This window comes from Streptomyces sp. NPDC059668, from assembly GCF_042734135.1.
GTDB lineage: Bacteria > Actinomycetota > Actinomycetes > Streptomycetales > Streptomycetaceae > Streptomyces.
On sequence record NZ_JBHWEL010000026.1, the window covers coordinates 1 to 56864 of the forward strand.

Sequence of the window (56864 nt, forward strand, 5' to 3'; positions counted from 1 at the left end):
ACGGGCTGAACACCCCGGTGCCGTGCCAGGTCGGCGCGGTGCGTGGACGGCCGCGGGGGGGGGGGGCGCCCCCCCCGCGCCACCCCCCCGGCGCGCCCGCCCCCGCCACCGCCCGCCCCCCCCCCCCCAACGCTGCTACGAACTTCGCGTTTCGGACACTATCCGGTTGATATGCAGCTTCCGGGTTCAGAAACAGGTAGCCAGCTTGTCGTTTAACCACAGGTGTTCGGCGGGGTCGCGGCAACGGTGACCTGGGCGGTCCAGGACCCGGGTTCCCGGGGCGGATCCCAGGTTACGTCGACGCGTTCTTCGTGGAAGTCGTGTGCGAGTCCTACCACCATGGCCGCCGCGGCGGCCTGTGCCTCGGCTGGACCGGCGTTGACCGGAACGTCGGCGAGGCACCCGCAGAGCATCCCGCCTTCCATGGTGAGGACACTGTGGCGCCAGCCTTCCGGCGTCGCGAGCAGGACGATGCCCTTCGGCATGCCGAAGGGAGGTCGCCTCTTCTTCCCTCGCTTTCGTCTCACCATGAAGCCATCCAACCTCGTCGGCTTCCTGACGGTTCAGGCGGGCGGAGCTTCAGGCGCCGCGGCGGGGCTTGGTGCCGACTTTGTGGTGGGCGGGACGGCTGAACGCCTCGCCGGTGGCGAGGACCCGCCCGACATCGTGACGGGTGGCCGGTAGCCGGTTCTTCGAGCCTGGCGGCCTGCCTGGGCCGGGGCGGGACGGTTTCGGTGCGCCGGCTGGGGAACCGGTCTTCGCGTGCAGGTTCCTGAACCCTCTGCGGACGCGGGCCGGCGTGAGCCTGTTCGAGGACGCGGTGGCCACTCCGGTCGGCGCGGACGGCGGCATCGACGTGACCAGCTCGCGCGCCGTGGCACAGGTCAAGATGGAGGCCAAGCCCACGGGCGGGCCCGTCGTGCAACAGCTTCACGGCGTCTGTGTCCACGAGGGCAAGGCCGGTAACTTCTCCCTCGCCGGCTACACCCCGCAGGCCCTCACCTGGGCGGAGACCAGCGGGACGGTGCTGTTCCGCTTCGACTACCAGGGCTCCCCCGAGCCGGTCAACGCGACCGCCCACGAGTTGCTGGCCGCCGCCGACACCCGCACCCGGCGGTGACGCCAGCTGATCGAACACGATTGCTCCGAGTGTGAGTTGCTACTCCACGGTGCGCCCACTTTCCACGCGGGCCATGGCGGAACGATGTCACGCTGCCCCGTCACTACCTTGATTGTGTCTTCTTGCCCGGGTCTCGTCCTCCACGAGACGGTGGAACGCACACCACTCCTTGTCCACCGAGTCCGGCGTGCCGGGTTCTGTCCTTTCGCAGTCCGACCGCCGCGTGCGTGTCGCGACGGCCCGCGAAGGTCGCGAGCGCTGTCGGAAGGAGAGGGCCCATGCGCATCGTTCGGTGGCGGGATCGCGGGGAGGACGAGGCCGGGGCGGACAGCCCGGACTCGGCTCCGGCCTCGTTATCGCGGAAGTGGTGGCTGGTAGGTGCTTCACGGCTTGAGTGGTGGAAGGGGTTGCGTACCGTGCTCTGCGTGGTGGAGACGGTGGCATTCCTGACCGACGCGCAGGTCCTCGCTGTCACAGCGAGGACGCTCATCGTTGTGGGTGACACGATCGCCGACGCCGGCAAGCCCGAGCGATCGTGACACCTGGGTCCGGTCGCCGTTCGGCGGCCGGGCCCTCCCGCCATGCTGGAACTTGCTCTTCCATGTAAGCAGGATCGGGCTGCGAGGGCCAAGCGTCTTCTGCCGACCGTTTCGGACCAGACGCACGAAATATGTTTCGTGCTCGCAAAATTGAAGGATCCGTTCTTGTCCACGCAAGGACCTGTGTGCACCGCATGTGGCCGTCCGCTGCCCCGGGCACAGAAAGCGGGACGGCCGCGTCGGTACTGCTCGAGCACGTGCCGTTCGGCAGGGCGGCGAGCCCGGGGACGCGAGGCCGCCCTCCATGCCCGACGCGGTGGTCCCTGCACGGCTGAGCTCGCCGGCCGGCGCTGCCCTCGGCCGGCCGAGCATACGTTGCTCGTGGGCGGGAAGCCGTTTCGGTTCTGCTCCGTCTGCTACACCATGGCCTCCAGATACTTGATGGACCAGCAGGTACGCGCCACGGAGATTCCGGCACCCCGTCCGCCGGGCCCCACCCCGTCCGGGACTGCACCGCCGGCCCGGCTGCTGGTGGTCGAGGACGACGACGTGATCCGCGAAGCGCTGCGCACCATGCTCATCCGCTGCGGCTACGAAGTCCTCACGAAAGGCACGGGGCGCGACGGTCTGCGCAGCTCCTGTCTCCAGCGCGCTGACCTCGTCCTGCTCGACGTGATGCTGCCCGACTTCGACGGTATGCAACTGCTGCGACGGCTACGGACGGTCAGCGACGTCCCGGTCATCTTCCTGACGGCGCGCAGCGATCCCCTCGACGTGGTCGTCGGTCTGGAGAGCGGGCCGACGACTACATCACCAAGCCGTGCGACAGCAGGGAGATCGACGCCCGTATCAGACGCGTCCTGTCCAGGTACCAGGCGGCGGAAGGCCGGCATCGCGGGATGTTCGACGACGGGCTGCTGCGGCTGGACTCCGAGCAGTGTCGGGCGTGGGCCGCGGGCTCCCCATTGTCCCTTTCCGTGACCGAGTTCCGGGTGCTCGACCGTCTCGTACGCCGGGCCGGAACCGTCCAGCACTTCGCAACGCTCCTCGAGGCAGGCTGGAACGTCTCGGATCCGGGCGCGCGGGGCCGGGTCAAGTTCACGGTCTCCCGGCTGCGCGGCAAGCTCGACGCCACCCCTGTGGGCGGCGGTTCCATCGTCTCCGTCCGCGGCATCGGCTACCTCTACCGCTCCCCCACCGCGCCTCCGCTGCCTGCCGCCAGGCCGCCTTCCACATCAGGGGGATACGGTCACGCCCACGCCCTGCGGAATCTGTGACGCCGCGATGGCGTCCAACAGACAAGGAAGACCTGCTGCCATCGCGGTGCTCGGTGCGGGGGCTGGTCGCCCAGAAGTGGCCCCCGGCGGGCCTGATCGCGGTGCACGATCGCCCCCGGTCTCCTTCCGAGGCACGGGTGCCATGTGCGACGACTGGGTCACCGCTCTTCGCAGGTACGCGAAGGCTTTACGGGGAGAGCCGGTCGCGCAGCGTCGTCGCCGCCTGCCGCACCTCGGGCGGCAGTCCCTCGTCGCAGAGCCGGTCGAGCTGGGCGAAGAAGGCGTCCGTCTCGTCGGGAGACGCGGAAGGTGGATTTTCGCGCGTGAAACCCGGCCGTACGCCGCCTGTCGGGGAGGGGCGGTCTGTTTCACGGGGCCAAGCGGGTGGGGCGGCCTGTTCACCGCCTTTTGCCGGCCGGCCGTAGACGAGCTCGCGGACGGCGGCTTCGACGCTCTCGTCGACCGCACCGCCGCCCTCGGCGCCACGTTCCGCACAGCCCAGGAGCAGGGCCAAGGCCGCCGTGCCGAAAATGCAGCGCTGTTTTTCAGTGTCGATGCCGACCGATCCGGAATGGGCGATCCGGCGCAGCGCGTACCCCGATGCCAACGCTGCGAGCATTCCGGCGAAGTCGTCCAAGCTCACATCGGGGCGTAACCGTAGGCCGCGGGCGAGGAACATCTCCTGGTACACCTGCTTCCAGGGTTCGATGGCACCGTGGTGGTTTGCCGCCAGGGCTTCCCGGATCACCTCGTCTCCCTCGGCGGCGGCTGTGGCGATGAGCTCCAGACGGAAGGTCGGGTTGTCCACGAGGGTGGTCAGATCGTAGTAGCACAGCCGATGTGCTGCCTCGACGAACTCCGACCCCTCGATGAGCCGTTCACAGTCCGGGGCGATCCGTGAGTCGTACGACGCGGGCTCGTGCAGTGACCACAGTCCGAAGCCGAGCAGGTCGGCGATGTAGTCCGAGTGGGACCTCCAGCTGCACCGAAGAGTGGCAGTGGTGCCCGCACGGGCGAACGGCGCCGGGTTGTCAGCCAGTTGGGCGACGATGGCCCGCTGGGACAGAAAGCTCAGGAGGGGGCGCCCGACGGAGTTCTCGTCCTCCGGGTCGTTGAGCACTCGTTGTGCGCCCGGGCCCAGGTGGCGGCGGACCAACTGCATGCCGGCCAGCACGTAGGCGGCCGTCACAGGATCGTTGGCCAGCCTCTTCCGGCTGAACGGGGTGCGCCGGTTCATTCGGCGCAGCACACCGGAGAGGTCCTGGTTGTACGGGTACGGCAGGTGGTCCTTAGCGGTTGGCTCCTGGTCCATTCCGCCATCGTCCCGGTAAGCGGGGCTGCGCCACTACCGCGCAGCTGCGCGGTAGTCGGCGCGTCTCTGCACCCGCGACTGCTCAGCGGCGTCGATGTTCCGAGCGGCATTACGGCCTACAAAGGGTGCGACCGGTACGACACCAGGCAGACAGCCCAGGGGGCGAGCGATGCTTGATCCGACCTCGTCAGACTCTCCGCCTCCAGGTCGCAGGGACATCCTCGCCTGGGCGGCGTTCATCACCGCGCTGTCGAACCTGATCGACACACTTCACGGATGGTGGACTTGAGCAGGGGCGCACCAGTGCGGTCCGCTCGAACGTCCCACCGAACGGCGTCTATCCAGTCGCGACTTCACCAGCGTCGCATTCCCCGGCTCCGCCAACCTGCCGAGGATGATGAACTTCGCGAACCTCACACGAGCGCGGCCCCGGCCCGTACCCTGAAGGTGTCGAGCGGTTCAGAGGGAGGCAAGACCGTGTCGTCTGAAAATACCAGCCCGAACCCGTACGCCGAATCGATGGTGTTCGGCCCGTGCCTGCAAATCCTGCGTACCCGCCAGGGCATGACCTGTGACCAACTCGGCAAGTTGCGCGCGGCGCTGGCTGGCGATCTGGTCAAGAGGGCTTGCCAACCAGCACTGAACATGTGAACCGCACTACAGAGCCACAGACGTCTTGGCTGCGAATGGGGGGCTGGTCACCTGTTCTCCGTTCCATCGTGCTGGCTGGCTGGGAGTCAGTGCTGGACGCACTGTACCCGTGCCCTCGGGTCGGTTCACACCATTGTGTGGCTGACCGCCACGGAGCCACTCATGACCACCACGACGCTGGTCGCAGAGGGACTTGTGTTCGGAGACGCCGCGCACCGACCGGCCACGGCTGCCGTCCGACTGGCGGCGGCAGACTCTGGCGGCGTCAAAGGGCTACGCGATGGTCCTGCACCGCCTTGTTGCCCTTCCCGGCCGCTTGGACGGCCGATGAGGTCGCTGTCATGAAGGTGGTGAGTAACTCCAGGCCTCCGACTGGCCTCACCGGCAACGCTGATCCGTTTGCCTCAGGATCGCGCCGCGTTGGGAACCCGAACCGATGAGCCCTCCCACTTTATGCATCGGGGCGCGGAATACTGGGGAATCCACTCGAAAGCACTACGCCCTGCACAGGCCGCCCGACGTGATTCATAGACACCCACTCGCGGAGACAGATCGCTATTGGCTATCAACCCGACACCGCCTTGGTCGCATTGCTCGTACGGCGCGGACCCCGCCATCGATCCTGTCGGCTGCCGTGGCATCCACGTTCCTGGCCACACCGCATGCCTCGCCCATCTAAACGACGCTGACCGAGCCGCCTACCTGTCCGGTCTGACTCCCGGCGCCCACGTCGACCACCGCGGCACCCCTTTCACCCCACAGCTTGTCAATCAGCTTCTTGGGACTCTCCGAGACCCTGCCACGGGCAATCCGCACCTCGGCCACGCCGCCTTCGACGAAGCGTGGTTCTCGGGCGAGGCCTCGTTCTGCGAGGTGAAGTTCTCAGGTATAGCCAGATTCAATCGGGCACGGTTCGCTGCCGATGCCTACTTCAACGATGCCAAGTTCGACCAACCTGCCTGGTTCACAGAAGCACATTTCTCCAGCAACGCTTCATTCGACACGGTGCAGTTCTCCGACCGTGCCTGGTTCAACGACGTGAAGTTCAGAGGAGATACTCTGTTCCGTGCCACGCATTTTTCGTGCGACGCTGCGTTCGATAACGCACGATTCTCAGGTGACGCGGGATTTGACGGCGCACAGTTCTCAGATGGCGCACTGTTCCCCTCGGCCCATTTCTACGCATCGGCCAAATTCAACCGGTCGCAGTTCGTCGGCAACGGCATATTTATTGAGGCACGGTTCTTTGGGGAAGCCTCTTTCCTGACTGTCAAGTTCTCCCGCAACGCCTTCTTCCATCAGGCTATTTTTGGTGCGGATGCATCGTTCCGAATGGTGCAGTTCTGCGGCAATGTAAATTTTACCGGGGTACGGTTCTCTGGCGACGCCAGGTTCAATAAGGCGCGGCTCGACGGTGTGACATCCTTCGGGCCGATACTGTGTGCGGAACGCGTAGTACTGGCCGGCGCGGTGTTCGGATTGCCAGTGACGTTGGCAATAGCTTCGCGGGAGGTGGATTGCGGGCGGACTCGATGGGATTCGACAGCGACGATCCGTGTGCGGTATGCGGCCGTGAATCTCCGGGAGGCTGTTCTGTCCGCTCCTGTAGCAGTCACCGCACACCCTGCCCCCTTCACGTCCAACTCGCCGATGGATGAGAGCCCGCTGACTGGCTCCGCGAAGGTGCGAGTGATCTCCCTGCAGGGCGTGGATGCCGCGCACCTGGTCCTGACCGACACTGACCTGAGCTACTGCCTGTTCTCTGGAGCCTTCCACCTCGACCAACTGCGTCTCGAAGGAAACACCACGCTCGCCCCCACCCCTGCCGGCTGGCACCAGCGTGGGCTATGGCCAGCCCATTGGACCCGCCGACGCACTCTCGCCGAAGAACACCACTGGCGCGCCCAGGCCTCCAACCAGACCGCCCTCCCGGCCGGCGCTGATCCGCAACCTCACCATTGGCGTCCCGGCCCGCACCACCCCGATCCTGCGTTCACTACCGACCCTGACGACGTCGCCGCCCTTTACCGGCAGCTCCGCAAAGCCTTCGGGGACGGCAAGAACGAACCCGGGGCCGCCGATTTCTACTATGGCGAGTGCGAGATGCGCCGACACGCCCCCGGCACCCCGACGGGCGAACGCCAACTGCTGTGGGCCTACTGGCTGCTCTCCGGATACGGCTTGCGCGCCTCGCGGGCCCTGGTTTGGCTCGCTGCAGCGATGCTCATCACAGTCATGCTAATGATGGGTTTCGGACTCCCGGAGGGTTCTCTTGAGCAGCGGGCGACCGGAACTGTGCCATCCGGCGGCGGCAGGGTCACCTTTGAGATCGAAAAGGACGACCCGCAGGACCCGACCGGGAAAAGAATCACCGTCGAGCGATTCGAGAAATCTCTGAATATCACCCTCAACTCGGTCGTATTCCGATCGAGTGGACAGGAGCTGACTACGGCCGGTTCCTACATCGAGATGACCTCTCGTTTCTTCGAGCCCGCTCTCCTAGCCTTGGCTGTGCTTGCTGTTCGTGGACGTGTCAAGCGCTGAAGCCAGAACGCAGAATCCGCAATCAGTCGGCGCCAGGGTCGAACCTGGCCTGTTCGGCGCGTTTACACATAGCGCCGGAGGCCGGAGTCGCCTCAAGCCGATAGGCTGCCGAAGCCAGGTCTCCAGTGAGCCCATTAAAACCTCAGGCGACAGCCGACCAGCGCTGTTTCACGGACCCTGTACGTGTGCGCGATGCCTCCTGCAAAAATCGCTGGTGCAGAGGTGTATCCCACGCGGGCGATCCTCGAACTGCCCCATGAGGCCCACGACTCCAGATACAACACCTTGCGACGAAGCCACTACGGTCCGTCCGTCACGGAAGTCTGCCTGGCGTACGAACACCGCATATGACCTCCCGTCACTCACGCTATAAGCGCCACCTTTCGCCACCCCTACTTAGTGAGCATTTCAGAATGAGTTGGTGGGGGACTTGGTGGTCGCGTGGGCTGGGGGCAGACTTCTGCAATGGCGAATGATCTTGTGTCCGATGACCTTTGGGACCGCGTAGCGCCGTTGCTTCCTCCTCGCCCGCCGCGTCGTCGTCGGTATCCGGGGCGGTTGCCAGTTGAGGACCGGGCTGCCCTACTACGGCAGTTGTAGATCGTGATCTTGTCTGTGCCCGGGGTGTGCTCGCCGTTGCGATGCCGAGATCTGCTCGACGGGCTCCTATCCGGCCGATCCACCTGCCGGGTCCTCTGCGTCGGCGACGACCGAACGCACGCACCTCATCCAGTCCTCCCAGGCGGCGGGGTCCGTCGTCTGCCCGTCTGCCTCGATGCCGATGTCCCCCAGGAGCGTGAGCAGGTCGTCCCCGGCGCGGTTCGCGAACTGCCACAGGAACCGCGACATGGCCAGGAAGGCTTCGCGTTCGTTCAGCTCATAGCGGCTCATGAGGGCTCTCCATCCTCGCTCGGGGGCAGGCGATCAAGGACCGGGAGTCCTGATCTGCTCGCCTGGGCACAGATGCGGCCACCGAAGATCATCGTGGTTTGTGAAGACAACGAAGGATCAAGCGGCGGCCGCAGGTCACAGCGTAGACGTCGGACGCTGGCAGGCGACGTTCGAAGGCCTGATGGGCCGTGTCGCGGGGCGGTTTGCTCGGGTGGAACCTCGCCGTCGGGCCCGCGCGCTGGTACTGGGTCTGCTGTCGGACTTGCCGCGCAAGAACTGCTGGACCATCGCTGAGCACGCCGGGGACGCGACCCCGCACGGGATGCAGCACCTGCTGGGCCGTGCCAAGTGGGACGCCGACGCGCTTCGCGATGACATCCGCGCCTTCGTGGCGGACCATCTGAGCGACGAGGAGGCGGTCTTCGTCGTGGACGAGACCGGAGATTTGAAGAAGGGCACCGCAAGGGTCGGGGTGCAGCGCCAGTACACCGGCACTGCGGGCAGGATCGAGAACGCCCAGGTCGCGGTCTACTTGGTCTACTCCGCGCAGGCCGGACACGCCGCCATCGACCGGGAGTTGTACGTCCCACGCGCTTGGACCGAGGACCGGCGGAGGTGCGCGGCGGCAGGCATCCCCGATCATGTCGGCTTCGCCACCAAGCCCGCTCTGGCGGCTCGGATGATCATCCGAGCCCTGGACTCCGGCGTCCCGGCGCGATGGGTGGCCGGCGACGAGGTCTACGGCGGGAACCCGACTCTTCGGACCGTGCTGGAACAGCGCGAGTTCGGCTACGTACTCGCGGTCGCCTGCGACCATCAGATCGCCACGAAGGCGGGGAAGATGCGGGCGGATGTCCTGGTCGAGAAGATGCCCAAGCGGGCCTGGCAGACATTGTCGGCCGGAGACGGTACGAAGGGTCACCGCTTCTATGACTGGGCAGTGGTCCATATCGCCGACGATCGCCCCGGACACCATCAGCTCCTGATCCGCCGCAACCGGCGCACAGGCGAACTCACCTTCTACCGCTGCTATTCACCCACGGCCGTGCCGCTGTCCACACTCGTGCGGGTGGCCGGGCGCAGGTGGACGGTCGAGGAGACCTTCCAGTCCGGGAAGGGACTGACCGGACTGGACCAGCACCAGGTTCGCCGATGGACGTCCTGGCACCGCTGGATCACCCTCGCGATGCTCGCGCACGCTTTCCTCGCCGTCGCCACTGCAGACGAACGCACTCACAGGCCCGCCTCGGACGGACTGATCCCGTTGACCAGTAACGAGATCGCGCACCTGTTCAACTCTGTGGACGCACAGCCTGCCCACACTGCAGTACACCGTCTCCGCTGGTCCCGCTGGCGCCGACGCCTCCAGGCCCGAGCCCGTGACAGCCACTACCTGCGGCAAGCAGCAGCTCAACCGTGATCACGATCTACAACTGCCGTACTACGCGGGATCGTCTACATGCTGCGCAGTGAGCTGGGCCGACGTGCCAGCTAAGCGGATCGGCTGTAGCGGTGTGACGGCCTGGCGGCGGCTTCGGGACTGGACCGAGACAGGATTCTGACCGCGCCTGCACGAGGTCCTCTTGGCGGACCTGCGCAAGGCCGGACTGCTGGACATGGACGATGCGGCGGTCGACGGCTCTCACGTCCGGGCTCTCAAAGGGGGGCTCACACCGGGCCTTCGCCGGTCGACCGCGCCCGTCCGGGCAGCAAACACCATCTGATCACCGACCGGCACGGAACACCTTTGGCCGTGTCCCTGACCGGCGGACCAGCACGCGCGGAGCGAGGACCCAGGCACTCAACCCGGCTGGCTGGCCGGAGGAACTCCTCACCGCTCTCCACCGTCAGGTCTTCCTGATGGCGTCGATGGGCTGCATCGTGGACCTGGTCACCGGCCGCGCGGACGCCGTAGTCATCGCCGGCCCGCCAATGGGCTACGAGGACGTGGCCCCCATGCCCGTCATTGTGTCCGAGGCCGGCGGCCGGGTGACGGACCTAGGCGGCAGGCCCGTGCTGGAGGGTGACATGACGGTGCTCGCCACCAACGGTCTGCTCCACGAAGCGATTTTGGACCTGGTTGACGGCTTGCCGCGCAGCCGCGACCTGCACGCCATCGACGACGGCGTGTAACTCGACAGAATGCCGACGCTGAAGTTCACATTCTGAAATCATCAGTTAAGAGCGCATGCAGTGCATATCGGAGCAGTGAACAGCAAAAGGAGTGTCGTCATCCGGATGCATTTGCCTCCAGTCGCGCCATCACCCCCGCCGCAACAGGCAGCGTTTCCGCTCCTGGTCAATGTCATCCAGCCGCGGTGCTGACCCTCAAAGCTTGACGACCGGATCGCGTCAAGGGCGGGGTGCTCGGGGGCCCTTATGTCTTTGGTCAAGGTGGATGGTTGCCGGTTTGGGCGTCTGGAACGATGTGCCTGTGCATGCTGATGATCAGGTTGGCGAGGGTGTCTCTGCGGATCTCGCGGTGTTTCTCCGGAACGCTGCCGACGGCCGTCCGGTGAAGATCGTCCCTTCCGTCTGCGGCGGGTGTGGCGGGGGCGCGTTCGTCGTGCTCGTCGACAATGTCGAGGGCGGAGCCGAGCGGGTGTGCGTTGGTTGCGGAGGCCGTGCGTTCATCGCGGATAGCGAGGAGTTCTGGGAGGACACGGACCCGGGCGAGGCATGCTGCCCGTGCGGGAGCGAAGAGTTCGAGACCGCGGTCGCATTCTGCCTGGCTGACAACGGACCGGTCCGCTGGGTAACCGTTGGGCTGCGGTGCCGGAAGGACGGCGCCGTTGGGGTCTATGCCGACTGGAAGATCGACTACGGCCCCACGGATCACCTCCTGACCATGGTGTAGGTCTGCGGAGCGACCGCCCGGACAGGCTGTGGTTCGTAGAAGGTTCCGTCGCGGAGCATGGAGAAACCGGTCTGTTGCGATGACGTCCTGTGCGACTACGTCCGGCTGTTCCTCGCCCCTTGGACGCCGTTTTGCCGGAGCGGCAACAGGAGTGGCGTGACCGGGCCGCGATGGGTGACGTTGGGCCCGTGACCGACAACATCACGGCGGGATCGCCCGCGTCTGACACTTCTTTGCCTGGCGACGGATACGTCGGAGACCCCGCGGTGCGGGCGGAGTGGGATAACCGATATGCCGACCGACACCAGTTGTGGAGCGGCCAGCCCAACGGTGCGCTCGTGGCCGAGGTCGCCGGGCTCACGCCTGGGCGGGTGCTCGACGTCGGCTGCGGCGAGGGCGCGGACGCCGTCTGGCTCGCGCGCGGCGGCTGGGACGTGACCGCGCTCGAGGTCTCGGGCGTGGCGTTGGAGCGGGCGGCCGGGCACGCGCGGGACGCAGGCGTCGCCGTCCGCTGGGTGCATGCCGCGCTGACGGAAGCGGCGCTCCCGCCGGCCTCCTTCGACCTGGTCTCCGCGCAGTATCCAGCCCTGCTGCGCACCCCCGACGCCGCGGCCGAGCGAGCGCTGCTCGCCGCCGTCGCGCCCGGCGGCGTGCTGCTGCTCGTACACCACGCGGGGATGGACACCCAGCAGGCGCACGACAGCGGCTTCGACCCGGCTGACTACGTCTGGCCCTCGATGGTCGCCGCCCAGCTCACCGAGGACTGGAAGGTGGAGGTGAACGAGCAGCGACCACGCGTGGCACCCGACGGCGGCGCCGGCGCGCACCATGCCGACGACCTGGTGCTGCATGCGCGACGGCTGCGCTGAGCCCCTCCGCTGAGGAGCCCCGTCGGCGACGCCTGGCGCGTAGCCGGGTCCCGGACGCCTTGCGTGGAAGCGCACCCCCTTGTAGTCGGCGTCGGCTATACCGGCAGATCACTGGGGCGTCCGACCAGTAGTCCCGCGCCCTCGCAGCATGCCGCTGTGGAGGATGCTCACCATGCGCTCCTCGGCGCTCCCGCAGGCGAAGTCCGGGGGCTCATCGTTGTGCCCTCTGGGCCGACCCGTGAAGTGGACCAAGGTGTCGGGCAAATCGGGATGCGTGCTCACAGGTAGTCCCCCTCATGGGTCCGACGTCGGGCCGGCAGGTCGTTATTCCACCTTTCAGACGACGTCAGTCCCAAGGTCTGCACGCATGGCATCCCGAGTCTGTAGGCGCAGGTCCAGGTACTGGCGTGTCAGTTCCGAGAACTGATCGCTCTCGAGGAGCAGCCCGGAACTGACGGCGTCACGCATCCCACGAACCGCCCCGCTGCATTTCTCCGCTGGGCCCACGACGGCCTGCGGAGCAAGGAGTTCCAGCTCGTGGCGCGATGCGTAGCAGTGGGTGTAGGCCGCGCGTGCCTGCCGGTATCTTTCGTCCGCGTCGAGAGTGGGAGTGGCGGCAAGGTTGCGCAGGTCGCTGCCTGCTTGAGCGTGAGCGGCGAGAAATCTCGTGTAGAGCTCCCGCCGTGTTCTGTGCCACTCGGCTGTCGTTTCCCGCTGCGTCTTCCGACGCTCTACCAGCAGTGCCGATCCCATAGCGATCACCGCGCCGACAAGAGTGGCAAGTAGCGATATCCAGGTCACCTGTGCACCATAGAGGCCCTCTTGGCCTGATGTGCCGAGTGGTCGCAGGCATCAGATGCGCAGCGCCCGGTGCGGCCCCCTCAGCGGACCGGCCCCCGGACGTTTCCCATTCGGATCAGCGCCCTGACTTCCGTGCCCGCGCGTGTGTGAAAGGTCGCCAGCGTGGCCGTGAGCTGCGGAAACAGCATCGCCGCAAAATAAGTCTCGCCATTCACGTGGGATGAATCGCTGAATCCTCCATAGAGCGTGATCATCGAGAGCTGCGCCCCGTACAGCGCTGCTCGGCAGACACGACAACCAGCAACTCCTGCAGCACATCGGGCGCACCACCACTCGCCCGGGCCGCCGACGCCGCAGTGGCCCGGGCCCTTCACCGAGGCGCAAGCCGGGCGCCCTTGATCACGATGGCAGTTCCCCACGGGGTGGGGCAGTCCGGACAGCCTGGACGTCACCCTGGTCGAACCCGAACTGGTGGTTGAGATCGACGCCAACATCGCCTGCAACGGGGCCAGCCGGTGGCGGTATCCTGCTCGCCGGCCCTCAACAGCTCCGCCCTGAGCTCTGCCGGACCCGCCTGGTCGAGCCAGTCGCCCTACTCGTCTGCGTGCAGGCGGACTGCTGCGGCTGTCAGGCGGCCATCAAGCCTCACGTCACCCATCTCAACGTCTGAGCTTTGAACGTGTCCGGTCGCTACGGATGAAGCGGAATGCCGTTGCTGGGCAGCTTGCTGCTTGATCTTCTGGGGCGGCAGAGGGCGACTGGTCGTGGAAGTCGGGGCCGCCGGCCGCATCTCGCACACTGCCCGCTGCCGCACCGACATCCCCTGCGCACGACATCCGCATGACCGATCGGCAAGGAGCCCGATGCTCTGGTGCGCTGCGCCAGCGGCGGTCGCTGGTCGTAGAAGCGCGCCTACTTGCCAGCCAGGCGAACACCCCAACCTCGCCGGTCGGAACCGCCGCTCTCTCACGTACCCATCGGCCCGCCGGACGACCGAAGGGACCAGCCTGCCGCACGCGTGGGGGAAGGTGGGGACAGAATTACGGAACGCGAGGTCAGATGCTTCCATGGCGAAGAGGGTTCATCAGCCCCGTGAAGACGCGGAGTTCGGGCTTCACCCTCAAGATGAGCGCACAGACGAGTCCCCAGGTCTCCTTTACCTCAGGAACGGGCGGGTCAGAGGCCGCCTTGAGACTGGCCCCGGTGCCGACGACGTTCCCCGGTGCGCCGGGGCTCTATGTGAGCCGGTCGGGTGAACTGCCCGCGGTGGGAGAACCCGATGGCCGAGATGGTGCGTCAGGCCCTGTGTGGAAGCGATCAACGAAGTACACGTAGCGGAGTCCGGTCTGGTCGTGGTCGACGTGGCTGCCGCCGACGACCGGACCGCCTTCGCCTTCCAGGAGGCCCTGGCATCGATGTGGGCGGCAACCTCGGTGGAACGCACGACCCGCGATCCCGGGCAGCCCGGTGTGCGGCTGCGCTGCTACCTCGACATGCGCCAGAACCTCAGCCCCTGACCAGGCCCGGCCCGCCTCCAGGCCAGAGGCACCCTGGCCCTCTACACCCGGGACGGACTCTGCCGGGCCGCAGCTCCGGGTGGGAACTTCTCGACACTCGCGAGAAACCTCAACAAACACCGATAAAGTCGCGCCGCAACTCGCACCATTTCAAGGGGGATTCCTTGTTCACACGTCTTGCCGCCTCGGCTGTCGCTGTCGCTGTCGCCGGCCTCGTCTTCAGCGCACCGGCCGCCTCCGCAGCGGCCGCACTGCCGGCCACCAACACCGCACACCACTGCGTCCACCACACCACCGGACTGTGCGGCTGGACCCACCACCAAAGGCCCAAGAACAAGACCGAGACCGCGAAGTGCAAGGACGCCTCCCTGTCCTACTCGAGGCACTCCCAGGGCACCTGCTCCCACCACCACGGCGTCAAGTTCTGGTTCAAGTAGGCCCCAGATGCCGGGCAGGTCGCCTGCTGCACACCCAGAGCAGGCGACCTGCCCTCATGCACTGACCCGCTGGCCAGGTAGTCGGCTCCCTCGGTGTCCGACGGAACCTGGACTGATCGCGGAAGTCTGCGCCGATGTCGCCCGTGACGCCGTGTTCACGTAACCAACGCTCCCGACTCCTGAAGCTCCTGGCCAGCGATCTGCTTCCAGTCCAGGCCCTGGTCCGCGTCCTTCCAGGTCGGTACCAGCACACCCCGCGCGCAACGCGGCATCCCCATTGAGTGAACTGGCCCAGATCAGCGTGACCTTACCCGGGTTCAAGATCGTTGATCAAGGCATGCGCAACATGATCACGAACCTGACTGTCGGCGCCGTGCTCGCGGGCGTGTTCGCCCTGCCCGGTGCCTCGCCGACATCTGCCACGGCCTCATCTGTGAAGCCGCTGACCGCAGGCACCATCGCCACCGCCACGACTCCCAGCTCGCCCGCCAGTAACGCCCGACTGACCAACCGCCAGGCACTCGCCCGGCTCGCCGCCGCCGGCATTCAGCGCCCCGTCGGCCGCACCTCCCTCGAAGGCGTACGCGCACGCACCATCCAGGGAGTCATCGCACTCAAGAGGACCAGCCGCTGCACGATCACCATCACCGGCGGCACCGAGTCCGGCCACAGTGGCGGCCCCCGCTCCCACGCCCGCGGGTACAAGCTCGATCTGCGCACCCACCACGAGGGGGCCTGCCTCACCCGGTGGATCAAGACCACCCAGCACAAGGGCCAGCCGCGCGGCAACGACTCCCGCTGGTACGGGAACCTCGCCGGCATCTCGCTCGAGTACGTCTACGAATCCCCCAGGCGCGGCGGCGTCCACTGGGACATCACCTTCGTCTGAGACATCGCGCACCGGATCCCAGGGAGACGGCAAGCCTTCGAGTACCCGAGCGAGGGTCGGCGCGACGATGAGTCGCGCGGCCCTCGCCGTGCCCGACCGGCTCCGAAAGCGGTTGTATTCGGAATCGCACTGGTGAGGTCGCTGGGGGTCAAGCCGCTCGCCAACTTCTGCTACATAATCTCGGGGCGCGCCCAGTTCCCTACATCTTGGCGCAGTGTGGCTGCTTCGCCAGGTGGCCAGCCGGGAACGGCCGCATTGGCCCGTAGCAGATCTATTCCCGGCGGGCCCGCTTGGCAGAGCTCGGCTGTCAGCGCACGTCGACGTAGTCGCCTGCGGCGTTGACCGCCGGTGTGGTGGACGTGCCCGCGAAGGACCAGCGCCAGTAGCCGTCGGCCGCCGCCGTGACCTGCGTCGACAGGTTGCCTGTCGAGTTCGTGTTGACCGTCTTGACGGTCTTGTAGGTCGTGGTGCCCGCCTTGCGGAACTGCAGCTTCGCAGGCTGATGGGTGTAGCCGGCGTAGACGCGCTTGTCCCAGTTGGCACGGGCCAGCTTGCCCGTGACCGTGATCGGCTTACCCTTGGCGACTGGCTCCGGCGCGGCGTTGACGTTGAGCGTGGAGCGCCGCAGGACCGAGTGCTTGGTGGCGCCACCGTTGTTGTAGAAGTCGCCGTCCTTGGACTGCAGTTGGACGGTCACGTCCCACCTGCCCGCGAGAGCATTGCGGGGCACGCCCCAGCCCGAATCGAGCTTGACGGTGAGTGTGCAGGTGGAGGTAGTGGCGTTGACCGCGGTGCACTTCGGGGTGCCGTGGTACGACCAGTAGTCGTTGCCGACCTCCCGGTCGATCCCGAGGAATGCGAGGTCTTTGCTGATCCCCGAGTCGTCCGAGGCGGTCACTGAGATGGTGAACGACTCGGTCTGGGAGGTGCCGAGGATGATGGGCTTGCCACCGTTCACGGACAGCTTCTGGATGATGACGCCGGTCTCTGTCGCGTGGGCGACGGGAGCGGTGACGGCGGTGGCGGCAAGTGCCAGGGCGCCGGTGAAGACGGCACCTACAGATCTTATGAGCATGGATCCCCAATTGGTTCGGGCCTGCCGCGGCCGTGTATCCCCCCGGCCGCAGGCATGGCAGGTGCGCTGAGGATATGTCACCTGCGCTGCTCAGCCTCCGTTGGGACCAGCAGCATGCCGCCTTCGCCGGGGCTCTTCTGACGGCGCTGAACAGCCTGCGGCTCGCGCCAGCCCCGAGGAGTTCCCGGCACGGCTTAAATGGCGGAGGCCAGACGTCGCCGCAGCAGGTTGGTCGGCTATGTCGTAGCGTCTGTCCGGGCCGATACAAGGCGACGTTGGCACGGATACTCGGCCTACTTCTACAGGCGGTGACTGCCTACGCGTTGCCGCGGGCCAGACCTCAACGCGAGTCCGGCGGCCGTGCCACAGCGATGTTCGATTGTGCCCTTTTCGTTTCCCTTCTCCACGGCTGCCGCGGACCGTCGGCGTCTCCTCTGGGTATCGGGCAACCGAATTCGCCGGAGCGGTGGTCTGGAGGTCGAGGGAGGGTGGTCGATGCAGGCCGAACAAGACGACCGGTTCGAGGACTTCGTCAGAGAGCACCACGGGACGATCGGTTTCCCCCCTCGCGCTGTCGATCCTGACGGTGCGACAGGTCTGTTCGGGCTTCGGACCAACCGTTCGCCGGAAGCGTTCCAGCGCTCCGTCGAGGGCTATCGCGACGTCCCCGTGGACCTAGAAGCCATGAGGCACCTGTACTCTCCGCGGCCGCTGAGCCGGCAGCGCGTGTCGTCGCCGATCCCTGGCCCAGGACATCTCCGAGGTCGGCTACCCGCAACCGGACCGGGAACCGGCCTGAACTCAGGGCGGGGGGGCCTTGTCGCGATTCTCGATCCGCTAGAGGTCGGTGCGTCCGCCGAAGTGCTCGGGTACCTGGTCACGTAGCGTCCGTCCCACTTCGTGGAACTCGTCCTGCTGGCCGAGCCGCGAGCGATGGAGTGCGAGCCGCAAGCCCCTGATCAGCTCTTCCAGTCGGACCTCGTCGCCCTCGTCGCTCTGCTTCCGGGCTTCCGCCAGGAGGCTGGCGAATGCGGCCACGGCCGAGTTCCTGTCGCACTCCCACAGCCAGGCGAACACGTTCCCGAACGCGTCGCCCGGGTTCGCGCTCTGGCCTTCGACGCGGTAGACGGCGCAGTCGTTGGCCTCGTTGCGGATGAAACCCGTGAGCAGGTGGTCGAATGTCCGGCCGGGCACTTCCACGCTGTCCATGTACGCCCTCTCGTCAGCTGGTGTCGGGGTCATCCTGGCGACAGTCGGCAGCCGCGACAATGGGGCTGGCGAACGCGCGCCCATTCGATGATGTTGTCTCGGGTCTCCGGCTTGAGCTCCTCCTGGCCGCCGCGTCGGATCGTGGTTCAGCGGCAGAGGGCTCGCGCCATCATTGTGGCGCCCCGGCGGCGGCGCCCGGCAGGCCGGCCAGATCCGCGCCAACCCTCAACCGGCCGGGTGCGACAATCCCATACCCACAAGCGCGACAAGGTCCTGTGCCACCGCGGTACCAAGGGCATCCGCCGGTTGCGGATGCCGTCCACGGGCGCCTCCCCGTGCCGCGGTTTCTCTGCGAACCAGTACGTCACCGCGTTCAATGCCCTCGCCGCTCAACTCGAAGGCGAAGCAGAGCAGCAGATGTGGTGGTGTGAATTACCGCCCGCGCGGGTGACCCGTTGGCCGAGCGCCTGGCCGGGGCCAGTGCCAGCCGCTACGAAGATCACAGACAGTTCGTGATCTTCGAGAGGAAGCCCGTCGTGCGCTTCACCCGCGCCTCCCGTGCCGCTGCCGCCGCACTCAGCTCACTCGCCGCGCTGCTCGTTCCTGCCGCCGCCCACGCCGTACCTGCCGGGCACCTTCTCCGGCATGCTCCGGGTGACACGCTCACGCTTCCCGTCCGGGACGCCCTGCAGGGCCTGGTCGTGCAGGACGAGAGCCGGACAGGCTACGAGCGCTCCAAGTTCAAGCACTGGACGGATGCCGACAAGAACGGCTGCAACACCCGCGCCGAGGTCCTTCTCACCGAAGCCATCACTGCCCCCACCGTAGGCCCGAACTGCGTGCTGACCGGCGGGGTCTGGTACTCGCCCTACGACGACCAGTACCTCGACAGCGCGAAGAAGCTGGACGTCGACCACCTCGTCCCGCTCGCCGAGGCCTGGGACAGCGGAGCCTCCTCCTGGACACCGGCAGAACGCGAGGCCTACGCGAACGACCTCGCCGACCCGCGTGCCCTGATCGCAGTGTCTGCGGCCTCCAACCGGTCCAAGGCCGACAAGGACCCCAGCACCTGGATACCCCCGCACGCCGGCTACCGGTGCCAGTACCTCACCGACTGGGTCGCCGACAAAATCCGATACGGCCTCACCGTCGACCCTGCCGAACACGCCGCCCTCACCGAAGGCCTGGCCCCCTGTCCCGACCAGCCGGTCACCGTCACCCTCGCCCGCTAACCCCCCGAGGGCCGACCGGACTCGACGGCCGGACCGAGAGCCGGCGCTGCGGCGCCGACGCCCGTCGGCAGGTCGTCCTGCTCGGCCGGGGACGGGAGGTAGACGGCGCCGTACTCGCGGAGGAAGCGGTTGGCTTCCGCGGCGGATCCGGTCATCCGGTGCAGCCAGAACCCGTACGCCACTGAAGCGATCTGTTCCTCGGTCAGGTGCAGCCGCCACCGTTTGATCCCGTGATCGCATGATGCCGTACGGACCTCCTCGGCCAGCCCGTCGGCGGGCGGGATGCGGAGCCGGCCGGCGAGGTGGATGAATACGCGCAGGGCCGCCATCTGCGACGGGATGAGTTCCATCGGCCGTCCCACACCGGTTTCGGCGGGCGTCGGCTCGGGTCGGGGGCGGAGACGGCCGTAGGTGAGGGTGTCGTGCCCGTGCGGGGTCAGACGGGCCGCCCACCGCACGGGCTGGCCCTCCAGCACCGACAGCTCCGCCCGGTCCTCCCTCCCGCCAGCTCCACCAGCCCCTGGCCCGCCAGGGCATCGGCGTGCTGCTGGTGCGGCAAGAGAAACCCCGTGTCGAGTGTCCGGCCGCCTGCCCGCGTTCGCACAGCGCTTCCAGGACCAGCAGCGCCTTCTCCCAGCTCCGCATCCCACTCCCCCGCCCGATGTCCGCGCTCACATGCCTCCGTCGACCGTAGGCATGACGCAGGCCCGCACGGTGTGAAGTAAGAAGGGCCAGCCCACCGAGTGACCAGGCACAACTGTGTTTGCCGTCGCCCGGCCTCGAGCCTCAGACGCCCGTGCCCTGCGGGCCGGCGCACTCGAAGAGCTCTCAGGGAGCGGCTGCGGGGGAAAAACCGAATCCCGCCTCCAGGGATTGGAGGCGGGATTCTGTGGAGCGCCGGGCAGGCCTTGCACCTGCATCTCCCCGCAGGAAGCGGGGCGTCATTCCTTGGACTACCAACGCAAGGCTCACCGTCGACAGTTGGAGCGGCGAACACAAGATCGACTATATCGCAGCCTCGATACTCGGGACCACCAGGAGAGCGAAGCAGACCGCGGCGCCTCCAAAGGTGGATCGGGCACAGTGTCCGTGACGGCGCCGGGTCAGGAGAGAGGGGGCTCGGAGGCGTCCCATTGCCATCCGGTCTCGGGGAATCGCTCGAGCGGTGCCGAGAACGACGGTGCCTGGTGGATGGCGGAGGACCAGTCCTGAGCGGAGACGTCGAGCAGGACCAGCGGCGAGGGTCCCTGCCGGAAGGTGAGCAGTTCGCGGCCTCCGTCTCCGCCGATGACGACGCTGCCGGGGAAGCGGTCCTGGAACTCGCCGGCCTCGTTGATCTCGATGAGCTCTTCGGCGGCGTGGAGCACCAGGAAGTCGCCCGCAGGGGGAACGAACCGGGCCATGGTCCCGTCCGTGACCAGGAAGTGCCGGTAGTCCTCGGGCAGACGGACCTGGAAGCGGCGCTCAGCCTGCGTGATCGCGTCGTCGCTCGACCTCATGAGGCCGTTGTATCAAGCCCCGTCACGCGCCGACGGCGCGCGGTGACCCGGGTGGGCCGCCGCGCGCCGCTGGATGGTGCTCGGTGTGGTGACCGGCTGTGTGGTCACCGTTGGGGTTCAGAGGCGGCGGCCGTGGTGGTTGCCGTCGTGGCCGCCGCGGTGGTGGCGGCCCCAGGAGGCGTCGTCGATGAACCGGCCGTGGTCGTTGCGGAGGGTGGCGGTGTCGGAGCGGTTGTCCCAGACGTAGTTGCGGCGGTCCTGGTAGACGTCGCGGTAGGTGTCGCGGCCGATGCCGGTGTGGACGCGGACGGTCGAGCGGCCGTCGAGGCGGTAGTGGTTGAAGGTGTAGGTGTGGCCGTCCTCGTCGGACAGGGTCCAGCCGTCGAGGTTCACGCTGCGGCGTGAGGTGTTGGTGACGTCGATCCACTCCCGGTTCAGGGAGTAGTTGGAGCGGTCGTCGTAGCCCGGGGAGTCGGCCTGCACGTCGCTGATGACCACGCCGGAGCGGTATGCGGCGGCCTGGTGGGGGCTGGTCTGCGCGGAGGCCGGCAGCGCCGCGGCACCGAGTGCGGCGCCTGCGGCGAGCGTGGCGGCGGCGATACGGGGGATCGAACGAGAAGACATGAGCACTCCCCTGAGGTGCAAGCCCAACCAAGTGGCCGATGCGGAGCGGCCGGAGATGAGCGGTGTGCGGATCCCGGCTGGTGCCGAGGACCACAGCTTGGCCGCCCGTCGGACTCGATGGGAGATGCGCCGTTTCATGTTGCTGTATACGGACATTTCCGTGACGGTCACCTGCAGTACTCAGTCAAGGGTGCAGGCGGTGACGCCCAGTTCGCGGGAGGGTGCATCCACCCGATGGCCATTGGGGTGGAAGCGGTTTCTAGCTCCCCGCGCGCCCCGACCGCGCCACCTTGCTACTTCCCAGCTGAGCCTGCTCCGGCGAGTAACAGGCGAAAGTGGGCGATTTTCGAACATCGGTGCAGCAATTGATGGTGTGTACGGTTATCCAAGCTGCACCACGGGCTCTGTTGCCTTTGCCCCGCAGCCGCGAGCACCAGCCCCGCCCCCACACGCCGAGGTTCCCACGCGGACCTCGGCGCCACTGATGCCCGACGACCTACAGCGCCTTAATGCTGCAGCTGTCATACGTCCATCTGGTTGACGAACCCGAGCGACATCAGCCCCTCGCTGGCACACAGCCGGTCGGACGCCCCGCCCGCGGTGGTCTGCAGGAGCTGATACGCGGCGCCGAGCTGGTGTCCCCAGTGCATTGCCGCACGCCACAGGGCACGGCCGTACCCGTGCCCGCGGTACTGCGGCAACACGCCGAAGTACTGGGGCAGCAGCCGCGCGGCGCCACGGGGGTCAGCCATAGTCTCCATCGGGCCGATGACGCCTGCCACGCGCTTGTCATGCAACACCGTCAGGACAGGGCCGACAGTTCCAGCCCTCATCTGCTCGTAGAGGAATGCGAAGCCGTCCGCTGCCATCGCCTCCGCGAACTCCCCGAACCGAGTGTCCTCAGGCAGCCGCTTGTACTCGTGGACCGGTACGCCCGGAGCTGGTCCAGGTCCGTGAGTGAAGTCCTTGAGCTGGACGCGGGTACCCCCCGCACCCCATGCGTGGGCATCTGGCCGGTCAGGGCCGTCGAACCACACGATCCGCGCCTTTGCAGCGCCGTGGGCGACCGCGAGCTTCCGGGCCAGGTCGGCGCCGTGCGACCGACTGCCTGGCTCCGTCCCGTACAGGTGGAACTTGACCGTGCCCGCACCGCGGTCGTTGAGAGTGGGGATCAGGGTCTCGCTCCCTTCGTGCTCGATGGCGTCGGCCAGGACGCGCTCGGTCTTCGTGTCAGACCAACGGCGGTCCTTGTCGTACGGGAGGAACTGGCCGGTTCCAGCGGTCTCGACGACGGCCTCGAAGAGGTCGTGCAGCGGGTCGTCGGGCCGGACGGGGCCGAGAGTCGGAACGTACGGCACGGGCATCAGGGGCTCGATCAGGTCCCAGGAGAAGCGCATGGCCGCACGCTACTCACGTCGACCAGGCGCCGCAGGCCCCGGCACGAACGCGCCGGGGCCTGTTGTTTCACGACCGGATCAGGCGCAGATCAGGTCAGTGGGGGTTGTGTCGCCCGCCGTGCGAATGCACTTCGCGCTGTCCATCACGGTGTCCGCGTCGGCGACCGCGGGGACCCGATGCCGAAGCTGCAGTTCGCTCCTGACGCGACCGTCCGCGACGTGACCATGGCCGTCAAGCGTGAGTGAACACCGGCCATCGAGCAGATGGCAGCCGCATTCGCCTTGGCGTTCGTCACTCTCGCCGAGGCGTAGACGACAGCACAGCGCGGTGTCGACCGCTGACATGCTGCGCGCACTGGTGTTGCATTTCGAGGAGGGTGACCCACGAAACTGAGGTGATCTCGCGCGCGTTTTGGTGCTTTCCTAGGCAAGCGTCTCCGGCTCCAGATAAGTCCGGCGCCCGTCACTCCGGACGCGCCGAGGTCCCCGATGATCACGTGGTTGGTTCCCCGGAGCCCATCCGGCCCAACAAACCCGCCTTCACAATCATCGAACACCGCAGTCACGTCTCCCAGCAGTCCACCGCGGCCGCACACCGGCTGTGCCTTCCTGCCGACTCCGAACCCACCAACACCGAGGCACAGCCGAAGGAGCGCCGGCATCACGAGGGCACGCGGCCGGGAGCTCGTTGCTTCCCCAGAGACATCGGCAGCGGCAGGCCGGTCTGGGCGCTTCCCCCTGCCGTACGCACGTACGGCTTGAGCCGGGAGTGCGCAGCCGGGTCCCGACGTCCGTAGTCCCGTTGTCCTCTTCGAAATGTGGTGCGGTTCTCAACGTTCGACGTAGTCGACGGTTTGCATCATGCCGAGGTCTTCGTGGTGCAGTTGGTGGCAGTGGGCGATGGTGCGGCCGGTGAAGTCCTCGTACCTGACCAGGAAGGTGACGGACTCTCCGGGGGCGCCGCCGGCCAGGCCGATGGTGTCGCGCCAGACGGGTGGGTCGAGCCGTCGGCCGTTGCGGTGGGTGAGCAGGACCTGGTTGGTGTGCAGGTGGAAGGGATGGCTGTGGGCCGGCATCGTCTCGTCGGTACGGACCGTCCAGCGTTCGACGGTGCCCAGACGCAGGGTGTGGTTGGTGTATTCGGGGTCGAAGAGGCCGTAGGCGGGGTCGCGGGTGAGGTCGCCTTCGGGATCGGCCGCGGGCGTCGCATTGGTGCCCAGGACACGGAAGGCGTTCGGGAAAGCGCCGGCGAAGACTCTCTCATCGGTGTGGAAGACCACTTCACGCTCCGTGCCGGGGTCGGTGATGTCCTTTTCGTCGAGGAAGGGTCTGCCTGGCGGCAGCGAGGCTGGCAGCCCCATCGGCGGCTCGAGGGGTTCTCCCGCGACCTCGACCGTCATCAGGGGGCCAGGCAGCCCGTCGGCCCGTAGTTCGTAATGGCCGGGAGCTTCGCCCCGGACCAGGACGTCGGCGCGGTTGCCCATGGAAAGGTCCAGCAGGTCCAGCGCGACGGGCCTGGTGAGTGTGACACCGTCCTGTGCGATCTGGTGCATCGGCAGGTTGCCGCGGTCTGCGGCGACCTGGAGCCGCAGGGCGGTGAACGCGGTCGCGGCGACCAGCCGCCACCGCTGGACCTCGCCGGGACGCAGCCGCAGGGTGGGGTTGACCGTGCCGTTGACGGTGAAGGTAGAAGGGATCCCGGTCACCCAGCCGCCCGCGGTGAAAGCGGGGACCCTGCCGTCTTTGACTTTCAGTTCGTTGACGCACACGACGATGTCGGCGGCCGCCCTGATCTCAGGGACTTCGTCGACGTCACCCTCGACGACGATCACCCCGGTCATGCCGCCCACGATCTGCTCAGCGATGGCTCCGTGCAGGTGCGGGTGGTACCAGTAGGTGCCGGCCGGGTGCCCGGCCGGTACATCGACGGTCGTCACATACCGCGGCTCCGAAGTGCCGGCGGCGGCCTCGTCCGCGGCGCGTGGGGCGAACTCGCGCAGCACGTTGTCGGCGTCCCCGGACGGGGAGACGTGCATCCCGTGGGTGTGCAGGTTGAAGCTGTTGGGGCGGTGCGGCGTGTTGTGGTCACCGGTGTGGGGCGGGTTGGGCGGCAACCCATTGACGTGCGTCAGCCGCAGAGTCTGCCCACCGCGCACACGCAGGGTCGGACCCGGGATCGCCCCGTTGTAGGTACGCGTGGTGACCCGACCGTAGCCCGGTACAAAAACCTCCGTAAACCGGACATCGAGCGTCTCCTCCACCACCAGCGGCGCAGAACTGGGCACCGGTCGCAGAACCGGCGCGGCAGGCTGCGGGAAAGACACCGGTACGGCCCCCGCGCGCCGCCGGGCCGTCAGGATCTCGCCCGGCGCAGCCGCGAGAACCGCGACGGGAAACGCCGCCAGCACCGACCGACGACTCACTCCCTCGCTTTCTCCCATACCGGAGCAATCTAAATCAACGTGCCCCAGGGAGCCCGGACGGCACACCGGAACATCACCCGCACCACACCGGCGTTATCAACGACCCCCGAACACCCACAGGGCCTGCGAACACGACGGCCAGGCGCAGTGGTGCGGAGGTGTCCCGGCCCAGTACGGTCTGCCGTACCAGTGGGCTGGGTCGGCTCGGCGCGATCACGATCAGCTCCGCGGTGCACGCGCCGTCGGCTCCGTAGGAAGAAAGGAGCCCCGGTCTGCACCTCCTTGCGGCAGTACGTCACGACTCCACGCGAGCGGGATGCCCGTCGAAGCCGGGCAGGCTGCTGAGAGCCGCCTACGCCGTCCTGAGCCATCGCCTGCCAAGGGGCGCGACTGAGGCCAGCAGATCCACAATGGTGGTGTCGCGGGCGGCCGGCAACGGAGCTCGGCGGCCGGCCCTGAGCGCGGGCGTCTTCTCGGCGACGAGCACAGCAAGCGCCAAGCCGCACAGACCGTGCTCGGCCGGATGGCCGCACCCGACGTTGTGGCCCGCGCTGTCGCATTCTTCGCGGACGAGGACAGCGGCTTCGTCACGGGCACCATCGCCGCGGTCAACGGCGGCGGCACCTGGGAGTGACCTCTCCCTAGACAGACCGTCCGAGCGGTAGGCCGCCCCACCCGACCCGCCGCGGAGAGTGGCACGGGCGTAGTCGCATCCGCGCTATGGAACATGCACAGTACATAACGTTGCAATCCATCCGAATCTTAGGAGTCGCCCCATGGCCGCCACACGCCATGCCCTGGTCGTACAGGCCGGTGAAGCAGCCGGAGCCGCGCTCACCGACGGCGCGTTCGAACTGCTGGCTGACGGAGGCGCGGTCAGCGCCAGCCGGCTCACCCTCACCGCCGGCGCCGACGGAGCACCGCCCCATCACCACAAGCTCTCCCACGAACTCTTCTACGTCCTGGACGGAACGATGCTCTTCCGTCTCGGCGACACCCTCACCACCGTGAGCAAGGGCGGCCTGGTCGTCATTCCGCCCGGCCTGCCCCACGTCTTCGGGGCAGCGGAAGGCGCGAGTGCCGACGTCGTCGTCGTGCTCAGTCCCGGCATCGAACGCTTCGGCTACTTCGAACAGCTCGCCGCCATCAGCCGCGGCGAAGTCGAATTCGCCTCACTCCTGCCCGAACAAGACCGCTACGACGTCCACTTCGAAGAGCTCCCGGACTGGCGGACACCCCCGACGCCGTAACGCCACCCGCAGCGCCACCGAAGCCAGCCAACCGGCACGTCCGCATGCTTTCGCGGGCGACCGCGGAGGGCAGGACGGGTCACCGGCGCCGATCCGCCCGCCCGGCGCCGGCAGCGGGGCAGCCGGCCCGGTGCAGCGCCGATCAGCCGCAGGCACCCTGGCCGTGGCCAGGCGTGCTCACCACGCCTCGGCTCCCCAGCCGTGCCACTCGACAAGACGAGAGTTCGCCACATCGACCTCGTCCAGACCCGTCCAGAGCCCTCCCTGCGCATGATCTCGGCCAGCTCGCGCAGACTGAACGCCGCTCCCACAGCCTCGCCGTCCACATGCACCTGACGGCCCTGCCCTCTGGCCAGCGCACTGACCCCGACCAGGCGCCCGACCGAACTTGGTGGCCATGCAGTGCCGGGCCCGCACGGCCAGCAACTCGTTGCGGGGAAGCTCGACAGCACCGGCTATGACTCCGTCACCGGGATGCGGTGCTGCTCACGCGTGGCCCCTGACCGGCGGCGAGAGCGGCCAGCCCGTGAAGTTCCTCGCCCCGGACAGCATGTGACGCCTTCCCGGAACAGTGTGTCCACTTCATCCGCGAGGGCGGAACGCGCAGCACTCCCTCACCCACTCGGCCGGCCGCGACGCTGTCACAGGGCGCGCAAGCCCCGGTCGGTAAAAGCAATGAGCCATTCGAAGCTCTTGTCGATGTCGGTGCTCCACTTGAAGCCGCCTGCCGCTTCGAGGGTGGCGAAGCCGTGGCACAGGCTGCGAAACATGCGCAGGGCGTGGTCCATGTCGGATTCGTCGATCCCGTAGCTGCGCAGAACGGCCCGGAACGCATCGAACAGCCGTTGCGTAGCAAGGGCCATCGGGTCGCCTGGACCAGTGGGTTCCATGCCGGTCGTCGCGGCGTAGCGGCCGGGGTGCGTGATGACGAGGGTGCGGAAGGCGTGCAGCGCGGCGGCCAGGGCGTCACGGCCCGCGACTCCCTGGACTGCGGCGCCGACGGCGTCGGCGGCCTGGTTCGTCGCCAACACCGCGATGCGCCGCACGAGATCCTCTAGCCCGCCCACATGTTTGTACAGGGACGGCGTGCGCACGCCCAGGCGCTCGGCCAGCAGCCCCATGGTCAGGCGGCCCAGGCCGACCTCGTCGGCGAGGTCGGCGCCGGCCGCGGCCACGGCAGCGGAGTCCAGGCCCGCCCTAGGCATTGGCGGCGTCCGTTCGTAGGAAGGAGAGCATGAGCGAAACCACCTGCTCAGGGTACTGGTCGTGCGGGTAGTGCCCGGCGCCTTCGATGATTTCGAGGCGGCCGAGGCCGGTGGGCAGGTCCTCGACGATCGCGGCGCCTTCGGCGTGCGGGTCGGCCCAGTCGGGATCGTCTGCCCCCATCACGACCAGGACCGGGCCGCGCACGTTGCCGAGCTGGTCACCGGCATCGGCGGGTGTGGTGCGGCCCATGCCCTGCAGTGCCTTCATCCGGCCCGGCTCGCGCAGCATCGCCTCCACGCGGCCGACCCGCTCGTCGAAGTCAGCCGGCTTCACCCCGGGGTAGGCCACCTCCAGATAGGAGCGCCACGCCGGAACGCTGCCCAGCATGATGGCCCGCATCAGCCGCAGCATGCCCTGGCGCACGCGCTTGCTGCGCAGATCGCCCAGGCCCATCGACTGCTTGCGGGTGAATGGCGCCAGCTCAACCACCGCGGTGACCAGCTCCGGCTCCCGCGCCGCGGCGATGGTTGCGGCACCGCCGGAGATCGAGTGGCCGACGAGTACCGCCGGGCCGCCCAGGTGCCGGATCACGGCGAGCAGATCGTCGGCGATGGCGGTGCGGCTCCAGTCCGGCCAGTTGGCGCTGGACTCGCCGCAGCCTCGCAGGTCGACGGTGGCGACCCGGTAGCCCGCCGCGATCAGCTGCGGGGCGACGGCACGGTAGGCGGCGCGGTGGTCACCCATGCCGTGCGCAAGGACGACCAGCGGGCCGGAGCCCGCCACTTCGTAGGCGATCGTGCCGCCGTCGATGGCGAGGTGTTCGGTCATGACGTCTCCCAAAGGTTGGATAGCCACATCAGCCAAGTGGCTACTATGGTTAGCTAGAAGCTAGTGTCATTAGCTTGCGGTGTCAATGTGGAGGCCGGCCTCGCCGTCGCGCCCGCGCCTATGCCGCAGCACACGCGAACCTGGTACCGTCGGCCCCGGCGGTCTTCGGTGGAGACAACTTCCCCGTCGGGGTGTGCATGGACAGCCACCGGCGAGTGGCCAGGAGGGCGACTCAGAGCACCGAACGGCGCGCCTCCGGGGAAGCCCAGGCGTAATCTCGCGCTGGGTCGCTGTCAGGAGCCCGCATGAAGGCCGTGGCGGATCTCGATCCGGATGGCGCCCGGCCTGCGAGCTGTCGCAGTAGCGGAACTCTCGCCCACAAGAAGGCCGGCGACGCGCTGCCGTCCAGACCGTGTGAACTCATCGTCCAGGGCGAGAAACTGGGCATATGGACGGCCGGGCGACGGGCCGGGCGGGAGCGCTGATGCCTGCCCAGCAGTGGCTCCTGGAGACGGCCGGCGTCACTCTGGCACCACGGCAGAGTGACTGTCGTGCACACGGCGAAGCGCGTCACCGCCAGGTTTCAGCGAACTCCGGGCACAAGTGCCTCGCGCCCGATCCGGTCCTTCCAGGTGGCGATCGCGGTGGTGATTCTCGCCCTCCAGCGTGCTGGCGGGACTCCTCGGCTGCTCGGTCTCGTGGGACACATCCCGCCCCGAGCTCAACGTGCCCTCCGTCTTCGACGTCTCGCGTGATGCCGAGGCCAGCTCAATGTTGGGGTTCGGCATCGAGGAGCAGTCCGGGGGCAAGGATCGGGCCATTGCACGGTCGCCTCTGATGCGACGGACCTCAGGAGCGTCGCCGTCCTGAAAATCGGAACCCCAGGTCGATGGTGCGGCTGTGGACGGGGAGCCGGTCATGACGACCTTCCAGGTTGCGCTCCGGTGGGGTTGCCCGGCGCACTGAGCAGCCAGCGCCAGCGCGGTTGTTCGGTGACTGCCACGGTCAGGCACAGCACGGTCGCTGCTGTGGCAGCCCACCAGGGCCAGAGCGCCCACGTTGCCGCTGTGGCGGCTGCGAGCTGCATCAGCACCAGGAGGATTGTCACGATGCCGGGCACCAATACGGGCGTGCCGCCGCCGGGCCTGTCGCCCGGCGTACTGAAGACCGCGGGCAGCCCGATCAGTATCACCACGGCGCCGATCGCCAAGGCTATCGAGTGCGGCCACAGGGCCCAGGGAGCGCCCACCCACGCGATGAGTTCGGTGACGAATCGCAGTGCCCCTCGGGCATAGGCGTTCTGGGACGGATTCTTGTCGATCACAGTAGTGGCTGCCTGTCGTTTCTCAGTTCGTGGGCGCTGTGGGCCTGGGGGTTGGCGTGGTGGCCTGGAGTCCTTGGTCGATGAAGGTGATCATCCAGGTGAAGCTGTGGTCGGCGCCTGTGTCGTGCTGGATGCCGCCTGCGATTTCGAGGTTCGAGAACCCGTGCAGCATGATGCGCAGCATCCGCAGGGCGTGGACCTCGTGGGCGGGGTCCAGGTTGTATCCGCGCAGCACGGCCGACAGGGAGCTGAGCGCCGGTTGCTGGCTGGGATGAACGGGTCGTCGGGTCCGTCCGGGCGGTCACTGTTGACTGCCGCGTACCGGCTGGGATGTTCTTGCACGTATGTGTGCATGGCCTGCGCGTCGGTGAGGGCGTCGCCGCCTGCGCGGCCCTGCGTCGCGGATGGCGTCGCCGAGCCCGGTCGCGGCCAGGATGGCGATCCGGTGGGCGAGGTCGGCCTGGCTGGTGGCGTACCGGGTGCGCTGGGAAATAGGTGGTCGGATCGCGGGGCGAGCCGTCCGTCGGCGCAGCGCGTAGCGCGTACCTTCTGCATCGCCATGGTGGCGACGGCGATGGCAGTGAGGAGCACGGCCGCCGACGTGCAGGCGACTGCGGTCTGCTGCAGTCCGTAGACCGTGGTGGTGATCCCGGCGGCGACCGCGGGAATGGCGACGGCGAGGTGGGCGACAACATAGACGCTGGTGACCGTGCCCGCGCGGCGACTGGGTGGTGCCAGTGCGATCAGAACCTTGAACAGACCCGGGTATGCCGGTTCCCATCCGATGCCTGCGACGGTACCGCCGAGGAACAGGGGTAGTCATCGGTGGATCTCTTCTGGTGGTTCGGGCGGCTGCAGGCGGGGCCGCTGTGACGAGGCGGGTGGGCGGGGCGACGCCGCGGCGTCCATGACGTAGGCCGTGTTCATTCGGTCGCGACGGGTCGGTGCTCCGCGACAGCGGAATCGGCAGCCGGGCCAATCAGCGGCCGGGCAGGTTGTTCAGCGGCGCGGAGCGGCGCTCCAGGAGCTCGGCGTAGGTGCCGTCCCGTTCGGCCCAGCGAAGCGGCAGCGCGGCCTCGGCAATGATCTCGCGGGTCGTAGGCTCCACGGCCAGCAGCTCCATCACCTCATCGAGGTAAGCGTCGATCGGCACGGCCGCCGGGTTGAGCTTCGCCATCGCCGGGGTCGCGACGGCCGGCGGCACGAGCTCGGCCACCTCCACGCCGGTCCCGGCCAGGTGCGCCCGCAGCGACTCGGTGTAGGAGTGGACCGCGGCCTTCGTGGCGCCGTAGGTGGCCATGAGCGGGAAGGGCAGGAACCCGATTCCCGAGCTCACCGTGATGATCGTTCCGGTGCCGCGGCCGATCAGATGCGGCGTGAAGGCGTCGATCACCCGGACGGTACCGAGCAGGTTCGTGGCGACCATGTTCTCGGCGTCGGTGATGTGCGCGGGGTCGCGCAGGTCTTCGGTGAGCAGGACTCCGGACATCGTGACGACGACGTCGAGGTCGGGGTGCGCGGCGAGCACTTCGTCGCGGGCGCGCAGGACCGAGGCGGGGTCGGTGACGTCGATCTGAACGGACTGCAGGCCGTCCCGTGGCTCAGGCCGGCGCCCGCCGACAACGACCGTGTTGCGGTCCTTCGCGAACCGGAGCGCGAGTTCGAGCCCGATGCCAGAGGTGCCACCGACGACGAGCACTGTGCGATGGGTGAGCTTCACCAGAGCCTCCTGTAACGTTCGGTAGCCGTCCAGCGACTACCGGTTCTTCCACAACCAGGCTCGCTCACATGCTTTGGAGCTAGAAAGGCCCTGCCGATCCGGGGTGTGCCAGGCCCCCCTCTGCGACCGTCGGCCGCGGCTACCGTGGGAGGTATGGCTCGAGACGACGCGAACCGGCTGGGCGAGTACCTGCGCGCCCGCCGCGACCTGGTCACGCCGCAGCAGGCCGGCATCCCCGGTGGCGCAAACCGGCGCGTCCCAGGGCTGCGCCGCGAGGAGGTCGCGATGCTTGCCGGTATCAGTGCGGACTACTACCTGCGGCTGGAGCGCGGCAGGGATCACAACCCCTCCCCGCAGGTGCTCCAGGCCATCGCCCGTGTCCTGCACCTCGACGGCCTGGAAACCGAGTACCTGCTCGGACTCAACGTGCCCCGCCCGCCGGCCCGCCGCAAGCAGCGCACGCCGCGCCTGCCCGCCCGGTTGCACCATCTGTTGGCGGCCGTGGACGTGCCGGCGTTCGTCGAGGACCGGTACTTCGACGTCCTGGCCTCCAATCGGCTCGCGATGGCGCTGTCGCCGCGGCTGCGGCCTGGCGGGAACCGGCTGCGCTCCCTGCTGCTCGACCCCGAGGAACGCCACTTCCAACACGACTGGGAGGCTGCGGTCGTCGACTCCGTCGCGGCGTTTCGCCGTTCGGTGGACGACAGCATCACCGACCAGCGCTCAGTCGAACTCGTCGGCGAGCTGTCCTTGGCCAGCGACCGCTTCCGCACCCTGTGGGCACGGCACGACATCAAAGCGCTCGGCTACACCAGCACCGTCAACCATCCGGTCGTTGGCGAACTGCACCTCAACCGCGAGAAGCTCGCCGTCGGAGACCTGCTGCTCGTGCTCTACTACCCGGACCAGGACAGCGACGCCGCCGAGAAGCTCCAACTGCTGACCTCCCTGGCCCCCGCCGGCGGGCAGCGGCCCGCTGCGGCCGTCGACCCGCTCACAGGCCGCGACGTCGACGCCTGCCACCAATCGCAGGGCAGTCGGGGCCGACGCGGACCGTGACTCCCTGCTCGCTCCGACCGTTGCTGAGGCGGTCACACGCGGGCGACTTCCTCAAGGTGCGCAGGGCGGTCCTGGCCGGCACCGGCTTCCGCGCCGATCCCCCCGCGCACGCCGAGGCCCAGGAGTTCGTCGGGCTCCCCGTGGTCGGACACACCCTCGTCGACCCCGCCGCTACCACCTGGACACCGCCCACCCTGGCCGTCCTGTACCCGGACGAGATCATGTACTACCCGAAGGCCTTCACCTCAGGCAGCCGCGCGGTGCTGCGCTCGATGTTCCTCGACGCGATCGAGGCGCGCGCCTTCGTGTGTGGGGTGGCACGGCGCTCTGGGCATCGAGTGCGTCGGCCAGCGCCGTGGTCAGTACGTCGAGCGTCAGAGTGGACAGCCGGGCGGTGTCAGAAGAGCTGCCGGACTCCGGTGGTGTTCAAAATGCGTTCCAGGAAGGGGGGTGGGTTGTCGAGGTGCAGCCGTATGTTTCGCGCGGTGGTTTTGCGGTGGATGGTCAGCAGGGTGGAGAGGCCCATGGAGTCGCAGAACTGGAGTTCGGCGCAGTCGAGGTGCAGGTCGCTCAAGTCTGGCTGTGCTGTGAGGCATTGGTCGGCGTGCTGGAGGAGTTCGTCGCTGGTCTCCCAGTCGAGTTCGCCGACGATGTGGAGGTGTGCGGTGCCCGGGCCGGCTTCAGCGGTGAGGGTGTAGGAGGAGTGGGGCAGGGCGGTCATGCGGGGGCTCCGGGGTGTGTTCCGGCTGGTGCGGGTGTGTTGTCCAGGGCGAGGCGGGCCTGGTCGATCAGCCGGGTGGATCGGGGGAAATCTTTGAGTTCGGTTGCCAGAGTGTTCAGGGCGGGGTGCAGGGACTGGGCGGGGACGTGGCGGGCGGCGAGGATGTCTGCGGTCCAGGTGATGAACGTGGTGAAGAGGTCGTCGTCATCGGTGTAGAGGGCGACGGTCAGGAATTCGACGATGTGGGCGATGTCTTCAGCGGTGCGTTCGCGCTGTTGTGGGGTGTAGGCGGCCATCGCGGGAAAGGTGCTTTCCAGCTGTGTGAGGACTTCCTTGACCAGTTGCCCCTGGGCCCGGGCTACGAGGGTGTACTCCTGGTCGGCGAGGTGGGGCAGGTCGTCGATCTGCTGTCGTGCGGCGGCGAGGTCCGGGGCAGGGATGCCGTCGGCGAGTTGCCGGGCTGCGGCGCGTGCGTCGGGGGCCCAGGCGTTGGCGCCGAGCAGACGGGCGTAGCGGCCGTTGGTTCCGAAGGCGGCCCCGCCGGCGAGAACGGGTACGCCGATGGCCTGGCAGGCGGTGATCGCTGCGTGGGCGGCGGGCAGTCGGCTGGGGATCGAGGAGGAGAGTGCGACCGCGTCGGCGCCGCTGTTGTGGAGGTGGGCGATGAGGTGGGGGGTGGGTACCTGGGCGCCGAGGAAGTCGACTTGCCAGCCGCGCAGGGTGAGGACTTCGGCGAGGAGGCGGGCGGGCAGGGCGTGCCACTCCTGGTCGACGCATGCGACGGTGATGCGGCCCTGGGTGGGCGGGGTGCGGGTAGCGGGGTGGTGGGCGAGGGCGGCGATGATGCGTTCGGTGATGGCGCTCGCCGCGTGTTCCTGCGCCACGCTCATGCGGTTGGCGGCCCACTCCGTGCCGACTCTCGCCTGTATGGGGGCGATGGCATCCAGCAGGATCGTTTCCGCGCTCAGGCCGTCTTCCAGGGCGGCGAAGACGATGTCCGCGGCGCGGTATTCGTCACGGCTGGTCACTGCGGTCCACAGCAGGCCTTGCAGGGCCTGGATGCTGACCGTGTCGGGGTCGTGCCCTTTCACGCGGTGTACCTGCCTCGGGTGTGGCCGTTGACCGCGCTGAGCCGGGTCGTGCGGGGGGCGCTGATCGCGACGACGGCCATGTCGTCGTGGCCGGCATGGCGCAGCCACTGGGAAGCGAGCATCTGGATGTGCTCGACGACTGCCTCCGCAGGCATGTCGGAGCACTCCGAGAGGGCTCGTTTCAGGCGCTCTTCGCCGAACATCTCGTCGCCGCGCGGTCCGCCGCGGGCCTCGGTGAATCCATCGGTGTAGAGCAGGCACGTCTCGCCTGGTTGCAGGATGACGTCGGCGGAGTGCACCGCAATCGTTTTGAGGGCTCCGATCAGGGTGCCGTGGGTGGGAACCTCCTCCACGCTGCCATCCGTACGGACCACGAGGGGGACGGGGTGGCCGGCCGAGGTCAGGTGCAGCCGCACATGGCTGTCGATGCGTTGCACCGAGGCCATCACAAGAGTCGCGAAGCGAGCATGGTGGGACGTCAGAAGGGCGCCGTTGAGGAGGTCGAGCATCCGCCCGTGATCGTCAGCCATCGGCAGGAGCGCCTGCAGGGTGTTGCGGATCTTGCCGGTCAGGACCGCCGCGTCCAGGCCCTTGCCGCACACGTCGCCCAGGACCACCAGTGACGCGTCGGCCGGGGAACCGCCGGGGTGGACGTCGTAGAAGTCTCCGCCCACCCGTTCCCTGGCACCGGCCGGCCGGTAGCCCCCGGCGATCTCGACCCCGTTGAGTCGCTGCAGTCGAGGGGGCAGCAGATCCCGCATCAGAGTCTGCGTGATGGCGCTCTGCTCGCTGTAGAGGAGAGCTGCCGACAGGGCCGCGCCGGCGCGGGCGGCGAACAGCCGGGCGAAGAGCTCTTCGTTCTCACTGAACGTGGCGTGGTCCGCTGCGCGCAGCAGGATCAGGGCTCCGGCAGGTACGCCGTGGCCGGGCAGGGGAGTCACGACGACGGACCCGATCGTCCCGCGCAAACCGTGGGGGATGATCCAGTCGGGCAGTGTCGTGGGATCGATCCAGCGTGAGGCCACCGGGGGGAACCCTTGCAGCGCCTCGTTGAGGCCTGGGACCTGAGACGGGTCGGCTGCGATCAGGGTACGGGTGACGTCCTGGCCCGCGATCGCGGTCGCGACGGGCAGCTTCCTGGAGGATGACGGGGTGACGACGATCGCCACGTCCGCGAGATGTTCGGCGGCCAGCCGCGCGGTAACGGCCATGCACCGCTCGGCGTTCAACGAGGCGAGCAGGACATTGGACGCCTCCGCGAGGAATCTTGTGCGTTCGCGCTCGGCGGCGAGTGCATCTTCGGCGAGCCGACGGTCGGTGTCGTCGACCAGCCACCACACCACGCTTCCGTCCTGCCCCCGGGTGGGGTACGCCTCGAAACTGTGTTCCGCGATCCGCCCTGATACCGGACCAGGAACCTCGACGTCCTGGTGATCGCGGGCCACCTGCCTACTTACGACCGCGTCCTGGTGGGCGTGCGCCAGCCAGTTCGGAACCGCGTCCGACATGCTGGCCCCCGGTACTGCGCTCTCCAGCAGAAGGGAGGCGGCGGGGTTCACTTCCACGACACTGCCTGCCGCGTCGGCCATGATCACGGGGTAGGGGGCCAGAGCCCACAGCCCGGCCGTGCAGTGCTGCTCGGTTTTGGTAACGCAGATGCCCTCGGTAGAGGCCATGTAGAGGGCCCGCCTGGGGCGAACCGCACCACCCTTCCCGCTGGAAAAATAATTGCCTTGCGGCAAGCATCGACCAGTCGGGGCGTCGATAGCAACCTACCCCCGCGGGCGACCGGCCCCGGGGGGTGTGCAGCGACGCTTTACTCACAGCGCAGATTCGAAACCTTCACAGGAAGGTCATACGGCTGGGATCCGGGGATGAGCAGGTCGACCGTGCCAGTCCAGACACACCACCAGGGAGTCGTCCACGGCCGGGCCGGAGCCGCGGTATCCGAGCAGTTCCTCCAGCATCGCTCTCGGCACCTGCGAGGCGGGCAGCAGGCGCGTACTTGTGATGGATCCGGCCAACGCGCGCAGGCTGTACTTCTCACCGCCCGGTGAGAGCGCGTCGTAGACGCCGTCGCTGATGAACAGCAGACGGTCTCCCGGTTCGACGTGAAAGTGCTGAGCGACGTAGACGGTGTCCTCGAACATGCCCAGCGGCAACTGCGCTTCCAGCTCGATGGCCTCAATCGTTCCTCTGCGTACCCGCCATACGCGCGGTGAACCGGCGTCGATGATCTCCACGTCGCCGGTCGGGAGGTGGAAGCGGAGCAGCAGCGTCGACAGGTACTGGCTTCCTCGGTGCTGCCCGTAGACGGCCTGATCGGCCAGATAAGCCTGATCGGCCAGGTCCAGTCCGGCCCTGCGGGCGTTGCGCAGGGCATTGATCCCGAGGTTCGTGAGCAGCGCGGCGTCGATTCCCTCGCCCATGCCGTTGCTGACGGTCACATAGAGGTCATCGGTCGAGGCCGACCAGTCGAAGCTGTCGCCGAAGATCGCGTATGCGGGTTCCAGCTGTGCGCCGATGCTGTACTCGGGCCGAGCGCATGAACGTCCCGGCAGCAGCTGCCACTGCATCTCAGCGGCCAGTGTCAGCCGCTCAGCTCGGCGCGCCTGCAGGAACAGATCGGTGTCCCGCTCTGCGACGACCACCTCGTGTGCCAGCGCGTCGGCGCACTCCTGGAGCTCCTCCAGGACGTCTTTCGCGACTCTGTCCTCACCTTCCTCCCCGGCCGGCAGGATGACGCTCAGGATTCCCAGCCGGTCCCCGCGGACGCTGACCGGAAGGTGAGCCGTCACCGTGGATGCCGATCCGTCGTACACGCAGTACGGTTCCTGGGCGCCGAACGCGCGGCCCGGAGCACTCGCGTGCGCGGAGACCGGGGGGCGGGTGGTGGGCAGTATCCCGACGGGCTGCAGCTTCGTCATGGCGTAGTCGGCCATCAACAACTCCACCCTCCGGGCTCGATGGCGGCGCTCGATCAGGCTGCGGATCACGTCGAAAATCTGATGGGGCGCGGCCTCGCGCAGGGAACGCTCGACCGTGCTGGGTCTGTCCACCGGTGCCGCTCCTTCTTTCCTTGACATATCTTCATCTGAGCGACTGTCGGTATCGACCAGCCGGAACGAGCACAAAAGGCTCACGCGGGAGTGTCACATGCGCAAGGCCCCCACCTCCCTCAACCAGCACGTCTCCCCCGCCGTGCCCGAGATCGGCCTTGTCCTCGAGCTCCTCGAAATCGCCTGGGAGCGCGGCCGCGGCACGCTCAGCACCGCGCCGCTCTCCACCGCTCAGACCCGCGTGATGTACATCATCGAACGCGAACCCGGCATCAATCTGAGCATGCTGGGCCGCCACCTTTCGGCAGCCGCGCCGTCCGTCACCCGCCTCTGCGACCGCCTCCAAGCAGCCGGATATCTCCGCCGAACCCCACGCCCCGAGGACCGCCGCGAAATGCAGCTGGAGCTCACCGACAGCGGCGTGGCACACCTGCACGATCTCAGGCTCCGCCGGGAACAGGTACTCCACCAGGCCATGAACCGCATGACTCCCGACGCACAGCACGCCCTCGCCACCGGACTGAGCGCACTGTGCGAGGCCGTCAGCGAACCCGCCATCGCGATCGACCGCGAGGAAACCGCCTGAGTCACGGCTGCCATGGTCGGGTCTGTCAAACAAGCCGTGCGGCTGAGGCTGTGAGGCCTCTATGGGTTTGGCCGAGGAAATCCGGGTGCGTTCTTGTTCGTGACGAGGTCGGCATTGCCGGTGCCCGAGCTGCCGCGGGATGACGTGACGGGCTTTTCTCGACCTAGAGTAGGAGGGGTGCCTTCCGGATGTGTGGGAGCGGCGACCTGTGCTCTTCGGAGGCCGTGGCGCACTCGTGGTCCTGGGACCGAAGCGCTCACCTCTGCACACGAACAGCCCACGCGCGGAAGAACACGACGACGGCGCAGCGGGTATGTCGACCGCTGACATCCTGCGCGCGCTGGCGCTGCATTTCGAGGGGGGTGACGCACAGGACTGAGGTGATCTCACGCGTGTCTCCTCGGTGCGCCCGGAGTGATTGGCGCCGAACTGTTCCCGATGAGCACGTAGTTGGAGCCGCAGAAGCCGTCCTGCCCGACCAATCCGGCTTCACAGCCACCGGACACCGCGGTCACGTCTCCGAGCAGTCCGCCGCGGCCGCACACCGGCTGCGCCTTCCATCCTGCCCCAACTCGCCGACACCGAGGCCCAACACACCAGGAAGGTGACGGGCTCTCCGGGGGCGCCGCCGGCCAGGCCGATGGAGTCGCGCCGGACGGGTGGGGCGAGCCGTCGGCCGTCGCTGTGGGTGAGCAGGACCTGGTTCTGGCTCGATGTCCGGGACACGGCTCACCCTGTGATGGAGGCTCGGAAGTGGTACCGGTCGCCGCGGAAAGCAGCCGCGGTGAGTTCGAGGGGCTGCGCGTTCTGGTTGAAGGCGAGCTGGGTGGCGACGAGTACGGGAGTCGCGTCGGTGATTTCCAGCAGTCGGCGCTCTTCCGCCGTCGGATGCCGTGCTTCCACGGAGTAGTCCGCGACCTTGGGTAGTTGTGGCGGGTCGGCACGGCGGAGAGTGGCGAAGAGCGTGTCTTTGGTGAAGTCCGTCTCTGCTAGCCGCGGGCACAGTGCGAGAGGGAGTCGGTTGTGTTCCAGGACCACGACGATGTCGTCCAGATAACGCAGTCGGCGCATCTCGAAGAGGGCGGCTCCCGGACCGACCCGCAGCAGTTCGGACTCCTGAACCGTGGCAGGTCGGACTCTGGTCTCCAGGACTGAGTCCCGCAGTCGCAGTCCCTGCTGTTCCGCGTAGTCGGCGAAGCCCTGTACCGACTGGCCCGCGGCCGAAGCCGACGACGACGGCTGCGACGGCGGGGCGACGCGTTCGTAGCCCTCGGCGAGGAACCACCCGCGGGCGGGCGAGGACTCGATGACCTCGCGCTCCGCGAGTTCGTTCAGGGCGGAGCGAAGGGTGACGCGCGAGACGCCGTACCGGGTCGCCAGTGCTCGCTCCGACGGAAGTCGGTCTCCCGGGCGGGCGCCTTTCTCGGCGATGTCGTCCAGTAGGCGTCCGGCGACCTGGGTGTACAGCGGCAGAGCGTCTCCGCTCAGCAGCCCTTGCGGGAGACCGTGATCCGAAGAAGACATACCAGATGTATACCAGTTTCGATCAGACCAGTTGAATACCAGTAACAGACCATTGACGGCCATTCGCGAGGCCAGTACCGTTCCAGTCACGTTTTCGAAGGCGCACCGACAGATGCGGCTGGCGCACTTCGTTGACCCCTGGAGTGATCATGTGGAACCCCTTGGATGAAGTGGTACGCCGCCAGAAGGCTGGCGAACCGCACGGCATCACCTCCGTCTGCTCGGCCCATCCGCTGGTCATCGAGGCAGCAGTCCGCCAGGCCCTGGCTTCGGGAGGCACTGTCCTCATCGAGGCGACCTCCAACCAGGTGGACCAGTACGGCGGCTACACCGGTATGCGGCCCGAAGACTTCCGCGAACTGGTGCACGGCATTGCCGCCGAGCACGGACTACCGCTGGACCGGGTCGTTCTGGGCGGAGACCACCTGGGACCCAACCGGTGGCGTTCACTGCCCTCGCGAGAAGCGATGGCCGAAGCGGACGGTCTCGTCGCGGCATACGTCCGGGCAGGCTTCACGAAGATCCATCTGGACTGCAGCTTCGCCTGCGCCGACGACGTGGCTCCGCTGACCGACGACCTGGTCGCCGAGCGCACCGCACGCCTGGTGCATGTGGCCGAGACCGCCGCAGGCGGCTCCGTGAACGCCCTTCGTTATGTCATCGGAACCGAGGTTCCGGTGCCGGGAGGGGCGCACGAAACGCTGGAAGGCATGGCTGCCACCAGCCCGCAGGCCGCCCGCCTGACCCTGGAACACAACCGTCGCGCCTTCGAGAGGCATGGCGTGGCCGGAGCCTGGCCTCGGGTCATGGCCCTGGTCGTACAGCCCGGCGTGGAGTTCGATCACCTCCAGGTGTTCGACTACCGGCGTGAGCGGACGACTGAGCTGCGCACGGTGCTGGCCGACGAGCCCGGCATGGTCTTCGAGGCCCACTCGACCGACTACCAGACGGTGGACGGACTGGCCGCCCTGGTGGAGGACCACTGGGCAGTGCTCAAGGTAGGGCCCGGACTGACGTTCGCTCTGCGCGAGGCGCTGTTCGCACTGGCCTCCATCGAGGACGAACTCGTCGCAGCCGAATCCCGGTCGCAGCTGAGCAAGGTGGTCGACCGCCGCATGCGGGACAAACCTTCCTGGTGGGAGGGGTACTACGAGGGCACAGCTGACGATCAGCGGTTGGCCAGGCGTTACAGCTACAGCGACCGCATGCGCTACTACTGGCCCGACCCTGAGATCGCCGCCGCGCAGGACCGTCTGTTCACCAACCTCTCAGGCCTCGACATTCCGCTGCCTCTGCTGAGCGCCTACCTCCCCGGCCAATACCGGCGCGTCCGGACCGGTGCCCTCTCTGCAACACCCCGGGACCTGGTCGTCGACCGCGTCCGTGACGTCCTGCGCGACTACGACCGTGCGTGTGGAACCCATGACAAGGAGTACGAGTGAAGACCACCACCCAGAATCTGGTGCCTCAGGGCAGCGGGGCCGACCACACCGCCGCGGAGATCATTCAACAGCCCGGCGTGTGGCATGAGGTCGGCGCGATCGTCGCCGGTGAACGCGACTCCCTGGACGCCTTCCTCGGCCCCTTGATCGCTGACAAGGACCTGCGGATCGTCCTGACGGGAGCCGGTACCTCGGCCTTCGCCGGAGAAGTGGTCCGAGCCGCGGTCGCCCGGGCGACCGGCCGACGCACGGACGCCGTCTCCACCACGGACATCGTCGCCGACGCCTACGCGTCCTTCCCTGAAGACGTTCCCACGCTGCTCGTGTCCTTCGCCCGATCCGGGGACAGCCCCGAGAGCGTCGCAGCGACCCGGCTGGCGGAGCAGGTCCTGACGCGCGTGAACCACCTCGTCATCACCTGCAACAGCGCCGGACAGCTGGCCCGGCTCCACAGCGAAAACACCTCGTCCCACGTCCTGCTCATGCCCGCCGCGGCGAACGACCAGGGCTTCGCCATGACGTCGAGCTTCACCAGCATGCTTCTGGCGTCCCTGCTCGCCCTGGGCGCGCTCACCACAGGCGCCATCGACGGCGCGGCAGCGGCGGCCGAGCACATCACCGCGGGCGGCCTCGACCGGCACATCGAGGCACTGCTGGCCCGTGAGCCCGAGCGCGTGGTGTACCTCGGCAGCAGCAGCACTCTGAAGGGGCTGGCCCAGGAGTCCGCTCTGAAGCTGCTGGAGCTGACCGGAGGCGCGCTCGTCGCGTCCTCGGAGTCCTCCCTCGGCTTCCGCCACGGCCCCAAGTCCGTGCTCAACGACCGCACCGCCGTCGTCGTGTACGTGTCGAACGACCCGTACACGCGCCGCTACGACCTCGACATCCTCGCCGAACTCCGCGCAGGACTTCCAGAGGGCAGCGTCGTGGCCATCACCGCGTCACCCAACGGAGTGCCCGGCGACGACACCTGGCTGCTCCCCGGGCTCGCCGACGCCGACGACACCGTCCTCGCCCTTCCTGCGGTGGTGTGTGCGCAGCTCATCGCACTGCGCTCGTCCCTGGGTCAAGGCATACGGCCCGACAACCCGTTCCCCTCCGGAGAGGTGAACCGCGTGGTGCAGGGCGTGACCGTGCATCCGCTCCCCCAGCGACGCGACGACGTCGCGTAACAGCGTTCAGACAAAGCCGAGCGGAGGAACAACGATGTTTCTGGGTGTGGACGGCGGAGGCACCAAGACAGCCTTCTGCCTCATCGACCGTACGGGCAGCATCAGGGCCCGAGCCGTCGCAGAGGGCGCCTACTACTTTGCGGACAACGCCACCGGCGGCGTCGAGCACGTCGCACAGGTCCTGGGTGAGGGAGTCCGGGCCGTGTCCGAGGCCGCGGGCATCGCGTACGCGGATATCGACTACGCGTTCCTGGGACTGCCCGGGTACGGGGAGGTCCCCGGCGACATCGCCGCGCTGGACGCCGTCCCCGCCCAGGTGCTGGGACACCGGCGCTACGCCTGCGACAACGACATGATCTGCGGCTGGGCCGGCTCGCTCGGCGCGGTGGACGGCATCAACGTCATCAGCGGCACCGGATCGATGACCTACGGCGAGCGGCACGGCCGCGGTGTACGCACCGGAGGCTGGAGCGAACTGTTCAGTGACGAGGGGTCGGCCTACTGGATCGCCGCCCGTGCGCTGAACGTGTTCTCCCGGATGAGCGACGGCCGGCTGCCCGAGGGGCCACTCGCAGGAGTCCTGCGCCGCCACCTCGACCTGACCACGGACCTCGAAGTGATCGACGTCGTACTCAACCGGTGGCAGGGACACCGAAGCGAGATCGCCTCGCTGAGTCCACTCGTGGTCGAGGCGGCCGGGCTGGGCGACACGCAAGCCGCCACCGTCCTGACCCAGGCCGGACATGAACTGGCCCTGCTGGTAGACAGCGCGCGACGCCGACTGGGCTTCGCCGCCACCGAGCCCGTCCCGGTGTCCTACTCGGGCGGCGTCTTCCACTCGGCCGCCGTACTCGACGCCTTCACCACCGAACTCCACAGCGGCACGGCCCTCTACGAACTGCGACAGCCGCTGTTCGAGCCGATGGTCGGCGCGGCGATCTACGCGGCGAAGCTCGCCGGAACCCCACTCGACGCTGCAGCACTCACCGCGCTGCGCTCCACCTCGGAGATCACCACCACGGAGAACCGCCATGCGTGACAAACGAACCTGGATCCTGTACGCGGGTCTGCTGGTGCTGTTCTGGGGTGTCTGGGGAGCCTTCTCGAGCCAGCCCACCGAACGGTACGGCTACCCGAACGAGATGATCTACGTCATCTGGGCCTTCACCATGCTCCTGCCGGCCGCGTTCGCGCTGCGCCGACAGCGGTTCGACCGCCGCCCGATCGCGGCGCTCTACGGGCTCGCGGCGGGACTCACCGGTGCGGGCGGCCAACTCCTCCTGTTCCAGGCGCTGTCCAACGGCCCTGCCTACCTGATCTTCCCGGTGGTCTCGCTCTCGCCAGTGATCACCGTCCTGATGGCGGTGGCTCTGCTCAGGGAACGGATCGGGAAACTCGCCGTCATCGGAGTGGTCGCCGCGCTGATCGCCATCGTGCTCATCAGCATCCCCGCAGGCGACCACGGCTCGGCCAGCACCGGGTCCTGGCTGCTGCTGTCCATCCTCATCTGCGTCGCCTGGGGCGCACAGGCGTTCTTCATGCGCAAGGCCGCCCTCGCAGACGTCAACGACGCGACCACGTTCGGCTGGATGACGATCAGCGGTCTGCTGCTCGTCCCCGTCGCCATCATCATGATGGGCGGGCTGCCCGATGCCCCGTGGCAGGCTCCTGCACTCACCGCCGGCACCCAGGTCCTCAACGCCGTGGGCGCGCTGTTCCTCGTCATGGCGCTCAGCCGCGGCAAGGCCAGCGTCGTCGCACCGGTCACCAATGCCCTGGCGCCCGTCCTCACCATCGTGCTGTCGCTGGTCATCTATCAGACGCTGCCGACGATTTGGGGGACGATCGGCATCGTCCTCGCGCTCGGCGGATCCACTCTGATGGTGTACGCCGACGAGAAGCGCGAGGAGGAGCCCGAGGCCCGCGATCAATCGGCACCGATGGCGGGCTTGTAGGCCCTTGGCGCACCGACGGCTCGGATCACGGCACGCCCTTACGAGGCCGGCCGGATCCGGCCGCCGGACCAATACCGCATGTTCAGATATTTCCAGCGCGAGGAGCACCCACGTGCCTTTGGCTTCCACCGGCGACCTGGTCGCCCACGCCGCGACCGAGCGCCGTAGCGTCACCGCCTTCAACGTCATCACTTTGGAACACGCCGAGGGCATCATCGCTGGTGCCGAGGCGGCCGGACGTCCGGTGATCCTGCAGATCAGCGAGAACGCCGTGCGATACCACAGGGGTCAGCTCCTTCCGCTCGCCCTGGCGGCGGCCTCAATGGCCCGCTCAAGCACAGCCGAGGTCGCTCTGCACCTCGACCACGTCACCGACGTGGACTTGCTGCACCAGGCAGCCGACGCCGGTTTTTCCTCCGTGATGTTCGACGCCGGGGCACTGCCCTACGCCGAGAACGTCTCCGCCACCGCTTCGGCGGCCCGATGGGCTCATAAGACAGGGCTCTGGCTGGAAGCCGAACTGGGATACGTGGGCGGCAAACCCGACTCCCCCGCGAGCGCGCACGCCGCGGGGGTACGCACCGACCCGGTGGAAGCCGCCGACTACGTCGCGCGTACAGGCGTGGATGCCCTCGCGGTCGCAGTGGGCAGCAGCCACGCCATGACCGAACAGTCGGCGACGCTGGACCACGCACTCATCGAAAGGCTCCGAGAAGCGGTTCCGGTCCCCTTGGTGCTGCACGGCTCCTCCGGAGTACCCGACGGCGAGCTCCGCTCCGCGGTCCGAGCCGGCATCGTGAAGATCAACATCGGGACAGCACTAAACATATCCCTGACCCGCGTCGTGCGCGACACGCTGGATACGCTGCCCGCGCTGACCGACCCGCGCAAATACCTGGGCCCGGCCCGCGACGCCGTAGCGACCACCGTTCACGGCATCCTCACCATGATCGCTCGCTGAACGCCACCGACCAGCGGCCCTGACAGGTTGACCCGAGAGTGTCCCACTCGATGTGATCGCTTCGGCGTCCCACTCAGCTGGTCGACTGACGTGGAGGCCGGTCGCCCCGCGCCGTAAGTGAGCAGACGGTGCGTCGGCTGGAGCGGGTCGTGGTGGCGCTGCCGCGCGAGCTGACCGCGTACAGCACCTGGACCGGCCGCCCGCAGGCCGTGCGTGCGCGGTGTCGCCGCCGAGGGGGAGATGGCGAGCGCGCGCCATGCGGCGACGATGATCGCCGGGTTCGGCGGGCTGTATCCGATGTAAGGCCTCGGAATGCCCGGCAACCCCGCTCTCGCACGCCTGCGGGGGCTGTTGACGGAGTCCGGCTTCTCCCTGTTCGAGGCCCGATTGGCCCCCTCATGATCGACCCGTCGGGTGTCGTGCAGGCGCTGGTCCTGTGCCTCACCCCTAAATAGGCCGCTCGCGCCGCCTGGCTGGAGTCGGTGCTCGGCGAAAGCAGGCCGCCACCGGGCAGGGGCTGCTGCGGCTGCCCGGCGGCTAGCAGGAAGGGTCCCAGGCGTTCCTCTGGTCCGCACAATCATCCAAACACACCGCCCAGGCCGGTCGCTGCGCAGCTCCTCATGCGAACTCCGCCCGCACCCACGGGGAGCACGGAAGATTCGTGTGAGTGCCCGTGCCTGCGTGACGTCAGTGCTGTGCAGCGAAGACGTCTTCGATCTCCTTGAGCACGAGGTCGGGACGGTCTGTCGGCACTTCGTGGGAAGTGCCCTTAGCGGTGACAAGTGATCGGTTGGGTGCCGCGTGGGCGAACGAAGCGGCGGCCTGACGCCATCGCCGGGCGTCCTCGGGGGATCCTTCGAACGGGGTCTTCTCCGAAATCATCACCCTTGCCGGCACCGAGTCCGGCCATACCACCTTGTGAAATGCCCTGTGGGCCGCAGCGAAGCCCTCTGACGTGGAGATGAGCTGCCGGTTCGCCGGCTTCTCGGGGTCTTTCTTGGCCGCGTCAACCTCCGGCTGGACCGCAGCCACAAGGCGAGGGATCTCCTCGTCTGTGAAGAACGGCGGGAGATTGGCGTCGACCAGGAGCGCGCCCGAGAGCATTTTTGGGTGGTCCTGTGCCAAATAGTTGGCTATCTCACCGGCCTGGGAGTGGGATACCAGGGTCACGTCCCTGGTGACACCCAATTGCCCAAGCCCCGCCTCGAGGTCACTGACAGCGCCCTCGACCTTCCACGGGCCGGGCACTACGTCGCTTTTGCCGAGTCCGGCCCGGTCGTAGGTGATGACGGTAGCGCCAGTGGCCGCGTGAAGCCTGGGGACTATTTCCTTCCACTGCGAGGAATACTCGCCGCCGCCCGAATCCAGGACGATGGTTGAGCTGCTGCCTTCCGTAACATAAAAGGCCAGCCGATGGCCTCCATTGTCGATCATGTGTAGCTTCGTTCGTGCCGCCTGGCTGCTGGTCTCCGGCGACGCGGAAATGGTGACATTTTGCGAGGTCGACGGCTGGGCAGCAGAGTCGTCGTCGTCACAGGCCGCGACAGCGCCGACACCCACGACCACCAGTGCGAGGGCAGACAGGGCCCGGCTAACAGACCGTCGGTTGGGCGAGATGGAGGGCATGGCTGATCCTTTGAACGGGGGCTGATGCGGAATCCGTGATGGCCATCCTTCGCCGAATCGGCTATTCGCAGAATCCGGCTAGCGCGCATGCGTGTGGTGCAGCTGGATCGCATGTGCATGGTGGAGATAACCCCCGCAGGCGATAACAGGTGGCCGCACTCACGAGTACCTCTTTGCGCCGCTTCATCACCAGTGAGTGCGGCATGAGAGTCTCCTGGTATGAGCTACGACCTGGCTGTCTGGGAAGGCGAACGGCCGACGGATGACAAGACCGCTGGCCGGGTCTTCAACGACCTGTACGACCGCTATCTCGACGGTGAGCCCCAGGAGCCTGCGTCCGAACGCATCGAGGCCTACGTCGCCGTGCTTCTTGAGCGGTGGTGCGACATCATCGAGGACGAGGAAGAGACCTCGCCCTGGTCGGTCGGGCCATTGATCGACAGTGCAAGCGGTCCACTCATCCCCTTCGGGTTGAGCTGGCACATGGCCGAGGAAGCGTCGGCCTACGCGGCAACCCTGGCGGCCTCGATGAGGCTGGTCTGTTTCGGCTTGCAGCAGGACCGGCTCAGGGCCTGAGCAGGGCTACCAACCGGCGATGGCGGATGCCACGCCCGCCGGCCCATCGGCGCAGGTGCTCAGTCCTAGCCCTTGTCTGCGTGCAGTTTCGCCGGACGCCGGCGTCGCGGCCCGCGGCGCGATCGGATGGGCGGGATGCCGCGCACGGTCGGCTCCAGACCCTGACTGTCGTGTAGGTTCGCCCCGGAGATGCCCGGGGACAACGGCAGTCCGTTCCGGTCGGTGATCAGGTGGATTTTCGATCCAGCCTTGCCGCGTTCGGTAGGATCCAGTCCCGCCAGTAGCCCCCGTTTGCGGCCCGCACACTGACGGAGCCGATCGCACACGGAGCCGCGTTCTGGATGCCTGTCCGTCGACCATGAGGACAGGCCGGAGCTCGAGTTGTCGACCGCTCCTCGACATGGCAGGGAGGCCGGTGGCTTCCTGCGTGCAGCCAAGCCGAAGCGCGACAAGCCTCCTGCTCGCTCTCTCCGATGTCTGCGCACGCGACTGACACTGGCAGAGTGTCCGTCGCCGCTTTCACGCCGTCCAGCAGTACAGGCGGCGATCCTGCTCCCGGAGGCCCTGAGCAAGCCGTGCCCGATCGCCCAGGAGCTGAGTCGCTATCTCCTGCTCAAACACTTCGCCATCCGCCATCCGCTCCAGGACCCACAGCCGGCTGACCTCTACCAGCCGGGACTGGCCGGCGGCAGCAAGCGCATCCTGAAGGGCTTCAGAGACGGCGAGGACCATAGGACCTCGCCATCATCCGGATCCGCGACAACTCCGGGCTCATCAGAAGCAATGACTTCGTCGAAGCCCCGACCGGTGAAGATTCACTCCCACTCGAGCAGCGCCTCTTCGACATCGAAGTTGCCGTACTACAGAGACTCGAACGACCCGTCGGGTCCGCCGACCACGACCGCGGCGGCAGCTTCGTGAGTCGGTGCCACGAAGAACTTGATGATGCTGCTCACCGGGGCAGGGTGCCCGCTCGGCCGGCTCCGGTCCACTCGGCTGGGGTGTCAACGTCGCGCAGGGCGATTCGGGCATTCGCACTCCGGACCTGGCGGGGCAGGGTCACACTGTCGACCAGCCAGCCCAGTCCGCAGATACCGAGGGTGAACAGATGCACGAGGCCCCACTTCTTCCTGCCGAGATAAAAGTGGTGGATGCCGAAGACGCCGAGGAAGAACCACCAGAGGTAGGCAGCGAGGACCGACTTCGGTGTGCGCGCTGTGCTGGTCTGCTGTGGCTGGAGGCCGGGCAGAACGGCCCGATGCTGAGGCGACGGCTCGGGCTGCGCAGGCACCACCCCTGATCGAATTGCGGTCGTCGCCACATTGCGATGGGGAGCCGCCGTCCGCTCTGCCTCAATAGGTCCACCAGGGACGGGAGCAGCGGGTGTGGAGCCGGCCGGGATCGGCTGGCGAGAGGGTGCGCCCTCGATGGACACCCTGGGCAGGATCCGCTCCAGCCAGGCGGGGAGCCACCAGTTGGCTCGTCCCAGGAGGTGCATGAGTGCCGGGACCAGCACGGTGCGCAAGATGAACGCGTCGATGGTCACCGCTGCGGCCAGTCCGACGCCATATTCGGCGATGACCCGCTGGCCGCCGAAAACGAAGGCAGTGAAGACACAGATCATGATCAGGGCGGCTGCGTTGATCAGGCGGCCGGTCTCGGCCTGGCCGATGCGAATGGCCCGGTGGCTGTCCCGGGTGTGCTCCCACTCCTCGTGGATGCGGCTGACGAGGAAGACCTGGTAGTCCATCGACAGACCGAACAGGATAGCCAGCATGATCACCGGAAGCTCGGCCGCCACCGGCCCGGCCTTCCCGAGGCCCAGCAGTTCGCAACCCCACCCCCACTGGAATACGGCGACCACCACTCCGAACGACCCACCCGAGGCAAGCAGATTCATCACAGCAGCGGTCAGCGGCACGACGATACTGCGGAAGGCGACCATCAGCAGCAGGCAGCCTAGTCCGACGATCACTCCGAGGAAGACTGGCAGCTTGCTCGCCAGCACGTCGGCGAGGTCAGCGGAGACCGCCGTCCTGCCACCGACGTAGACCGTCAGGCCGTTCCCCTGTTCCGCAGCGGGGACGACATCCTTGCGCAGGTGACTGATCAGGGTGCTGGTGGCTTTGTCCTGTGGTGCGCTGGTCGGCACCACGTCAATGATGGATAGCCCTTTCGCTGTGGTGACCGGTCGCGCCGTTGCCGAGGCAACTCCGCGGGTGCTGCGGACGGTCGCGACCAGTTTCTCCAGAGCGGCGGCGTCGTTGGGCGCGGCTTGCTGCGCGACCAGGACCAGGGGGCCGTTCGAGCCGGGCCCGAATCCCTGGGCGAGCAGGTCGTAGGCGGCTCGGGTGGTGGTGCCCCTCGGATCGTTTCCGGCGTCCAGCGTCCCCAGGCGCATCGACAGTGTGGGCAGTGAGAGGACGGTGACGGCGAGGAGTGCTACTACGGTGAACAGTGTTTTGTGGTGCTCGACCCGCTCGGCCCAGCGGCCCTTGGACTGCGGTCTTGCCTGTCCGTACGTGTTCAGGGTCGGGTGAGCGGTGCCCGGCTCCCGGCTGGGCATGGCCCGCCGCTGCCGTCGGCTGAGGAGCCTGTTCCCGAAGATGCCGAGCAGTGCCGGCAGCAGGGTCACTGCCGCGGTCACAGTGAACAGGACGGCCGTCGCAGCGCTGATTCCCATCGAGGAAGCGGGACCGATTCGCAGGACAAGCAGGCCGAGGAGAGCGGTGACGACGGTAAGGCCGGCGAAGAGAACCGCCCGGCCGGAGGTGTCCAGCGCCCGTACCGCCGCCGGCTCAGGGGCCAGACCGCTCTGCAGGCCGGTCCGGTAGCGGGTGACGATGAACAGGGCGTAGTCGATTCCGACTCCGAGCCCGACGAGGGCCGCCACCGTCGGGTCGTCGCTCCCTACCGTGATCACGTGCGAGGCGAGACCGACGGTGATCAGTCCTGCACCGAGCGCAGCGACCGCGACGAGCAGGGGCAGGGCCATGCCCAGCAGCGAACCGAAGGCGACGAAAAGGATGATGCCCGCTGCGACCAGCCCGATCGCCTCGGTGCTTTTCGCCTTGCCCTGGGCCACGGTGCCGATCGCCTCGCCGCCGAGCTCCACCTGAAGAGTCTTGTCCCGGGCTGCCTGAGCGGTATCGATGACCCGAGTGACATCGGCAGCTGATACCCGGTCAGCCTGCGAGTCGAACGTCACCGTCGCATAGGCCGTCTTTCCGTCCCTGCTCACCCGAGCCACTCCTGCAGGACCGTACATGCTGGTCACCGAAGCGACCGAAGGCAGTTTCGCCACTCGGTGCAGCATCGGAATCACCTTCCTCCGCACGGCGGCGTCCCGGACCGACCGATCGCCACGCACGTGCACCACTATCTGGTCGCTGTCCCCGGACTGCTTGGATTCAGACGCCTCGAGTCGCGCCAGTGCCTTCGACGACTCGGCTCCCGGCAAGCTGAACGCGTCAGAGTAGGCGGCGCTGTGCGACACATACGGCACCGCGAGCGCAACCAGCACGGCGGCCCACATCCCGATGACGCGGAAGGGGTGCCGGAAGCACCATCTGGCCAGTACGGACATGGCTGAACAACTTTCTTTTCAGGAGCGATAGTTGAAAAGAGGGCGGACGGCACACCGGCTGGCGTGCCAGCGTCCTTCCATTGACATCGAGGCCGGTGACCGGGGATGTGGTCTTCAGATAGAGCGGTTCAGCAATCTGCTCCTGGATCAGCTCCCCCAAGCCGTACCCAGTCACCTTCCAGGCCCATCTGCCTTGCACGCCGCGAGTAGGGAGTGTTCCGGGCCGCGACGGTGGACTCCCGCACGTAGGTCCTGGATCTGCGGCGCATCCCGAGGCGGCACTCACGTGGGGCTGCCGCACCAGGCGTTTCCGACCGGTCCAGCCTCCCGGACCTGAGAGCGAAGGACACGGGGGCTGGAACCATGTGATGGTGGAGGAAACCCCACTGCGTGGACACGGGCGAGCCGATCATCATCGATCTCTGACCAGAGATCGCGCCTGGCGTCGGTAGGCCGGCTGATCGACGCGGCGATGCATGATGATGGAGCGTGATGACTTACTCGAGTGGGCGGAACTCCTCCAGTGGCCGCCCACGGCCGGAGAAGCGCTCCGCAGGCGGAGCAGGTCTACGAGCCGGGCTCACTCTGCGGATAGGCCTGCTGGGCTGGTCGCTGTTGCTACTTCTCGGGGCACTACTTGGCTTCGGCCTGCTCACGCTGTGGACGACCTCGCTGACAGTGGTCGCGCTCGGGGTCGGTGTACCACTGGTGCTTGTCTCGACCGCACTGGTGCGCTGGCTCGCCGACCTGCACCGGCAGTGGGCTGCCGACCAGCTGAGCGAACCGGTGGCACGGCCATACCTGTCTACACCCGACGCCGGCTGGTTCGAGCGCCTATGGACGATCCTGCGCGACCCGGCGACCTGGCGGGACTGGGCCTGGCTGGCCACCAATTCGATCACAGGTTGGTTCACCTATGGACTGTCGTTCCTGCTCTTTCTGTGCGGTGTCTTCTACCTGAGCTATCCGCTGGTGTACGCGCTGACCCCGCCACAGGTGTTCCGCACGCCGTTGGGCAACGGATTCCGCCTGCACAGCGTCCCGGAATCATTCGCTCTGGTTCCGCTCGGCCCGTTGTTCCTCCTGCTCTGGTACGCCAGCGCCCCTCGTTTGGCGAAACTCAACGCCGTGATGATCCAGTCCCTGCTGGCGCCCACCGCGCAGGCACAACTTCGCGCCCGCATCGCTCAGCTCGCTGCTTCACGGGCTGACACGGTCGATACACAAGCGGGCGAACTACGCCGCATCGAACGAGACCTGCACGATGGCGCGCAGGCCAGGCTCGTCTCGCTGGGCATGAGTCTGGGCCTGGCCGAACAACTTCTGCCTGACGACCCCCAGGCCGTACAGCAGCTGTTGTCGGAAGCCCGCGCAGCAACCTCCAGCGCTCTGGCCGAACTGCGAGACCTGGTCCAGGGTATTCATCCGCCAGTGCTCGCGGATCGCGGCCTGGACGGGGCTCTGAAGGCTCTGGCCCTTGCCAATCCGATCCCTACGTCGGTAGTCACCCGCCTGCCCGGGCGTTTGCCCGCGCCGGTCGAGTCCGCGGCCTACTTCGCCGTCGCCGAGGTTTTGACGAACGCCATCAAGCACGCCCATGCCCAGCACATCGAGATCACTGTGGAGTTCACCGCCCATCCGAGTACCACGGCGGGACTGCTGGCGATGCGGGTGTCCGACGACGGGCAGGGAGGCGCCAGCCTCGACGGCGGCAGCGGCCTGCGGGGCGTCGTACGCCGCCTGGGAGCCTTCGACGGCACCCTGATCATCGACAGTCCGCCAGGTGGGCCCACCAAGATATGGATGTCACTGCCGTGCGCATCGTCATAGCCGAAGACCTCGCGCTGCTACGGGAAGGCCTGATGAGGATCTTCCAGGCCAACGACTTCGAAGTCGTCGACGCAGTCGACAACGGACCCTCGCTGATCCGGGCGCTGACGACCCTGCGACCGGACGTAGCAGTCGTCGATGTGCGGCTGCCCCCGACCTTCACCGACGAAGGCTTGCGGGCCGTGATCGACGTACGGAAACAGATTCCCGGACTGCCCATCGTTGTGCTCTCGCAATACGTCGAGCAGCTGTACGCCAGGGAACTGATGTCGGACCGGGCCGGCGCAGTGGGCTACCTGCTCAAGGATCGCGTGCTGGACGTCGGCCAGTTCGTCGCCAACGTCCGGCAGGTGGCGGCCGGCAGCACGGTCATGGATCCCAACGTGGTCAGCGCCCTCCTCACGCACCGCTCGGCAGATCCTCATCTGCAGGAGTTGACACCGCGTGAGCACGAAGTGCTCTCCTTGATGGCGCAGGGACGCTCCAATGCGGCCATCGCCAGCCGGATGTTCGTCAGCGAGAAAACCGTCAGTAAGCACACATACAACATCTTCATGAAACTCGGACTCGAACAGTCCGAGGATGACAATCGTCGGATCCTTGCAGTACTTGCCTACCTGGAAGGCTGACTCGCCTCCCGGATCGAATTCCTGCGCTCCGTTGATCTAGGGCGTGTGTCGAAAGTGCCCTAAGTTGCTCGAGTGCGTGAGCGGGGGCGGAGTTATCGATATGTCGGACCGGTCGAGCTGGCGCCCTTTCCGGCCGGACGGCCGGTAGAGGGCGCGGCGCACCGGCAGCTCGCCGCCGGGGAAATGGTCGTGAGCCGTTGCCGGAGCAATCCCTGGCGCGGTTAGTGGCCAACGGCGAGCCGGGATACCTGTAGGTCCCGTTCACGTCCCTTCTTTGTGTCAGCCGTTGTTAGTGACTGATTTCAGACAGGCTCCAGCGCACACCCGTCTCCGCCGAGCCGATGGACTCCGGGGCTGCGAAACAGTTGTCGTGGTGGGTGGCGGGCCGTCAGAGGGAAACCGAGTCGGATCACGACGTGCTGTGCCTCACCGGACTACGCGTCCGGGGGTGAGGACCTAGGGTTGGGGTGTGGACTGCGACAGTGGGCAGCCGGACGAATCATTTGCCGGGGACGCGCGGAGCGGGGTGTCGCCCCGGACGGGCGCGGTGCTGTGGTGGGGGTCGGCCGGCCTGGTACTCGCTGTCCTCGGTACCTCGGCATTCGTCGCCGGCACGGAGCACGGCCGACGACTGCCTGTGGCCTTGGTGCTCATCCTTGCGCAGGCGTGCGCCCTGAGGTGGCAGGAACGCGCTGTGGTTGTCGTACTGGTCGTGAACGCGGTGACGGGGCTCATGGTGTGGGCGTTGCTGCCCGCGGTGTCCTTGACGGGGGCGTTGCTTGCGGCGCAGGTCGGGTTGTGCGTGCTGTCGGCCACCAGGTCAAGACGCGTCTCAATACGGGGGCTCGCGTTCATGTGCCTGCCGGCGCCGCTGGCGTTCGCGGCCGGCGACGGCTCGGGACTGACGGTCTATCTGCTGGCGGTTGTGCTGGCGTGGACCGCGGGGCAGTGGCGCAGGGCGCAGCAGGATCGGACGAGGGCGGAGATGCGCCGGGCTGTCGTGGAGGAGCGTGCGCGGATCGCGCGTGAGGTGCACGACGTCGTCGCGCACACCTTGTCGGTGATGGTCATTCAGGCAGGTGCTGCCGACGATGTGTTCGCCCAGCGGCCCGAGCAAGCACGTAAGGCGCTGCGGGCTATCGAGACGAGCGCCCGCTCGGCGCTGGGCGAGCTCCGGCTGCTGCTGCGTGCGTTCCATCTAGACGTGGAGGAGGACGGGTTCGGAGGGCCGCGTCAACCGGGGCCTTCGCTCGCACGCCTGGACGAGTTGGCCGATACGCTGCGCGCGACCGGAATGGCCGTACACATGTGCCGCGAGGGCACTACCCACGGCCTGCCGGCCGCGGTCGATCTGGCGGCGTACCGGATCGTCCAGGAAGCCCTCACCAACACGTTGCGCCACGCGGTGGGCGCCGACGAGGTGAACGTACGCGTGATTGCTGATGGAGCCTGCGTGAAAGTATCGGTGATCGACAACGGGCGTGCTGTGCACGGCAGATTGGCCGTGGAAGGCGCGGGGCGCGGTCTGGTGGGGATGAGGGAGCGCGCCCGGCTCGTGGGAGGCAGCCTGCACGCCGGTGCACTGCCCGAAGGCGGGTTCGAGGTGGCCGCGCGACTGCCGGTGGAACGAACGTCATGACCCTGCGCGTGGTGGTAGCCGACGACCAGGCCCTGGTCCGTACCGGATTCCGCATGATCATCGACGCCAGGGACGACCTGGAGGTGGTCGGTGAGGCATCCGATGGTCAGGAGGCGGTGCGGTTGACTCGCGAACTGGCGCCCGACGTGGTGCTGATGGACGTACGGATGCCCGTCCTGGACGGGATCGAGGCGACCCGGCAGATCGCGGCGTGCGGCAGTCGGGCCAGGGTGCTCGTGCTGACCACCTGGGACGTCGATGCGCACGTGGTCGCCTCCCTGCGGGCCGGGGCGAGCGGCTTCCTGTTGAAGGACATGCGCCCTGGTGAACTGGTCGACGCGATCCGCGTCACCGCCCGGGGCGACGCACTGCTTGCGCCCGCTGTGCTGAGCCGGGTCCTCGACCGGTTCCTGCGTGCCACGCCCGCCCCTGTGCCGCTGCCCTCCGTCGCAGACCTCTCCGGCCGCGAGCGTGAGGTCCTCACCCTGATCGGGCAGGCGCTGTCGAACGGGGAGATCGCTGGTCGGCTGTGCCTGTCGGAGGCCACCGTCAAGAACCATGTCACCGCGGTACTGCGCAAGCTCGGCCTGCGTGACCGCGTCCAGGCCGTCGTCGCCGCGTACGACCACGGCCTCGTACGTCCCCACCGCCCTTGAAGGCGCCTCCTCCTCAAGGAGGAGGTCGGGCCGCGATCCTCCCGTGTTCCTAGTGACAGTCCGTTCCCCCGGCCGATCCGTGCCGGGGCGGATGGCCCTAGCGTCGAAGTGTGACCGACGACCTGCCCAGCCTCGTATATGTGCTCGCCTACGACGACTCGGCCCAAGGCCCTTATGACCGTGCCCGGACGGAACTGCTGGTCCGTGCTGCCGTCCTGATCGACCTCGCGTTGCGTGGCCGGCTGAGGGAGGACGGCGGGACCGTCATCGTGTCCGGCACGCAACCCACCGGCAGTCCTGTCCTGGACGCCGCTCTGCGCGACGCCGCCGGGCACGGGTGGAAACAACTCCTGCGCCACCGTCGCGGGCGGACCCTGAGCGAGGTGGAGGATCGGCTCGCTGGTGCGGGACTCCTCACTGTGAAGGAGCCCCGCACGCGCTTCGGCTCACGGCAACTGATCTTGACGGACCGCGCCGTGCCTGCGGCACTCCGCGTCCGCGTGTCCGCGGTGCTGCACGGAGAGGGTTGCGTGCGGGAGATCCCCGCCGCCGACGCTGCACTGCTGGCGCTGGCAGCGGCGGGCGGTATCCGCTCGATCGTCTCCCGGCAGGACCAGAAGACGTTCCGGGCCCGTATCGACGCCTGCACAGGGCGTCTCGCCACCCTCGCGCCCGGCCTGGAGAAAGCTGTACGGGCCCTGCCGATGACCATGATCGCCGCGCAGGGCGGCATGGGCGGCAGCTGACCGATTGGGAAGATTATGAGCAGACACCGCCTTCTGAGCGCCCTGTGCTGCGCGTTGCTCTCCGTGCTCGCGACGGCCTGGCCCGCAGGCGCAGTGCCGCCTAGGGAGCCCGCCCGGCAAGACGCCGAAACGACGGTGGGCACCCACGACGGTCTGGTGCGGGGTGCCGCCCACGACGGCTACCGTACCTTCGAGGGCATCCCTTATGCGTCGCCCCCAGTCAGCAGGATGCGCTGGGCGCCGCCCCGCCGGGCGGCGCCCTGGCTCGGGATACGAGATGCGACCCGGCCGGCGAGCACCTGCCCGCAGCCAGCCGGCGAGGTACCGGGCGGCAGCACCGACGAAGACTGTCTCTACCTGAACGTCACGACACCCGACGGCTCAGGACCGACACGTCCCCGGCCGGTGATCGTATGGCTTCACGGCGGCGGCTTCACCACCGGGGCGGGAAGCTCGTATGACGGTCACCGCCTGGCCACTCGCGGCGACGTCGTGGTCGTCACCGTCAACTACCGCCT

53 protein-coding genes and 6 pseudogenes (1 of these 59 running past the window's edge) are annotated in these 56864 nt (G+C 67.7%); 32 read left to right on the plus strand and 27 right to left on the minus strand.

The window, feature by feature from the left end:
* Positions 1–212 precede the first annotated feature (212 nt).
* Both ACFV2J_RS20115 and ACFV2J_RS20120 read right to left on the minus strand, forming a co-directional pair.
* A complete protein-coding gene (locus ACFV2J_RS20115; RefSeq protein WP_385098375.1) occupies positions 213–485 on the minus strand; it encodes a hypothetical protein in 273 nt (90 codons plus the stop codon).
* 94 nt (positions 486–579) lie between these two features.
* Positions 580–819 (minus strand): annotated as a pseudogene (locus ACFV2J_RS20120) (transposase); the annotation flags it as partial.
* 37 nt (positions 820–856) lie between these two features.
* On the opposite strand from ACFV2J_RS20120, the gene ACFV2J_RS20125 reads away from it, so the two are divergent.
* The 4 genes from ACFV2J_RS20125 to ACFV2J_RS20140 all read left to right on the plus strand — a co-directional run bounded on the left by ACFV2J_RS20125 (position 857) and on the right by ACFV2J_RS20140 (position 2936).
* The gene (locus tag ACFV2J_RS20125) at positions 857–1120 is read left to right on the plus strand and encodes a hypothetical protein (protein WP_385098378.1); all 264 of its coding nucleotides are present in this window, start codon (positions 857–859) and stop codon (positions 1118–1120) included.
* Between the two features lie 278 nt (positions 1121–1398).
* Complete coding sequence (locus ACFV2J_RS20130) at positions 1399–1659, plus strand: hypothetical protein (protein ID WP_385439816.1); 261 nt, start codon at positions 1399–1401, stop codon at positions 1657–1659.
* Positions 1660–2082: 423 nt separating this feature from the next.
* Positions 2083–2640 carry a response regulator gene (locus tag ACFV2J_RS20135; protein WP_385086248.1) on the plus strand — a complete coding sequence of 186 codons (558 nt, stop codon included), beginning with the start codon at positions 2083–2085 and terminating at the stop codon, positions 2638–2640.
* A complete protein-coding gene (locus ACFV2J_RS20140) occupies positions 2637–2936 on the plus strand; it encodes a helix-turn-helix domain-containing protein (RefSeq protein ID WP_385086250.1) in 300 nt (99 codons plus the stop codon). The genes ACFV2J_RS20135 and ACFV2J_RS20140 overlap by 4 nt, the downstream gene beginning before the upstream one ends.
* A 187-nt stretch (positions 2937–3123) precedes the next feature.
* Here ACFV2J_RS20140 and ACFV2J_RS20145 read toward each other — a convergent pair whose 3' ends face one another.
* On the minus strand, positions 3124–4248 hold the full coding sequence (locus ACFV2J_RS20145) for a hypothetical protein (protein ID WP_385439820.1): 1125 nt from the start codon (positions 4246–4248) through the stop codon (positions 3124–3126).
* A 477-nt stretch (positions 4249–4725) separates the two neighbouring features.
* Here ACFV2J_RS20145 and ACFV2J_RS20150 point away from each other — a divergent pair, with 477 nt between their 5' ends.
* The 3 genes and pseudogenes from ACFV2J_RS20150 to ACFV2J_RS20160 form a co-directional block, all read left to right on the plus strand.
* Positions 4726–4899: a hypothetical protein gene (locus ACFV2J_RS20150; protein ID WP_385086254.1), complete on the plus strand. Its 174-nt coding sequence runs from the start codon at positions 4726–4728 to the stop codon at positions 4897–4899.
* Positions 4900–5457: 558 nt separating this feature from the next.
* Positions 5458–7443 carry a pentapeptide repeat-containing protein gene (locus ACFV2J_RS20155; RefSeq protein ID WP_385086256.1) on the plus strand — a complete coding sequence of 662 codons (1986 nt, stop codon included), beginning with the start codon at positions 5458–5460 and terminating at the stop codon, positions 7441–7443.
* Between the two features lie 465 nt (positions 7444–7908).
* A pseudogene (locus ACFV2J_RS20160) lies at positions 7909–8028 on the plus strand (IS5/IS1182 family transposase); the annotation flags it as partial.
* 81 nt (positions 8029–8109) lie between these two features.
* On the opposite strand, the gene ACFV2J_RS20165 reads toward ACFV2J_RS20160, so the two are convergent.
* Positions 8110–8334, minus strand: a complete 225-nt coding sequence (locus tag ACFV2J_RS20165; protein ID WP_385086258.1) for a hypothetical protein — start codon at positions 8332–8334, stop codon at positions 8110–8112.
* A gap of 181 nt (positions 8335–8515) precedes the next feature.
* On the opposite strand from ACFV2J_RS20165, the gene ACFV2J_RS20170 reads away from it, so the two are divergent.
* The 5 genes and pseudogenes from ACFV2J_RS20170 (at position 8516) to ACFV2J_RS20190 (ending at position 12060) form a co-directional block, all read left to right on the plus strand.
* Positions 8516–9754, plus strand: a complete 1239-nt coding sequence (locus tag ACFV2J_RS20170; protein ID WP_385086293.1) for an IS701 family transposase — start codon at positions 8516–8518, stop codon at positions 9752–9754.
* A 76-nt stretch (positions 9755–9830) separates the two neighbouring features.
* Positions 9831–10105: pseudogene (locus tag ACFV2J_RS20175) on the plus strand (IS5/IS1182 family transposase); the annotation flags it as partial.
* Positions 10106–10131: 26 nt separating this feature from the next.
* A pseudogene (locus tag ACFV2J_RS20180) lies at positions 10132–10467 on the plus strand (inositol monophosphatase family protein); the annotation flags it as partial.
* A gap of 277 nt (positions 10468–10744) precedes the next feature.
* Positions 10745–11191 carry a hypothetical protein gene (locus ACFV2J_RS20185; RefSeq protein WP_385086260.1) on the plus strand — a complete coding sequence of 149 codons (447 nt, stop codon included), beginning with the start codon at positions 10745–10747 and terminating at the stop codon, positions 11189–11191.
* Between the two features lie 188 nt (positions 11192–11379).
* Positions 11380–12060, plus strand: coding sequence for a class I SAM-dependent methyltransferase (locus tag ACFV2J_RS20190; protein ID WP_385086262.1), 681 nt, complete (start codon positions 11380–11382; stop codon positions 12058–12060).
* A 336-nt stretch (positions 12061–12396) separates the two neighbouring features.
* On the opposite strand, the gene ACFV2J_RS20195 is transcribed toward ACFV2J_RS20190, so the two are convergent.
* Entirely contained in the window at positions 12397–12861 is a 465-nt protein-coding gene (locus tag ACFV2J_RS20195) for a hypothetical protein (RefSeq protein WP_385086265.1), read from the minus strand.
* Positions 12862–12941: 80 nt separating this feature from the next.
* Positions 12942–13115, minus strand: a complete 174-nt coding sequence (locus ACFV2J_RS20200; RefSeq protein ID WP_385086268.1) for a hypothetical protein — start codon at positions 13113–13115, stop codon at positions 12942–12944.
* 1053 nt (positions 13116–14168) lie between these two features.
* Here ACFV2J_RS20200 and ACFV2J_RS20205 point away from each other — a divergent pair.
* From ACFV2J_RS20205 to ACFV2J_RS20215, 3 genes are all read left to right on the plus strand, one after another.
* Positions 14169–14378, plus strand: a complete 210-nt coding sequence (locus tag ACFV2J_RS20205; protein WP_385086271.1) for a DUF6207 family protein — start codon at positions 14169–14171, stop codon at positions 14376–14378.
* A 164-nt stretch (positions 14379–14542) separates the two neighbouring features.
* Complete coding sequence (locus ACFV2J_RS20210; protein ID WP_385086274.1) at positions 14543–14815, plus strand: DUF3761 domain-containing protein; 273 nt, start codon at positions 14543–14545, stop codon at positions 14813–14815.
* A 346-nt stretch (positions 14816–15161) separates the two neighbouring features.
* On the plus strand, positions 15162–15704 hold the full coding sequence (locus ACFV2J_RS20215; protein WP_385086276.1) for a hypothetical protein: 543 nt from the start codon (positions 15162–15164) through the stop codon (positions 15702–15704).
* Between the two features lie 307 nt (positions 15705–16011).
* Here the strand turns inward: ACFV2J_RS20215 and ACFV2J_RS20220 are convergent, their stop codons facing one another.
* Positions 16012–16779, minus strand: coding sequence for a hypothetical protein (locus ACFV2J_RS20220; protein ID WP_385086278.1), 768 nt, complete (start codon positions 16777–16779; stop codon positions 16012–16014).
* A gap of 837 nt (positions 16780–17616) precedes the next feature.
* Positions 17617–17988 (minus strand): hypothetical protein, encoded by a 372-nt coding sequence (locus tag ACFV2J_RS20225; RefSeq protein ID WP_385086281.1) that lies wholly within the window; start codon positions 17986–17988, stop codon positions 17617–17619.
* Positions 17989–18500: 512 nt separating this feature from the next.
* Here ACFV2J_RS20225 and ACFV2J_RS20230 point away from each other — a divergent pair.
* Positions 18501–19220 carry an HNH endonuclease family protein gene (locus tag ACFV2J_RS20230; RefSeq protein WP_385086284.1) on the plus strand — a complete coding sequence of 240 codons (720 nt, stop codon included), beginning with the start codon at positions 18501–18503 and terminating at the stop codon, positions 19218–19220.
* On the opposite strand, the gene ACFV2J_RS20235 is transcribed toward ACFV2J_RS20230, so the two are convergent.
* The 5 genes from ACFV2J_RS20235 to ACFV2J_RS20255 form a co-directional block, all read right to left on the minus strand.
* Positions 19217–19696 carry a DUF6417 family protein gene (locus ACFV2J_RS20235; RefSeq protein ID WP_385086287.1) on the minus strand — a complete coding sequence of 160 codons (480 nt, stop codon included), beginning with the start codon at positions 19694–19696 and terminating at the stop codon, positions 19217–19219. The genes ACFV2J_RS20230 and ACFV2J_RS20235 overlap by 4 nt on opposite strands.
* 627 nt (positions 19697–20323) lie before the next feature.
* Entirely contained in the window at positions 20324–20719 is a 396-nt protein-coding gene (locus ACFV2J_RS20240) for an SMI1/KNR4 family protein (RefSeq protein ID WP_385086290.1), read from the minus strand.
* Positions 20720–20836: 117 nt separating this feature from the next.
* Complete coding sequence (locus ACFV2J_RS20245; protein ID WP_385439830.1) at positions 20837–21343, minus strand: lamin tail domain-containing protein; 507 nt, start codon at positions 21341–21343, stop codon at positions 20837–20839.
* A gap of 521 nt (positions 21344–21864) precedes the next feature.
* Positions 21865–22740 carry a GNAT family N-acetyltransferase gene (locus ACFV2J_RS20250; protein WP_385085308.1) on the minus strand — a complete coding sequence of 292 codons (876 nt, stop codon included), beginning with the start codon at positions 22738–22740 and terminating at the stop codon, positions 21865–21867.
* An 830-nt stretch (positions 22741–23570) separates the two neighbouring features.
* The gene (locus ACFV2J_RS20255; RefSeq protein WP_385085306.1) at positions 23571–24896 is read right to left on the minus strand and encodes a multicopper oxidase family protein; all 1326 of its coding nucleotides are present in this window, start codon (positions 24894–24896) and stop codon (positions 23571–23573) included.
* Between the two features lie 670 nt (positions 24897–25566).
* On the opposite strand from ACFV2J_RS20255, the gene ACFV2J_RS20260 reads away from it, so the two are divergent.
* Both ACFV2J_RS20260 and ACFV2J_RS20265 read left to right on the plus strand, forming a co-directional pair.
* Positions 25567–25797: an SDR family oxidoreductase gene (locus ACFV2J_RS20260; RefSeq protein ID WP_385085312.1), complete on the plus strand. Its 231-nt coding sequence runs from the start codon at positions 25567–25569 to the stop codon at positions 25795–25797.
* Between the two features lie 142 nt (positions 25798–25939).
* Positions 25940–26413, plus strand: coding sequence for a cupin domain-containing protein (locus tag ACFV2J_RS20265; RefSeq protein WP_385085304.1), 474 nt, complete (start codon positions 25940–25942; stop codon positions 26411–26413).
* 641 nt (positions 26414–27054) lie between these two features.
* Here ACFV2J_RS20265 and ACFV2J_RS20270 read toward each other — a convergent pair.
* From ACFV2J_RS20270 to ACFV2J_RS20290, 5 genes and pseudogenes are all read right to left on the minus strand, one after another.
* A complete protein-coding gene (locus tag ACFV2J_RS20270; RefSeq protein ID WP_385085302.1) occupies positions 27055–27588 on the minus strand; it encodes a WHG domain-containing protein in 534 nt (177 codons plus the stop codon).
* Between the two features lie 22 nt (positions 27589–27610).
* Complete coding sequence (locus tag ACFV2J_RS20275; RefSeq protein ID WP_385085300.1) at positions 27611–28447, minus strand: alpha/beta fold hydrolase; 837 nt, start codon at positions 28445–28447, stop codon at positions 27611–27613.
* 916 nt (positions 28448–29363) lie between these two features.
* Positions 29364–29771 carry a hypothetical protein gene (locus ACFV2J_RS20280; protein WP_385085298.1) on the minus strand — a complete coding sequence of 136 codons (408 nt, stop codon included), beginning with the start codon at positions 29769–29771 and terminating at the stop codon, positions 29364–29366.
* A gap of 22 nt (positions 29772–29793) precedes the next feature.
* Positions 29794–30039 (minus strand): annotated as a pseudogene (locus ACFV2J_RS20285) (TetR-like C-terminal domain-containing protein); the annotation flags it as partial.
* A gap of 711 nt (positions 30040–30750) precedes the next feature.
* Positions 30751–31491 carry an SDR family oxidoreductase gene (locus ACFV2J_RS20290; RefSeq protein ID WP_385085296.1) on the minus strand — a complete coding sequence of 247 codons (741 nt, stop codon included), beginning with the start codon at positions 31489–31491 and terminating at the stop codon, positions 30751–30753.
* 153 nt (positions 31492–31644) lie between these two features.
* Here ACFV2J_RS20290 and ACFV2J_RS20295 point away from each other — a divergent pair, with 153 nt between their 5' ends.
* Positions 31645–32550: a helix-turn-helix domain-containing protein gene (locus tag ACFV2J_RS20295; RefSeq protein WP_385085294.1), complete on the plus strand. Its 906-nt coding sequence runs from the start codon at positions 31645–31647 to the stop codon at positions 32548–32550.
* Between the two features lie 397 nt (positions 32551–32947).
* Here the strand turns inward: ACFV2J_RS20295 and ACFV2J_RS20300 are convergent, their stop codons facing one another.
* The 4 genes from ACFV2J_RS20300 to ACFV2J_RS20315 form a co-directional block, all read right to left on the minus strand.
* A complete protein-coding gene (locus tag ACFV2J_RS20300; protein ID WP_385085292.1) occupies positions 32948–33271 on the minus strand; it encodes an STAS domain-containing protein in 324 nt (107 codons plus the stop codon).
* Positions 33268–34362 carry a B12-binding domain-containing protein gene (locus ACFV2J_RS20305; protein ID WP_385085290.1) on the minus strand — a complete coding sequence of 365 codons (1095 nt, stop codon included), beginning with the start codon at positions 34360–34362 and terminating at the stop codon, positions 33268–33270. Before ACFV2J_RS20305 ends, ACFV2J_RS20300 begins: the two co-directional genes overlap by 4 nt.
* A complete protein-coding gene (locus ACFV2J_RS20310; RefSeq protein WP_385085288.1) occupies positions 34359–36038 on the minus strand; it encodes a SpoIIE family protein phosphatase in 1680 nt (559 codons plus the stop codon). The genes ACFV2J_RS20305 and ACFV2J_RS20310 overlap by 4 nt, the downstream gene beginning before the upstream one ends.
* A 177-nt stretch (positions 36039–36215) precedes the next feature.
* Positions 36216–37421, minus strand: coding sequence for a PP2C family protein-serine/threonine phosphatase (locus tag ACFV2J_RS20315; RefSeq protein ID WP_385085286.1), 1206 nt, complete (start codon positions 37419–37421; stop codon positions 36216–36218).
* Between the two features lie 97 nt (positions 37422–37518).
* On the opposite strand from ACFV2J_RS20315, the gene ACFV2J_RS20320 reads away from it, so the two are divergent.
* Positions 37519–38007: a MarR family transcriptional regulator gene (locus tag ACFV2J_RS20320; RefSeq protein WP_385085284.1), complete on the plus strand. Its 489-nt coding sequence runs from the start codon at positions 37519–37521 to the stop codon at positions 38005–38007.
* A 729-nt stretch (positions 38008–38736) separates the two neighbouring features.
* Here ACFV2J_RS20320 and ACFV2J_RS20325 read toward each other — a convergent pair.
* Positions 38737–39531 (minus strand): GntR family transcriptional regulator, encoded by a 795-nt coding sequence (locus ACFV2J_RS20325; protein ID WP_385085282.1) that lies wholly within the window; start codon positions 39529–39531, stop codon positions 38737–38739.
* Between the two features lie 149 nt (positions 39532–39680).
* Between ACFV2J_RS20325 and ACFV2J_RS20330 the strand changes: the two genes are divergently transcribed.
* The 5 genes from ACFV2J_RS20330 (at position 39681) to ACFV2J_RS20350 (ending at position 45058) form a co-directional block, all read left to right on the plus strand.
* On the plus strand, positions 39681–40973 hold the full coding sequence (locus ACFV2J_RS20330) for a D-tagatose-bisphosphate aldolase, class II, non-catalytic subunit (RefSeq protein WP_385085280.1): 1293 nt from the start codon (positions 39681–39683) through the stop codon (positions 40971–40973).
* Positions 40970–42142 carry an SIS domain-containing protein gene (locus tag ACFV2J_RS20335; protein WP_385439840.1) on the plus strand — a complete coding sequence of 391 codons (1173 nt, stop codon included), beginning with the start codon at positions 40970–40972 and terminating at the stop codon, positions 42140–42142. The genes ACFV2J_RS20330 and ACFV2J_RS20335 overlap by 4 nt, the downstream gene beginning before the upstream one ends.
* Before the next feature lie 34 nt (positions 42143–42176).
* On the plus strand, positions 42177–43181 hold the full coding sequence (locus tag ACFV2J_RS20340) for an N-acetylglucosamine kinase (protein ID WP_385085274.1): 1005 nt from the start codon (positions 42177–42179) through the stop codon (positions 43179–43181).
* On the plus strand, positions 43174–44097 hold the full coding sequence (locus ACFV2J_RS20345) for a DMT family transporter (RefSeq protein WP_385439843.1): 924 nt from the start codon (positions 43174–43176) through the stop codon (positions 44095–44097). The genes ACFV2J_RS20340 and ACFV2J_RS20345 overlap by 8 nt, the downstream gene beginning before the upstream one ends.
* Before the next feature lie 112 nt (positions 44098–44209).
* On the plus strand, positions 44210–45058 hold the full coding sequence (locus ACFV2J_RS20350) for a ketose-bisphosphate aldolase (RefSeq protein ID WP_385085953.1): 849 nt from the start codon (positions 44210–44212) through the stop codon (positions 45056–45058).
* A 687-nt stretch (positions 45059–45745) separates the two neighbouring features.
* On the opposite strand, the gene ACFV2J_RS20355 is transcribed toward ACFV2J_RS20350, so the two are convergent.
* Positions 45746–46684 carry an alpha/beta fold hydrolase gene (locus ACFV2J_RS20355; protein WP_385085951.1) on the minus strand — a complete coding sequence of 313 codons (939 nt, stop codon included), beginning with the start codon at positions 46682–46684 and terminating at the stop codon, positions 45746–45748.
* A gap of 219 nt (positions 46685–46903) precedes the next feature.
* Here ACFV2J_RS20355 and ACFV2J_RS20360 point away from each other — a divergent pair, with 219 nt between their 5' ends.
* Complete coding sequence (locus ACFV2J_RS20360) at positions 46904–47260, plus strand: hypothetical protein (protein ID WP_385085949.1); 357 nt, start codon at positions 46904–46906, stop codon at positions 47258–47260.
* Between the two features lie 16 nt (positions 47261–47276).
* On the opposite strand, the pseudogene ACFV2J_RS20365 reads toward ACFV2J_RS20360, so the two are convergent.
* The 3 genes and pseudogenes from ACFV2J_RS20365 to ACFV2J_RS20375 form a co-directional block, all read right to left on the minus strand.
* A pseudogene (locus tag ACFV2J_RS20365) lies at positions 47277–47585 on the minus strand (transposase); the annotation flags it as partial.
* A 194-nt stretch (positions 47586–47779) separates the two neighbouring features.
* Positions 47780–47992, minus strand: a complete 213-nt coding sequence (locus ACFV2J_RS20370; protein ID WP_385085947.1) for a hypothetical protein — start codon at positions 47990–47992, stop codon at positions 47780–47782.
* 220 nt (positions 47993–48212) lie between these two features.
* Positions 48213–50846, minus strand: a complete 2634-nt coding sequence (locus ACFV2J_RS20375; protein ID WP_385085945.1) for an MMPL family transporter — start codon at positions 50844–50846, stop codon at positions 48213–48215.
* Between the two features lie 615 nt (positions 50847–51461).
* Between ACFV2J_RS20375 and ACFV2J_RS20380 the strand changes: the two genes are divergently transcribed.
* From ACFV2J_RS20380 to ACFV2J_RS20405, 6 genes are all read left to right on the plus strand, one after another.
* On the plus strand, positions 51462–52676 hold the full coding sequence (locus ACFV2J_RS20380) for a sensor histidine kinase (protein ID WP_385085943.1): 1215 nt from the start codon (positions 51462–51464) through the stop codon (positions 52674–52676).
* A complete protein-coding gene (locus ACFV2J_RS20385; RefSeq protein ID WP_385085941.1) occupies positions 52661–53305 on the plus strand; it encodes a LuxR C-terminal-related transcriptional regulator in 645 nt (214 codons plus the stop codon). Before ACFV2J_RS20380 ends, ACFV2J_RS20385 begins: the two co-directional genes overlap by 16 nt.
* A gap of 469 nt (positions 53306–53774) precedes the next feature.
* Positions 53775–54944, plus strand: a complete 1170-nt coding sequence (locus ACFV2J_RS20390; protein ID WP_385085939.1) for a sensor histidine kinase — start codon at positions 53775–53777, stop codon at positions 54942–54944.
* Complete coding sequence (locus tag ACFV2J_RS20395; protein ID WP_385085938.1) at positions 54941–55600, plus strand: response regulator; 660 nt, start codon at positions 54941–54943, stop codon at positions 55598–55600. The genes ACFV2J_RS20390 and ACFV2J_RS20395 overlap by 4 nt, the downstream gene beginning before the upstream one ends.
* Positions 55601–55710: 110 nt before the next feature.
* The gene (locus ACFV2J_RS20400) at positions 55711–56346 is read left to right on the plus strand and encodes a GPP34 family phosphoprotein (RefSeq protein WP_385085936.1); all 636 of its coding nucleotides are present in this window, start codon (positions 55711–55713) and stop codon (positions 56344–56346) included.
* Positions 56347–56361: 15 nt separating this feature from the next.
* A protein-coding gene (locus ACFV2J_RS20405; RefSeq protein WP_385085934.1) for a carboxylesterase/lipase family protein crosses the window boundary here: on the plus strand, positions 56362–56864 show its 5' end (the start). Its footprint extends 1069 nt past the window's final position; 503 of the gene's 1572 nt are visible here — the first part of the coding sequence; it begins with the start codon at positions 56362–56364; its stop codon lies beyond the right edge, outside the window.

What these genes read in the sequence shown, in the direction of transcription:
- ACFV2J_RS20115 (WP_385098375.1), bottom strand. Translation starts at nt 485, where the DNA reads ATGCCGAAGGGCATCGTCCTGCTCGCGACGCCGGAAGGCTGGCGCCAC.
- ACFV2J_RS20130 (WP_385439816.1), top strand. Translation starts at nt 1,399, where the DNA reads ATGCGCATCGTTCGGTGGCGGGATCGCGGGGAGGACGAGGCCGGGGCG.
- ACFV2J_RS20135 (WP_385086248.1), top strand. Translation starts at nt 2,083, where the DNA reads ATGGCCTCCAGATACTTGATGGACCAGCAGGTACGCGCCACGGAGATT.
- ACFV2J_RS20145 (WP_385439820.1), bottom strand. Translation starts at nt 4,248, where the DNA reads ATGGACCAGGAGCCAACCGCTAAGGACCACCTGCCGTACCCGTACAAC.
- ACFV2J_RS20165 (WP_385086258.1), bottom strand. Translation starts at nt 8,334, where the DNA reads ATGAGCCGCTATGAGCTGAACGAACGCGAAGCCTTCCTGGCCATGTCG.
- ACFV2J_RS20170 (WP_385086293.1), top strand. Translation starts at nt 8,516, where the DNA reads ATGGGCCGTGTCGCGGGGCGGTTTGCTCGGGTGGAACCTCGCCGTCGG.
- ACFV2J_RS20200 (WP_385086268.1), bottom strand. Translation starts at nt 13,115, where the DNA reads ATGATCACGCTCTATGGAGGATTCAGCGATTCATCCCACGTGAATGGC.
- ACFV2J_RS20215 (WP_385086276.1), top strand. Translation starts at nt 15,162, where the DNA reads ATGATCACGAACCTGACTGTCGGCGCCGTGCTCGCGGGCGTGTTCGCC.
- ACFV2J_RS20220 (WP_385086278.1), bottom strand. Translation starts at nt 16,779, where the DNA reads ATGCTCATAAGATCTGTAGGTGCCGTCTTCACCGGCGCCCTGGCACTT.
- ACFV2J_RS20225 (WP_385086281.1), bottom strand. Translation starts at nt 17,988, where the DNA reads ATGGACAGCGTGGAAGTGCCCGGCCGGACATTCGACCACCTGCTCACG.
- ACFV2J_RS20240 (WP_385086290.1), bottom strand. Translation starts at nt 20,719, where the DNA reads ATGAGGTCGAGCGACGACGCGATCACGCAGGCTGAGCGCCGCTTCCAG.
- ACFV2J_RS20245 (WP_385439830.1), bottom strand. Translation starts at nt 21,343, where the DNA reads ATGTCTTCTCGTTCGATCCCCCGTATCGCCGCCGCCACGCTCGCCGCA.
- ACFV2J_RS20250 (WP_385085308.1), bottom strand. Translation starts at nt 22,740, where the DNA reads ATGCGCTTCTCCTGGGACCTGATCGAGCCCCTGATGCCCGTGCCGTAC.
- ACFV2J_RS20265 (WP_385085304.1), top strand. Translation starts at nt 25,940, where the DNA reads ATGGCCGCCACACGCCATGCCCTGGTCGTACAGGCCGGTGAAGCAGCC.
- ACFV2J_RS20275 (WP_385085300.1), bottom strand. Translation starts at nt 28,447, where the DNA reads ATGACCGAACACCTCGCCATCGACGGCGGCACGATCGCCTACGAAGTG.
- ACFV2J_RS20295 (WP_385085294.1), top strand. Translation starts at nt 31,645, where the DNA reads ATGGCTCGAGACGACGCGAACCGGCTGGGCGAGTACCTGCGCGCCCGC.
- ACFV2J_RS20300 (WP_385085292.1), bottom strand. Translation starts at nt 33,271, where the DNA reads ATGACCGCCCTGCCCCACTCCTCCTACACCCTCACCGCTGAAGCCGGC.
- ACFV2J_RS20310 (WP_385085288.1), bottom strand. Translation starts at nt 36,038, where the DNA reads ATGGCCTCTACCGAGGGCATCTGCGTTACCAAAACCGAGCAGCACTGC.
- ACFV2J_RS20320 (WP_385085284.1), top strand. Translation starts at nt 37,519, where the DNA reads ATGCGCAAGGCCCCCACCTCCCTCAACCAGCACGTCTCCCCCGCCGTG.
- ACFV2J_RS20325 (WP_385085282.1), bottom strand. Translation starts at nt 39,531, where the DNA reads ATGTCTTCTTCGGATCACGGTCTCCCGCAAGGGCTGCTGAGCGGAGAC.
- ACFV2J_RS20330 (WP_385085280.1), top strand. Translation starts at nt 39,681, where the DNA reads ATGTGGAACCCCTTGGATGAAGTGGTACGCCGCCAGAAGGCTGGCGAA.
- ACFV2J_RS20340 (WP_385085274.1), top strand. Translation starts at nt 42,177, where the DNA reads ATGTTTCTGGGTGTGGACGGCGGAGGCACCAAGACAGCCTTCTGCCTC.
- ACFV2J_RS20345 (WP_385439843.1), top strand. Translation starts at nt 43,174, where the DNA reads ATGCGTGACAAACGAACCTGGATCCTGTACGCGGGTCTGCTGGTGCTG.
- ACFV2J_RS20355 (WP_385085951.1), bottom strand. Translation starts at nt 46,684, where the DNA reads ATGCCCTCCATCTCGCCCAACCGACGGTCTGTTAGCCGGGCCCTGTCT.
- ACFV2J_RS20360 (WP_385085949.1), top strand. Translation starts at nt 46,904, where the DNA reads ATGAGCTACGACCTGGCTGTCTGGGAAGGCGAACGGCCGACGGATGAC.
- ACFV2J_RS20370 (WP_385085947.1), bottom strand. Translation starts at nt 47,992, where the DNA reads ATGGTCCTCGCCGTCTCTGAAGCCCTTCAGGATGCGCTTGCTGCCGCC.
- ACFV2J_RS20375 (WP_385085945.1), bottom strand. Translation starts at nt 50,846, where the DNA reads ATGTCCGTACTGGCCAGATGGTGCTTCCGGCACCCCTTCCGCGTCATC.
- ACFV2J_RS20395 (WP_385085938.1), top strand. Translation starts at nt 54,941, where the DNA reads ATGACCCTGCGCGTGGTGGTAGCCGACGACCAGGCCCTGGTCCGTACC.